This window comes from Sulfurimonas sp. (assembly GCF_023228785.1).
Taxonomy (GTDB): Bacteria; Campylobacterota; Campylobacteria; order Campylobacterales; family Sulfurimonadaceae; genus Sulfurimonas.
Map to the genome: position 1 here is coordinate 1 of NZ_JALOAN010000008.1, position 57,671 is coordinate 57,671.

Below are 57,671 nucleotides of genomic sequence, written 5' to 3' on the forward strand. Positions count from 1 at the left end.
TATATCACCAATAATATGCAATATACGATCTTTATTTTCAAAAAAAATATCATATACAGATTTAGAAATAATTGTCTTATTTATTTAGAAAAATGAGACTGCAAAGAAGAAGTTCTTTCACAGTCTCAGAGCATGGGAGCGAGTAAAATTGTTAAAGAATGCAACAAACAGCACTACACGATAACTACACACGCAAAAATGTATACTCATAAAAATAAGAAAAATGGAGACAAAATGAAAAAGAGTTTATTGGGTACTTTGTTACTCTCAAGTTTGGCGTTTGGTGCTGGTTTTATGAGTATGGTTGATACAAAAGATCTGCATATCATGCTCTCAAGCGAGAAGGTTTTAAGTGAGGGCGACAATACGATTGTAGTTGAGCTAAACCGAGATGGGCATGGTGGAGATGTTGTTGTTGCAAAAGATGTACGCATCAAGTTTTTCATGCCAGAGATGCCAGGCATGCCGTACATGGAGTCAAAAGACATTTGTAAAAAAGTTGGCTCTAACTTTGAGTGTAAGATCAACTTCTCGATGAACGGAACATGGCAGTATCAGATCTTTATCAAAGATGATAAGGGTGTTGATTATAAAGAGAGAGGGAGTGTAAACTTAGGTCACGCGTCTAATCACGATCACTCTCATCACAACCACTAGGACTAAACGATGAAAACGCTAAAACTTTTACTACTTCCACTTCTTTGTTTTGGGCTTGAGTTTGATGAGATCTTTGATCAAACTCTCAACAATTCGCCCCAGATCTTAGCAAAGTATGAAAAGGTTTTAGCATCACGACACGCTATAGATGCCGAGGTTGTTTATAAAAACCCAGTTATAAACATAGGCATAAACAACCTGCCACTCAACGATAACTTTTTAAGTAGAGACATAGACTCTATGCAAAACCAATACATTGGCATTTCACAAGAGTTTGAGACCTTTGGAAAGCTAGATCTAAAAGAAGCAATGCTTAGAGTTGATACTCTCATTTTAGAGTATGAGCTAGAAGATTTGAAGATAGATCTATATAGAAAAATAGCCCTCTTAGTTGAAGAGATCCAGACAAAGGAGTCCATTTTAGAGCTAGTAGATCAAAGAAAAGAAAGCTTAGAAGTTTTGCTTAACTACTATGAAAGAAGTGTCTCTCTTAGTGACTCTCTAAAGTCAAGCGTAGATCTAAGTCGCAAGATCTTTGAGCTTGAAGATGAAAGTTTTGTCATTAAAGATGAGTTGGCTTCACTAAAACATGAATTTAAATATCTAAGCTCACAAGAGTTTAGAGGCGTTAGTCGTGCCAAAATAAGTGATAGTTTTACAGATGAGGGTTTAAAAAATTCCCCAGCAGCTAAGATCTTAGAACTTCGCACAAAACGCTTTGATCTGCAAAGTAAGTTAGAACAAAGAGAAAAGTACTCAAATATAACTCTAAGCATGAGCTACAACAATCGCCAAAACTTCGATGACTATCTCTCCTTTTCTACCTCTTTTGCACTTCCTATATATGGAAGTGAAAATGCAAAAGTAAGAGTTGCAAAAGCACTATCTTCAGAGGCATTTCAAAAGCAAAGTGACTTTCACAAAAGCAGAGTTAGTCTTTTTCATAAGAGCCAAAAAAGAGTGGAGTATCTTAGAAAAAGACTCAACTCTCTTGAAGATCTTGAGCTTAGATACAGCGAGTTAGAAGCTTACGAAAACTCTAACATTGCAAACTCCATAACGCTAGAGAAAAAGGTAGAAAACCAAAACTTGATTCTAGAGTTAAAAGTGCAAAAACTAAGATACAAACTTGACATAAAAAAAGCCATGTTTGAGCTTTACTACATTACAAAAGAGAGTCTATCATGAAGATCATAATTTTAATAGTTTTTTTAGTACTTGCTTCAAACGCTAAAACATTTGAACAAGCTTTTAACATAAAAACAACAAAAGCAAAATTTCAAACAAAAAAAGTAACAAAGAGCTACTACGCGACCACTTCTTACGATGAGAGTCGCATTTATGAAGTAAGCCTAAGATTTGATGGTTTTATAGAGACGCTTTATGCAGATGAACTTTACAAGAGTTTTAAAGTGGGCGATAAGCTTTTTGAGATCTACTCTAAAGAGATCTTTACACTAAAGAGTGAGCTTGACTCATCTCGTGATTTTAAAAAGATCCAAAGTACTATTTTACAAAAACTAAAGCTCTATGATCTCGATAGTGAGGCTATAAACGCTAAGGGCGAGAGCGTATCTATAAAGAGTAAATTTAACGGTTTTGTTGTAGAGAAAAATGTGTTTAAAGGCTCTTATGTTAAGGCTGGATCTACTCTTTTTAAAATTGCAGATAGCTCTAAAATGTGGGTTATTGCAAAGGTTTACCAAAAAGATCTGGCGTTTGTAAAAGAGGGAATGAGTGTGAGCGTAAATATAGAGGGTTTTGTTCAACCAATAGAGGCAAAAGTAAGCAAGATCTACCCAAAGATCAACAAAGAAGATCTAAGCTTCGATGTAAGAGTAGATCTTGACAACAAAGATGCAAAAATCTTTCCAGATATGTTTGCAAAAGTGCACATCTCTAAAGATATAAAAGAAGCTCTTACACTTCCAAAAGAGGCAATTGTAAAGAGAGATGGCAAGCTTTTCGTTTTTACAAAAATCTCTAAAACAGAGTATGAGCCACAAGAAGTAAGTGCTAAGTATATGGGCGGATATTATGAAGTGTTTAGCGGAGTAAACGAGAACACAGAAGTCGTTGTAAACGCACTATTTCTACTAGATAGTGATGCACAAACAAACGGATACTATATGAGTGAGGAGTGGTAACAGATGGTTGAAAAAGTCATAGATTTTAGTTCTAAAAATATATTTTTAGTTCTTCTAATATCGGTTTTACTAACTACCATAAGTCTATTTAGCGTCAAAAATCTATCACTTGACGCTCTTCCAGATCTCTCTCCGCCACAAGTGATTTTGCAAGTCTCTTACAAGGGGCAATCTCCAAAGATTATAGAAGAACAAGTCTCTTATCCGCTCATTAGCTCACTTATGTCGCTTCCAAACATAAAAACCATAAGAGCAATGAGTAGTTTTGAGAACTCTCTAATTTACATTATATTTAAAGATAGCACCGATATTTACGATGCAAGAAGCAGGATCTTAGAACAACTCTCATCCATAATTCCAAATCTTCCAAGCGATGCAAAAGTCAGTATGGGTCCAGATGCTACGGGAGTTGGTTGGGCTTACCAGTATATTTTAAAGTCCGACAAACTAAACCTCTCAGAGCTTAGAGATTATCAAGATTACTACTTAAAGTATGGTCTTTTAGGGGTTGATGGAGTTAGTGAAGTAGCCGCTGTTGGTGGCTTTGTTAAGAGTTACCAGCTTTTAGTAGATCAAGATAAGATGGTAAAGCATAACATCGGCATAAGCGAGATCATAAATGCCTTAAAAGAAAACAACCAAGACATAGGCGGTGGCGTTCTTTTAGAAAATGGATATGAGAACATCATACAAGCTCGTGGATATGCAAAGAGCATGGCTGATTTGGAAAATATTACGCTAAAAGTTGATGGTGTTTTACCACTAAAACTAAAAGATATAGCTGAGCTTAGTGAAGTTCCAGAGCCAAGACGTGGAGTAGCTGACTTTAATGGCGAGGGCGAAGTTGTAGGCGGGATCGTTTTAGTTAGGTATAAAGAAAACACTTATGAAGTTTTGCAGAGGATAAAAGAGAAAATAGCAACCCTGCAAAGCGAAGATGTAGAGATAGTGACCGCTTATGACAGAAGTAAACTCATAGACAGAGCCATCGACACACTTAAGCGAACGCTTATAGAAGAGTCCATTATTGTCATAATTATCATCGCTCTCTTTTTATTTCATGCCAGATCTGCACTTATTGTCATCATCGTACTTCCGCTAACTGTGCTTTTTAGCTTTGGACTTATGAGTTTTTTCAACATCGGCTCAAATATTATGAGTTTAGGAGGAATCGCCATTGCCATTGGTGCGATGGTAGATGCTTCCATTGTGATGATAGAAAACGCTCACAAACATCTCAGTAAAAGCGATGGCACAAAGACAAGGCGAGAGATAATCGTAGAGTCTTCAAAGCAAGTTGGGCGACCTATATTTTTCGCACTTATGCTCATAGTAGTCTCATTTTTGCCAATCTTCGCACTTGAAGGTCAAGAGGCAAGACTCTTCTCGCCTTTAGCTTTTACTAAGACTTTTGCGATGCTTGTAGGTGCATTTCTCTCTATAACTCTTGTTCCAGTTTTAATGCTCTTTTTCATCAAAGGAGAGATAAAAGATGAAAATCACAATCCAATAAATAGATTTTTCATCTTTTTATATATGCCACTATTAAAGCTTGCACTAAAATTTAAATACATTATCTTAGCTCTTAGTATTGTTAGTGTGGCTTATATCTTTCCACTCTACAATGCTCAAAAGTGGGAATTTATGCCACTGCTAAATGAGCAAGACTTTATGTATATGCCCGTTACACCTTATGGCATAAGTGTAGATCTAGCTAAAGATCTCACACATGAGACGAGTAAAATCATCAAAAATTTTCCTGAAGTTGACACGGTTTTTGGAAAAGCTGGTCGAGCTGATAGTTCTACAGATCCAGCTCCACTTGCCATGATAGAGACAATCATCACATTTAAGGATAAGTCACTTTGGAGAGAGGGCATGACTTATGAGAGACTAATGAGCGACATGGACAAAGCACTTCAAATAAAAGGGCTTATAAACTCATGGACTTATCCTATACGAGGCAGAATCGATATGCTTTTAACTGGCATACGAACACCTCTTGGCATCAAGCTTTATGGGGATGACAATGGAGTCCTAGAAGATCTAGCATCTAAGATAGAGCAAAAACTAAAAGGCTTAGATCTCACTCAAAATATCTCTGCAGATAAGTCAAACAGCGGATACTTTTTAAACATAGACATAAAGCAAGATGCACTCTCAAGATATGGTCTTAGTAAAAAAGAGATACTAGATACTCTCTCTTTTGGAGTTGGAGGGATTGGAGTTAGCACTTTTATTGATGGACTAAAAAGACACTCTGTTTCTATGAGGATAGATGCCCAGCAGAGAGATAGTATTGAGAGTATAAGAGAGTTAAAAGTAAAGACAAAACTTGGATTTTTGCCTCTCAATATCTTTGCAGATATAGAATTTAGTGAGGGTGCTAGTGTTATAAAGAGTGAAAAAGGTATGAAAGTCTCATTTATTTACATTACACCAAAGAGTGGTGTGAGTTCAGAGGAGTATAAAAATGCTGCAAAAGAGATTATCAAAGATATCAAATTTCCTTCTTCTTTTTACTATGAGTTTGCAGGAGAGAGTGAGTATTTAGAATCCGCAAAAGAGAGGTTAACGCTTATAGTTCCCATAGTTATTTTTGCGATTTTTGTGCTTATATATTTTGCTCTAAGAGATCTAACAAACTCTTTAATAGTCTTTTTTACTCTTCCTTTTGCAATTCTTGGAGGACTGCTCTACATCGACTACCTCGGATTTAATCTCTCTGTAGCTCTGATAGTCGGATTTTTAGCACTTTTGGGCATTGCCGCGGAGACTGCTATTGTTATGATCATTTACTTGCAAGAAGCGGTAGAAGAGAAGAGTTCAAGCCTCAAAGATGCCATCATCAGAGGTTCAGCTCTTAGACTTCGTCCAAAACTTATGACGGTTTTCTCCATACTTGGCGGACTGATCCCCATTATGTACATAGATGGAGTTGGAAGTGAAGTTATGCAACGCATCGCTGCACCGATGTTAGGCGGTATCGTTACATCAGCAATTCTCACACTTTTTCTTATCCCTATTCTTTATTCCCTAAGAAAAGATAGTACAATCTCAAAATGAAAATACTACTTTTAGAAGATGATATCATCCTTAGTGAGATCTTACATGAGCATCTAAGTGAGCAAGGTTTTATAGTAGATCTTGCTTTTGATGGCGAAGATGCTTATGATAAGATCTTAGCCAACTCCTACGATCTTTTGCTTCTTGATGTAAATGTTCCAACACTTGATGGTTTTGAGCTTTTAAGAGTACTAAAAGAGCAAAGCATTACAACTCCTACTATCTTTATAACTTCACTAGAGAGTGCTAAAGATCTAAAGAGAGGTTTTGATCTAGGTTGTGATGACTACCTAAAAAAACCCTTTGAACTTTTAGAACTTGACACTAGGATCAACTATGTTTTAAAGTCTCTTCAAAGCACAAAAATTACAATAGATGCTGAGAGATATCTTGATAAACTCAGCTTTGAACTTGTTGATTGTGACAAAAGAGTAAAACTCTCAAACAAAGAGTTTCAAATAGTAGAGTATCTTTTAAAACACAAAGAGAGCGTCACAAGCCATCAAGAACTTATAGCCAACATCTGGCAAGATGGGCAGATCCCTAGTGAAGCTACCATTAGAACTTACATAAAAAACATAAGATCTCTATTTGGCAAAGAGTTTATAACTACTATAAAAGGAGTCGGTTATAGAATTAACTGCTAGTGAGAAAAAGTCACATTATGGCTTTTTAGGACTCTACTTAGGCTCATCGATTTTACTTATATTTTTTATGGCTATAAGCTTCTATGGTTATGAGTCTAAAAGCATTGAAGCATTAAACAAAGAAAAAATGCACTCACTTTCATCGAGCATTTCATCTAAAATCATTACCTCATATATGAATGATGAGCCTCTTATAGTCAGAGAGATTGCGGGTTTTGAGATATCTCTCTATGATGAAGAAAAAACCCTCATAAAAGGTAAAAAGCAAAAAGATGTCGAGTTTAAAGAGGGTTTTTATAGAACTAAAGAGTTTGAATACTTAGTAGATCTAAGCCCACAGATGCACCACGGTGTAAAGTACCTCATAACTAAAAGCATAAAAAAAGACGATGAGCACATAGCTCTTATAAAAAACATACTCCTTATCTCTTTTTCTTCTATATTTGTCATCGTTATAGTTGGGTACTTTTTATCGAAGATGTTTTTAAAACCTATACAAAACGAGAGACTAAAACTAGACAAGTTTATAAAAGACTCAACTCACGAGCTAAACACTCCTATAACTGCCATTCTTATGAGTGTTGAGAGACTTAAAAAACAAAACATAGATGAGAAAATACTCCAAAGAGTAGAGATAAGCTCCAAAAGAGTACAAAAGATCTATGCAGATCTGACCTACTTGCTTTTAGAAGATAACCATAAAGAAGTGAAGAGTATAAACCTAAAAGAAGCACTTCTTGGCGAACTTGCTCTTTATGAAGATCTAGCACTTAAAAAGTCCATCACAATAGAGAAAGATCTAGAAGATGTATATATATCTATGGATGAATCAAGCGTGCAAAGGCTCTTTAGTAACCTACTCTCAAACGCCATCAAGTATAACAAAAATAGTGGCTATATCAAGATAGTTTTAAACAAAGAAATCTTTAGCATTACAAATAGTGGAAAAACTATAAACAAAGCCTCTCAAGAAAAAGTATTCGAGAGATACTACAGACAAAACAAGCATGAGGGAGGTTTTGGAATAGGGCTTGACATTGTAAAAAGAGTCTCACAGATGTACAACCTTGAGATAGAACTAAGTTCAAACGAGCAAGAGACCGAGATAAAACTTCACCTAAAGAGCACAACTACAAAAATGATATAATGTCAAAAATTTAAAACCCAGCAGGATAATTAAACTTATGCAATTTAACATAGATGCTACTTCAAAAAAAGCTCGTGCTTGTACTATAAAAACAGCCCATTCAACTATAAAAACACCAGTCTTTATGCCTGTGGGAACACTTGGAAGCATAAAAGCTCTTGATATGGAGGATGTGCTTGATACTCTAGGGGCTGAGATAATTTTGGCAAACACTTATCATATCTATCTTCGTCCTGGTGATGAGACAGTTGCAAAGATGGGAAAACTTCATGGTTTTACTACATTTCCTAAGAGTTTTTTAACTGATAGTGGTGGCTTTCAAGCTTTCTCACTAAGTGATATCTCAAAACCAAAAGCTGATGGTATAGAGTTTAGATCTCATATAGATGGCTCAAAACACTTCTTTACTCCAAAAAAAGTTATAGATATTCAAAACAATCTCGGCTCTGACATTATGATGGTTTTAGATGATTTAGTCGCACTTCCAGCTTCACAAGAACGCATCAAACTTAGCATCGAGAGAACTACAGAGTGGGCAAGAGAGAGCATTGAGTACTTTAGACAAAAGCAGAAAAATGGTGTTGGAGTAGATCAAAATATCTTTGCCATCATTCAAGGTGGAACTGACAAGGCTTTTAGAGAAAAGAGTGCTAAAGAGCTATGTGAACTTGACTTTGATGGTTTTGCCATTGGAGGGCTCTCTGTGGGTGAACTTAACAACGAGATGTATGACACAGTTGAGCACACAACGCAGTTTATGCCAAAAGATAAACCTCGCTATCTTATGGGGGTTGGAACGCCAGAGGATTTGATAGAAAACATAGAGAGAGGAATCGATATGTTTGACTGCGTAATGCCTACAAGAAATGCAAGAAATGGAACTCTCTTTACCTCATTTGGCAAGATAAATATCAAAGGTGCTTCATTTAAAGAAGATAACTCGCCAGTAGATCCAGAGTGTAAATGTCTAACTTGTCAAAGATACTCAAGAGCCTACCTAAACCATCTCTTTAGAACGCGTGAAATAACATACTTCCGCCTTGCAACCCTGCACAATCTACATTACTATCTAAATCTTATGAGAGAAACTAGAGAGGCGATACTACAAGACAGATATAGTGAGTTTAAAGCGGAGTTTTATAAAAAAAGAGAGGCATAAAAAGTTGAGTGCTTTGAACAATTATTAAGGTAGATCCTGAATCAAGTTCAGGATGACGGTTTTTCATTCAAGATGACACCACTCCGTCATTTAGTGCTTGATGGGGAATCTAGTTTATAGATTAATCAGAGGGTTCAATTATATAAAAAATCAAACTATTTAGTCAAAGTTAAAATCTTTTTGTGAGCCATCAAGCATAAGGAGTCTGCAACTTCTCTCTAAGACAGCTAACTTCTTCGCCATCTCATGTAAATCTCTGTTAAATGAGTAGACTCCATAACCTCTGATAACCATTATATTTGTTTTTTTTGTTTGAAAATAGTAGGCTATCTCACTTTGAGCTCGCTCATACCAATCTTCAAACTGTTTTGGATCTACTATCTCAATAGAGCCAAGCTCTTTAAAACCGAAATAATCTTTTGGTTTTATTATGCTATGTTCAAGCGAGTAGGCAGTTGTAAATGGAGGCATCGTAAAAGAGACAAACTTTGCATCAGAGATCTGTGAATAGATGCTAAAGTGTATCTTTGAGTCGATGCTCGCTTGATTCCATCTATAATCTTTTTTAAAATAAAGCTCTATCATAGAGTCTTCATTTAAAGCATCAAAAACTGCATCTTTTGTATTTATAAGAAATCTATTTGTTTCCGTTTTTGCAGAGATAGAACCATGATAGATCCCAAAGAAATCTTTTCTAAACATGGAGAGTGCTAGAGTTTTTAGCTTGTTTTTTAAGTGTTCTCTGCCCATAAAATTATTTAAACCAGCTTTTCATCTTCTCTATAGCAGAGTCAAGCACTCCCTCGTGTGGCTTAGACTCGATGCCAAAAGAGTCTTGTAATTTTTTAAGCAACTCTTTTTGCTCATCATTTAGTTTTTTAGGATAAGAGATATTTACCTGAGCTATCAAGTTTCCTTTTCCATGTCCATGAACATCTTCAACACCCTCACCTCTAAAAGTAAAGTGTTGTTTGTCTTTTGTACCAATATCTAGCTTTAATTCCAACTCACCTCTTAGAGATGGAATAACAAGAGTCTCTCCCGCTACTGCTTGAGTAAAAAATACAGGAATCGCAATATAGACATCATTGCCATCTCTTTGGAAATGCTTATCTGGTTTTACTCCAAAAGTTACATAGAGATCTCCACGCATACCCTTTTTACTAACATTTCCTTTGCCAGATACTCTTAAGCGATTGCCCTCATCTATACCTTTTGGTATCTTGATGCTAACACTCTCTTGAACTTCCTCAAAACCCCTTCCCTTACAGCTATTACAAGCATCAGCTACAGAGCTTCCTGTTCCTTGACACACTGGACAAGTTTGTGAAAAAGTCATAAAACCTTGTTTCATATAGACTTGACCTTGACCCTTACACTGAGCACAAGTTGAGAGCTTTGCATCTTTTGCACCAGTTCCCTTACAAGGTTTACACGCTTTTTTGTAGGTAAACTCTATCTCTTTTTCACATCCAAAAATAGCTTCATCAAATGCGATATACATTTCTACATTTAGATCTAGTGGATATTTATCCATATCCGCTGGATTTTGGCGGCGGCTTCGCCCACCTCCAAAGCCACTAAACATCTCTTCAAACATAGATCCAAGATCATCAAAACCACCAGAAGATTGACTTCTGCCACCCATACCTTGAAGTCCCTCTTTACCATAACGGTCATAGATACTTCTTTGTTTATCATCACTTAAACACTGATATGCTTCGTTGCATATTTTAAACTTATGTTCAGCCTCTTTGTCACCTGCATTTTTATCTGGATGAAACTCTTTAGCTAATCTTCTATAGGCTTTTTTTATAGTAGTTTTATCGGCATCCTTACTTACTTCAAGTATTTCATAATAGCTCATATCTTGCATAGTTTATAATATCCTAACACATAAATTTTTTGCAATTATATCGTTTTTAATTTAATATATGTATAATTGCCCTCATGAGACAAATCACTATTATATTACTAAGCATTTCTCTTTTTTTCTGGGGATGTTCTAAAAAACCACATATCAAAATCAAAGAGTTACCAAACACCTACTTAAGCGAGTCTAGCTTTGATGACCTTGCTCAATGGGAGGATGAAAACCATCAAGAGGCGCTCAAAAGTTTTGTCAACAACTGCAATAGCAAAAAAGCGCAAGAGATCTATGGCTTACTTTGTAAAAAGGCATTGGTAGCTACAGATCCAAAGAACTTTTTTGAATCTGAGTTTAATCTTTACACGATTGTGCCACAAAATAGTGAGGATAAAGGATTATTAACGGGTTATTATGAACCTACCTTAAGAGGATCTCTTACAAAAGAAGAGCCATATATATATCCAGTATATGAAGAACCAACAGATCTTATAAGTGTTGAGTTATCTAGTATATATGAAGATTTAAAAAACTACAGATTAAGAGGTCGCTTAGAGGGAAATAAGTTAGTTCCTTACTATAAAAGAGAAGATAGCGACAAGATAGATGCAGAGGTTATTTGTTATAGTGATTCAAAGCTTGATATCTTTTTTTTAGAGATTCAAGGCTCAGGACGAGTGGAGTTAGATAATGGTGAGAATATCTATGTCGGCTATGCAAATCAAAATGGTCACAAATATAACTCTATAGGAAAATATCTTATAGATCAAGGCGAGATAAATCGTGAAGATATGTCAATGCAAAATCTAAGAGAGTGGCTAAAGAAAAATCCAAACAGAATCGATGAAGTTCTAAACTACAACAACTCACTAGTCTTTTTTCAAAAAAAATCACATAGTGCATCTGGAGCTCTAGGGCTTGTTTTAGAACCAATGCGCTCAGTTGCAGTGGATCCGAACAAAATCCCTCTAGGAAGCGTCCTCTTTTTAAAATCAAAAATAGATGATAAAGATATAAACAGAGTTGTAGTGGCTCAAGATGTAGGCGGTGCAATAAAAGGCACGCTTAGAGCTGATATGTTTTTTGGTTCAGGCGAAGATGCAAGGCATAGTGCTGGACACCTCATCTCACCTCTTTCTTTGTGGATACTTCTGCCAAAGGAAGCTAAATGAAGCACTCTCTAGATAAGTTTAACCGTCTTGTTGATGCTCTTCAAGAGTTGCCAACTATTGGTAAGAAATCTGCAACAAGACTGGCTTATCATATGCTTATCAAAGATAGTTTTGTGGGGATGAAAATTTCTCACAGCATAGAAGAAGCACTAGGATGCCTCAAAAAATGTACTAAATGCGGTGGCATGACTGAAGATGAATTGTGTTTTATCTGTTCAGATGAGAGAAGAGATGCGAGCACTCTTTGCATCATAGAAAATGCAAAAGATATACTGCTTTTTGAAGACAATGGTCTCTTTGATGGTAGATATTTTGTACTAGATTCATTAGAAGAGCTTAGCATTTCAAACCTCTTTAAGATAGTTGAGAGTGGAGTAAATGAGATAATCTTCGCCCTTACTCCTTCTATTGCAAACGATGCTATTATGATGTATATAGAAGATAAGCTAGGTTCATTTAAAATAAATTTTTCTAAAATTGCGCAAGGTGTACCAACTGGTGTAAGTTTAGAAAATATAGATATATTATCGCTCACAAGAGCCATAGAAGATAGAGTAAAGGTTTAAATATGAAGTATATTTTGGTTTTGGTTTTTTTAGTTTTAAGCCTTATGGCTGCTGAGAGAAAGTATAAAGAAATTGAGAGTTATGATATTACTAATATAGAAGATGAAATCTCAAAAAAAAGTATGCGAAAGTGGTTAGATGAAGATTTTGGACTAAAGCCACATAGAGCAAATTATCTCTTACCATATGGATATAGAAATGGTGATTATAAATCTTATGTTCCTACGGATGAGTATAGAAATACAGAAGCTGAGCTTCAAGTGAGTATTAAACTATATCTTGGAACAAATCTTTTAGGATTTGATGAGAGTTACTACTTAGCTTATTCACACCTAGCATTTTGGCAAATCTTTGCTGAATCTTCTCCATTTAGAGAGACTAACTATACCCCTGAGGCTTTTGTTGATTTTCCTGTTATAAAAAGAGAAACTTACTTCAACATGAGATCTCTAAGACTAGGAATAGCTCACACTTCAAATGGTCAAGGAAGTAACAAAGGTGTTACCTATGCTGATCCTAGCCAAAACCCAGGAAACCGCTCAAGAAATGTCAACCTTATATACACAGAACTATCATTTCAACACGATACACTTCTTACAGAACTAAAATTTTATGCTCCTCTTCCAGGTACTGCAAATGATGAAGATAACCCAGATATCATGGACTATCTAGGATATACATCTATAAAATTTAACTACTTCTTAGGACATCATATGTTCACTCTTATGGCTAGAGGAAATTTTGCAACAGGATATGGGGCGGTAGAGTCAACATATTCATATCCACTTATAGATGATGCTTACTTTTACACAAAGATATTTAGTGGTTATGGAGAGAGTCTTATAGACTACAATAATGATATAACTAAGTTTTCTATAGGTTTTAGTTTCTCAAGATAAATAGTAACTAGCCTCACTCATACTTGAGTAAAACTCTACCTTATCTAAAACATGGGTTTTGTTTAGTTTTAGGAGTTGGGCTTTGTCATGCTCTTTTGCTAGGATAATGATTTTAATATCATTTTTTTCTAGTTTTGTTATGAGATTTTTTAGTGTAAACATAGCAGTTAAATCCATAAAAGGAACATCTAAAATATCTATGATGACTATTTTAGTGTTTAAAATAGAGTTTGCTTTGTTCTCAAAAGCTGTACTAGATCCAAAGAAAAAAGCGCCATTAATCTTTATAACTCTTATTTTTTTCTCTGTTAAATCCAAGTCTATCGCTTCATCTTTACTTGTAGCTTCTACTAAACTTATCTCAGACTCTTTTGTAATTCTATAGACTATAAGAAGTGCTGCTAAGACTATACCAACCCCAACTGCCGCTATTAGATCTACAAAAACCGTAGTAAAAAAAACAACTAACATAACACTTAGATCATGTTTAGGAGCTTCTTTGTAGATAGAAATAAATCTATAGTCAAGTATTTCAATCCCTACTTTTACAAGGATTCCTGCAAGAATAGCAAGTGGGATCTGCGATGCTAATGGTGCTAAAAAGAGGACTATTAAAAGAAGTGTTATAGAGTGTACCATTCCAGATATTTTATTAGTGCCACCACTTTTTATGTTTAAAACAGTTCTCATAGTAGCTCCAGCTCCAGGAAGAGAGCCAGTTATTGCACAGAGAGAATTTCCTATACCTTGACCAATAAGTTCTCTGTTTGGTTTGTGTTTTACCCCAGTTACAGAGTCTGCAACTATGGAAGTCAAAAGAGTATCAATGGATCCAAGAATTGCTAGTGTAAAAGCTAAAGATAAAATTGTGCTGTAGTGTGAGAAGTCCATTGATGGCATAACAAATGATGGTAAAGATGATGAGATCTCGCCTATAGTCTCTACTTCTAAACCGAGGTAAACACTTAGTGGAGTTAAAACTCCTAAAGCTATAAGTGGAGCTGGTACTATTTTTTGTAATTTTGAGGGTATGAAAAACATAAGAAAAAGAGTAGCACTAGAGAGCATAAAAGTGCTAAAGTTTATGTTTAAAAGGTTCGATGGAAGTTGGATGAGAATGTCTATAATTGAAGAGTTACTCTCTAGTCCTAAGTATGGATTTATCTGCAAAATTATTATAATTATACCTATCCCACTCATAAAACCAGAGATAACAGGGTAAGGGATGTACTGAACGAATTTACCAATCTTTGAGATCCCAAAAGCAATTTGGAATATTCCAGCTAAGAGTATAGTAGTTACAATAAGACCTAAATCAGAATTTAGACTAACAATAGCAGCTGCAATTACCACGGTCATAGGTCCAGTAGGACCTGAGATCTGAGTTGGAGTTCCACCAAAAACAGATGCGAAAAACCCTAAAATAATAGCACCATAAATTCCTGCACTAGCACCCAAACCACTAGAGACTCCAAATGCTAAAGCTAAGGGTAAAGCGATAACAGCAACACTAATCCCACCAAAAATATTTTCTTTAATTTTCAACTTTTTATCCATTTTAATATTTGAAGCCATTATATATCTATATTCTTTAATAACTCTAAAAGTAACCTTTAAACTTTGCTCATCTAAAGATATGATAGTATTTCATAAAATTAAAACCCTAAGATATAAAGGAAGTGTTGGTGCAACATCTCATAGAGCAAAACTGGCATAGTTTAGAAACTCAAAAGATTATAGATCTTTTTCAAAGTAATGAGAGAGATGGTCTTGGCTCACTTAGTATCAAGCATAAAGAAGAATTTTTTGGTAAAAATAAGTTAGAGCAAAAAGAGCAAGACTCTCAAGTTAAAAAGTTTTTCCTGCAGTTTCATAATGCTCTTATTTATATACTTTTAGGTGCATCTATCATCACTGCTTTTTTACATGAGTGGGTAGATAGTGGCGTTATATTTGGGGTTGTTATCATCAATGTCATTATCGGTTATATACAAGAAGCAAAGGCTCAAGAGGCAATAGACTCACTAAAAGAGATGATGCAAACAGGGGCTATAGTTATTAGAGATGGCAAAAAGAGAAGTATAGACTCAACAGACTTAGTTCCTGGAGATATAGTGATGCTAGAGTCTGGCTCAAAAGTGCCAGCAGATCTAAGACTCATAGAAGCTAGAGACTTAAAAGTAGATGAGTCAATGCTTACAGGAGAGTCACTTGCAACCCAAAAAAACATCCTAACTCACTCAGAAAATATCATCTTAAGTGATAGAAAAAATATGACTTTCTCTGGTACATTTGTAACTTATGGTCGTGCTAAAGGTATAGTAGTAGCTACTGCAAACCATACAGAGCTAGGGAAAATAGCTCATATGATCCAAAATACAACCGCCATAGATACCCCACTTACAAAAAAAATAGCATCCTTTTCTAAGTTACTCTTATATGTCATCCTAGCACTTGCTGCCTTTACTTTTTTAGTCGGAATACTTCAAGAAAACAGTGCAGTTGATACTTTTATGGCATCAGTCGCTCTTGCAGTTGGAGCTATCCCAGAGGGCTTACCAGCTGCGGTTACTATCACTCTAGCCATTGGAGTTTCACGCATGGCAAGTAAAAATGCCATTATAAGGAAACTACCAGCGGTTGAGACACTAGGAAGTGTTACTACAATATGTTCAGATAAAACAGGAACACTTACACAAAATAAAATGAGCGTTACCAATGTCTTTTGTGCAAGAGAGTCCTACGAAATAAGTGGAGATGGATATAACCCTGTTGGAGATATTTTAAAGGGTGGTGTAAAACAAGAGAGTTTCAACGTTGATTTAGTTGAAATTTTACAAGCTGGATATCTTTGCAATGAGTCTTACTTAGTAAACAAAGATGGAGTTTATGATATTAGTGGAGATCCAACTGAGGGCGCTTTGATAGTTAGCTCTTTAAAGTGTGGCTGGGATGAACATAGACTAAATAAATCATTTCCTAGAGTAGATCTCTTACCTTTTGAATCAGATAGACAATTTATGGCTAGTATCAACTTAGATGTGCAAAATGAGCAAAATATTATCTACGTTAAAGGCTCTATAGAAGTTGTGTTAAAGATGTGTGAATTTGAACTAGTTAACTCTCAAGCATTACCAATAGAAAAAGAGCAAATTTTAAAGCGCTTAAGTGAGTATGCAAGCAGAGGTTTAAGAGTTTTAGCTATGGCTAAAAAACCAACAAATTCTGAGCTGATTCAAGATTGTGAGCTAAAAGATGGCTTTGTATTTTTAGGGCTTCAAGCTATGATGGATCCACCAAGACAAGAAGCTATAGAAGCAGTCAAAGAGTCTAAAGAAGCTGGGATAAATGTCATTATGATAACAGGAGACCACTCACTTACTGCTTTTTCTATAGCTAAAATGATGTCAATAGTAAGTGAAGATGCAAAGTATGAAGATTCAACACTTTTAGGCTCTCAAATGCTAGATCTTAGCGATGAAGAATTAATAGAGAAACTAAAGAGTGTTAAAGTCTTTGCAAGAGTAGAACCAGAGCAAAAACTCCGCATTGTAGATGCTCTTCAAGCAAGAGGCGAGATAGTTGCCATGACTGGTGATGGAGTAAACGATGCACCAGCTCTAAAGCAAGCAGATATCGGCATAGCGATGGGTAGAAGCGGAACTGAGGTTGCAAAAGAAGCATCTGATATGATCTTAAGTGATGATAACTTTAGATCCATAGCTCTAGCCATAAAAGAAGGTAGGATAGTTTTTGACAATCTTATAAAGTTCATAACATGGACACTTCCAACAAACCTTGGAGAAGGACTTGTCATACTCTTAGCTGTAATGCTAGGTCTAACTCTTCCAATATTACCAGTTCAAATATTATGGATAAATATGTCAACTGCAATCTTTTTAGGAATGATGTTAATCTTTGAAGCAGGTGAAAAAGACATTATGAAAAGGCCGCCAAGAGATCCAAAAAAACCAATACTAAGCATGGAGATGATTCGTCAGATGTTAGTAGTTGGAGTCTATATGCTCATCGCATCTTATGGTATGTTTAACTATGCACTCTCAAGCGGTTATAGCGAGGAATATGCAAGAACTGTAGCTGTAAATATCTTCGTTTTTATTGAACTTTTTTACCTTTTCAACTGCAAAGAGTTACAACGTTCAGTCTTTAAAACAAATATCTTTAACAACTTATATCTACTTATAGGAGTTACTTTAATGGCTCTTATTCAAATCCTTTTTACTCACCTAGAGTTTATGAACACTATCTTTAAAAGTGAACCATTAGACATATCTACATGGGTAAAGATTATTATCATCGCTTTTGGTGTCATGTTTGTAGTTGAGATAAAGAGATACTTAGAGAGAAAAATTTTAAAAGGCTTTGGCGGTTGATGTAGAAATTATTGATTGGTTTTTAGGGGCATGATACTTAACAAAGTCCTTATTAATGAACATCTTGCTATTATTCGCTTAAATTTAAACTAAAAGAAAAACATAAAATATGGCACTAATAGACCTACAAAACATCTCCAAACACTACTCTGCTCAAAAGATTTTAATAGATGTGAATTTTCATGTAGATGAGGGTGAACGCATCGTAATCATAGGTAAAAATGGTAGTGGGAAATCTACTCTTATGAAGATAATTAATGGTTCACTCATGCAAGATGCAGGAGAGAGAATCACCAAGAGTGACTTAGAGATCAAAATGCTAGATCAAAGACCAAACTTTAAAGAGGGTCATAGTGTTAGAGAAGCTGTTGAAGATGGGCTTAGTGAGTTAAATGATGCCAAAAAAAGATATGACGAGCTCTCACTTCTTATAGCAGATGAGTATGAAAACAAAAAACTACTCGATGAGTATGAAAAACTCTCTAGTTATCTAGAGCACCATAACGCTTGGAATTTGGATGACAAAGTAGAGAGGATCATCCAACATTTTGATCTTGTGCAGTACGAGAGTAGACCAGTTGCACTTCTTAGTGGAGGCGAGCAAAGACGAGTCGCCCTAGCCTCTCTTTTACTTCAAAAACCAGATATTTTACTTCTTGATGAGCCTACAAACCACCTTGATGTCTACATGGTTGAGTTTTTAGAAGATCTCATTCTTAGAGAAAAATTTACACTTATTTTTATCTCTCACGACAGATATTTCATAGATAAAATCGCAACAAAAAGCATAGAGGTTGAAGACTGTTCACTTAGAGAGTATAGCGGTGGGTATAACGATTATTTGACTCAAAAAGAAGAGTACATAAGAACTCTTGCAAAGCAACATGAAAATCTTCTTGATGTACTAAAGAGAGAAAATGAGTGGTATGCAAGAGGTGTCCGCGCGAGGCTTAAGAGAAATGAGGGGCGAAAAGAGAGACTTATGACTCTTAGAGAAGATGCAAAAGTCAACCCTGCAAAGATCAAAAAGATGTCACTAGAGCTTCAAAGAGAGGCTAAGCACTTTAACCGAGACAAAAGCATTAACAAACAAAAGATGCTTTTTGAGGTAAAAAACCTCTACTTAACACTAGGAAGTAAAGAACTACTAAAAGACTTCTCAACTACCATACTTCAAAAAGATGTTATAGCCATAGTTGGACCAAACGGAAGCGGAAAATCTACTCTCTTAAAAGCACTTTTGGGAAGAATAGAGCCGACAAGTGGCGCTATTAAAATAGGTGAATTTAAAGTAGGTTACTTTGATCAACATCGTGAAATGCTAGACGATGACAAAAACCTCATAGAGACATTTTGTCCAAATGGTGGCGATAGAGTAAGTGTAAGAGGTAGAGATATGCATGTTTATGGATATCTTAAAAACTTCCTCTTTCCTAGAGAGTTTTTAGATAAAAAAGTAGGAACTCTAAGCGGTGGGGAGAAAAACCGCATAGCTCTAGCACTTCTTTTTACCAAAAATGTAGATATTCTCATTTTAGATGAGCCAACTAATGATCTTGATATTCCAACTATTAACATCTTAGAAGAGCAACTTACAAACTTTAGCGGTGCTGTAATTATTGTGAGCCACGATAGATACTTTGTAGATAAAATAGCAAAGAAACTTTTTATATTTAAAGATGACAAGCATATAGAAGAATCTTACCAACAATATAGCGAGTATTTAGAGCTTGAAAAAGAACTTAGTGAACTAGATCTGATGCAAAATGAGTCAACAAAAGTTAAAGAGACAAAAATTCAAAAAGAAGAAAAAACTAAAACATTAAAGCTTACTTTTAAAGAAAAAATTGCCTTAGAAAAACTACCTCTTGAGATTGAAGATCTAGAAAAGTTAATGGAGAAAAAGAACGAATGTTTAGCAGATCCAAAATGTTATGAAGAGATTGGCATAACAGCACTAGCAGCTGAACTTGAAAAACTAGAAGAACTTTATGAGCAAAAAATTGAAGAATTACTAACTATACAAGAAAAAGAAGAAGAGATAGAGTCGCTTTAGGTATGAGAGATTCATACCTAATTTTTACTATTGCTTAGACTCTTTTAGAGTGTCAGCAATTAAAAATGCTAACTCTAAAGATTGGTTTGCATTTAGTCTTGGGTCACAGTGAGTGTGGTAGCGAGAGCTTAGATCTTCTTCTGTTACCATAAAAGATCCACCAATACACTCAGTTACATTTTTACCAGTCATCTCTAAGTGAACTCCGCCAGCTATTGTTCCCTCAGCACGGTGAACTTGGAAGAATTGCTTCATCTCAGTTAGAACTGCATCTACTGGGCGAGTTTTAAAATTAGTTGATGATTTTATAGTATTTCCATGCATTGGATCACAGCTCCACAACACATTTATACCCTCTTTTTCAACTGCACGGATTAGTTTTGGCATACCCTCAGCCACTTTATTTGCACCCATTCTAACTATGATATTTAGTCTTCCTGCTTCATTTTCTGGGTTTAACTTTTCACATAGTCTTATGAGATCTTCTGGATCCATACTAGGACCTGCTTTTACGCCTATTGGGTTTTTTACACCACTTAAGTACTCAACATGAGCACCGTCAAGTTGACGAGTTCTGTCGCCAATCCAAAGCATGTGTGCAGATGTGTCGTACCAATCGCCACTTAGGGAGTCTTTTCTAGTAAAAGCCTCTTCATAAGGGAGTAGAAGTGCCTCATGTGAGATATAAAAATCTGTCTCGCCTAAGCTTCTAAATGTCTTAGAGTTTATTCCACAAGCTTGCATAAACTTTAGTGAGTTTTCTATCTCTTGAGCTAGTTGTTCAAACTTTTGCGAAATCTCAGTTTTGTTGGTAAATGCTAAATTCCACTTGTGAACTTGATGCAAATCTGCCATTCCACCAGTTGCAAATGCACGAAGTAGATTTTGTGTAGCTGCTGCTTGGTTATAAGCTCTGATCATTCTTTGTGGATCTGGAGTACGAGCCTCAGCAGTGAATTCCATACCATTTATAATGTCACCACGGTAAGAATCAAGTGTAACACCATCAAGTGTTTCTGTGTCGCTTGAGCGAGGTTTTGCAAACTGACCACCAACGCGACCAACTTTTACAACAGGGACACCGCCCGCATAAGTCATAACTACTGCCATCTGCATTAGTGCTTTAAATGTATCTCTAATACCATCAGCATGAAACTCACTAAAACTCTCAGCACAATCTCCACCTTGAAGTAAAAATGCTTTTCCCTCAGCTGCATCTGCTAACTGACCTTTTAATCTTTTTGCTTCACCTGCAAAAACTAAAGGAGGATAGTTTTCTAACTCTTTTAAAACTCTCTTTAGCTCATCTTGATCTGGATAAGTTGGTTGCTGTAATATTGGTTTTTCTCTCCAACTTTTTGGATTCCAAGTACTCATTATAAAACCTTAAATATATATTTTTTTGTTATTTTACACAAAAAATCTTAAAAAAGCTCTGACTTAAAGACCAATGTGGTGCTTTACACTTATAGTGAAAGTTTTTTTTATGCTTAGATAAGTATAATACCACAATATTTTAACTAGGATATCTCTAATGCAAAAAGATGAACTTATATCTCTGGCAAATGAAATGTGTAAAGAACTCTCAACCATTATCGACCAGCAAGAGAGTGCATCAAAAGAGCAAATAGCAAACTACCTAAGAGAATCTGCTCAGATCATCATGGATATAGACAATAAAGATATCACTAGTAAGGGTTTTGTAGAGTCTCTTTTTCACAATGCTTATAAAGAAATAGCAGACAAAAGCCTATCTTCATATGCAAACACAAACCAAAATATAGAAAAGCTTACAAAACTTCATGAAAAAACTCTTGTAGAGTGCAATACTCAGCATATAGATCTGCCATCGCTTACAACTAAGTTCAATGAAATTCAATTGCACATGAGCGATGAAGTAAAAAAAGCAAATGAAATAATAACTCAACTTACAACTCAAGTTAAAGTTCTAGAAGAGAAGTCAAACCTTGACTCTCTTACAAAAGTCTACAACAGACGAGCCTTATCTTCACATCTAAAAATGCTCTGTTCTAACGGTGATCTTCCTTATGAGTTTCACCTACTCATCTTAGATATAGATGACTTTAAAAGTATCAACGATAAACATGGTCACTTAGCTGGGGATAAGGTTTTAATCTTTATAGCAAATATTTTTAAAAAGACTCTAAGAGACGGTGATAAAGTATTTAGATATGGCGGTGAAGAGTTTGTGATCATTCTAAACCGTATTGATGATGAGCACTGCCTAAAAATCACAAAAAGACTTCTTGACATTGTTAGATCAAACAAACTTATTTACAAGGGTGAAGGGCTAAGAGTTACTATGAGCGTAGGTGTAACAAAATATAGTTCAGGAGACACTCCAGACTCCATCATAGCAAGAGCTGACAAGGCTCTTTATAAAGCTAAGAGTAGTGGCAAAAATCAAATGGTTTCGGAAAAGAAGTAAATGGAATTTAATTATTTTGACTTAGTAGCATCAGTTATCATACTTTTGCTTGGTTTAAAGGGGATAATAAACGGATTTTTCAAAGAGATTTTTGGTCTTATTGGAATCATCGGAGGTATTTTTGTTGCATCTCGCGTTGGAGATAGCGTCGGTAAAGCTTTGAGTGATGCAATCTTCAAACTTGACAATAGTGCAGCTATAAGCTTTTTAGGTTTTTTAGTAACGCTTGGTGTTTTTTGGGTTTTTATGATCATGATAGGCTATATCTTTAAAAAATTAAGTTTGCTAAGTGGGTTAGGAATTTTTGATAGAATCTTTGGGTTTGTCTTTGGGGCAAGTAAATTTTTCCTAATAGCTGCGGTAATTGCTCATGCTGCTTATAGTATAAAAGCTGTAAAAACTACCATAGAAGAACCTATGCAAAACAGCTTCTTATTTCCTGCTCTAGTTGCTACTGGTGCTTTTATCATGAAGCTAGATCCAGTTGAGATAAGTGATGATATAAACCAAAATATTGATAAAGTGACTAAACAAGTAACAGATAAGGTAAATTTGGAAGTAGAGCAAAACATAAAAAAATCTACTAATGAAATAGTTGAAAGAACTAAACAAGAGCTAGAAAATAAGCTTGAGATAAAGGATGAAAATGTCAAGAGTAACAACTGATTTTGATGATAGAACCATCGAATACGAGCAACTTTTAAAAGATTTTAAAGCACTTCTTAAAAAGAACTCTTTAAAGTTTACTATTCAAAGAGAAGTTATTTTAGAGACTCTTTATAACTCAGATGAACATCTAACTCCAGAGTCTTTGCATCATCTCATACAAGAGAAATTTCCAGATCTAAATACAGGAATAGCTACAGTTTATAGAACCCTATCTCTACTTGAAGACTCAAAGATGGTAACTTCACTATCTTTTGGTGCTCAAGGCAAAAAGTACGAGCTAGGAGCCAAAGAGCACCATGATCACTTTATATGTACTGAGTGTGGTGACATTGTGGAGTTTGTGGATGAAGAGATAGAAAAAAGACAACACATCATTGCAGATGAGTTAAACTTTAAGATGCAAGATCACTCTATGCAGATCTATGGCATCTGCCAAACATGTCAAGCTAAAGAATAGTAAGAAAAAACAAAGGAAAAAAATTGGCTTTTGAGAACAAACTTATACAACAAAGAATAGAAAAAGCAAAAATATTAAAAGATGCTGGATACAATCCATATGCTAATGATAATGCTAGAAGTACAACTATAAAAAAATATTTATATGTAAACTCAGATATAGAAGAAAAAGAGAACAAGAGAGATGAAAAACGACACTACTGTGTTAGTGGAAGAATAAAGTTTTTTAGAATGATGGGAAAAGCAAGTTTCATCAAGATCGAAGATGAAAGCGGAATGCTTCAAATTTATGTAGCAAGAGACAATCTTGCTGAAGGTTTTTACAATGATTTTTTCAAAAAACATTTTGAAGTTGGAGATATAGTTGAAGTTGGTGGTTTTCCTTTTATCACAGGTCAAGGTGAACTATCTCTCCATGCTACAGAAGTAAAAATGTTAACTAAAGCTATATCACCACTGCCTGAAAAATTTCACGGAGTAACTGATAAAGAGATTAGATATAGAAAAAGATATCTTGATCTTATCATGAATAATGATGCTAGAAAAACATTCACAATTCGCTCTCGTGTCATATCTTTAACTCGTCACTTTTTTGAAAACAAAGGCTTTTTAGAAGTAGAGACTCCTATGATGCATCCAATCCCCGGTGGGGCAAATGCGAAACCTTTTGTTACGCATCATAACGCTCTAGGCATTGACAGATACCTAAGAATAGCTCCTGAACTTTACTTAAAAAGACTTATAGTTGGTGGTTTTGAAGCAGTTTTTGAGATAAATAGAAACTTTAGAAATGAAGGTATGGACGCTACTCACAATCCTGAGTTTACTTCTATAGAGTTTTACTGGGCTTATAAAAACTATAAAGACCTTATAGAGATTACAAAAGAGTATTTTCGATATCTTTTTGAACATCTTAGTCTTCCAACTATTCTTCCATATGGAGATTTAGAAATAAACTTTGATAAATTTAGCGAGATCCCACTACTAGAGTCTCTTGTAACGATTGGTGAAGTTCCTCCAGAGATTATAAAAGACAAAAAAAGTATTGTAGAGTATTTAAGTGCAAGAAATTTTCCTGTAAAAGCTGAGATGACTCTAGGTCAACTTCAAGGTGAACTCTTTGATGCTTTTGTTGAGAAAAAACTTATCAACCCTACTTTTATAACAGAATATCCAGTTGAAATATCTCCACTTGCAAGAAGAAGTGATAAAAACTTAGATGTTACAGAGAGATTTGAACTTTTTATTGCTGGTCGTGAGATCTCAAATGCTTTTAGTGAGTTAAATGATCCTGTAGATCAATATGAGAGATTTAAAGCTCAAGTTGAAAATAAAGATGCTGGAGATGATGAAGCTCATGAAATGGATGAGGATTTTATCGAAGCACTAAGCTATGGAATGGCACCGTGCGCTGGACAAGGTATAGGAATGGACAGACTTGTGATGCTACTCACAAATGAGCACTCTATTAGGGATGTACTTCTTTTTCCTGCTATGAAACCTATAATAAACGAAGAAAAAGTCTCTGATGAAGATGCTTTAATTTAATAATAATACGAAGGAATAAATATGAGTTTTTTAAAAGAGTTTGACAAAGAGATATTTGATCTTTGCGAAAAAGAGTTAGAGCGTCAAAGTGACCACTTAGAGATGATTGCATCAGAGAACTTCACACTTCCAGCAGTTATGGAAGCTATGGGTTCAGTATTTACTAACAAGTATGCAGAAGGCTATCCAAACAAGAGATACTATGGCGGTTGTGAGTATGCTGATGGCGTTGAGCAGTTAGCAATAGATAGAGTTTGTGAGCTATTTGGATGTAAATTTGCAAATGTTCAACCTCACTCAGGAAGCCAAGCAAATGCTGCTGTTTATGCAGGCTTACTAAAGGCTGGAGATAAGCTTTTAGGTATGGATCTAAGTCATGGTGGTCACTTAACTCATGGTAGCAAACCTAGCTTTTCTGGACAAAATTATTCTAGTTTTACTTATGGTGTTGAGCTTGATGGTCGTATGGATTATGATAAAATCATGGAAATTGCAAAAGCTGTTAAACCAAAGATCATAGTTTGTGGGGCTTCAGCTTATGCTAGAGAGATAGACTTTAAAAAGTTTCGTGAGATTGCTGACGCGGTAGGTGCTATTATGTTTGCAGATATCGCTCATGTGGCTGGTTTAGTAGCAGCTGGTGAGCATCCAAGTCCATTTCCTCACGCTCATGTAGTAACAACCACTACACACAAAACACTAGCAGGTCCTCGTGGTGGTGTCATTATGACAAATGATGAAGAGATAGCTAAGAAGATGAACTCGGCAATATTTCCAGGGCTTCAAGGTGGACCACTTGTTCATGTTATCGCTGCAAAAGCTGTTGGTTTTAAGTATAACTTATCTCCTGAGTGGAAAGAGTATGCAAAGCAAGTTAAAACTAATGCTAAAATCTTAGGTGAAGTTATGATGAAGAGAGGCTACGATGTAGTATCGGGCGGAACTGACAACCACCTTATCTTAGTATCTTTTGTTGGCCGTGAGATTAGCGGTAAAGATGCAGATGCTGCACTAGAAAATGCTGGTATTACTATAAACAAAAACACAGTTCCAGGCGAAATGAGAAGTCCATTTGTAACTTCTGGTATTCGTATAGGATCAGCTGCTCTTACGAGTCGTGGTATGAAAGACAAAGAGTTTACATTTATCGCAAACAAAATAGCTGATGTTTTAGATGACATTAATAACACTAAACTTCAAGAGTCTATAAAAGAAGAGTTAAAAGCATTGGCTCAAGGTTTTATAATCTATAACCAATCAACATATTAAAAACTTATAAAATAAAATTAAAGGAATTTATTTGACTGCTATGGATTTAAAACTTATTAAGATGGTAAGTGATCACTACTGGGTAAAGAGTGATAGCGTTGTAAGTAAACTATCTTACAAAGGTAGAACTTTTTACAATAAGTTTGAAAAAGTAGATGCTCCCTTGACGCAGTCTGTAATCAACCAACATATCAAAGGTGAAATAACTGTAGCTCACTCTTTGGTAAACTCTCATAACAAAGTAGAAAACATAGTAATTGACTACAATGGAAGAGATCCTGAGAGATTTTATCATAGAACTCAACTTCTTCTTCGTGAAGAGGGTTATATAAACTTTACAGCCTATCAGACAAAAACAGAGGGGCATCTTCATGTTTATATACATAAGGGTCATACAACTCTTCAAGAAGCTATTCAACTTGGAAAGATGATATCTATGAAGTTAGCAGCTAAACAACCAAAACAGTGGAGAATGTATCCTAATGCAGATATGCCAGAGGAGTACAACATATTAACGCTTCCTTATGAGGTTTATGCCAAAGAACGAGGGGCTTCTTGGTCGAAACATATGTAATGTTTTGATAAATGAGATATAATTAAATACAAAATTTTGGTATTATAAGTGCTAGTAAACTTTTAAAGGTTATATTATGAATGAAAAAAATGAACTAAATGATATTATATTAAACAGAGGTAGTTCTGCTAGCTCAAATAAAAAGATTATTTTAGCCGTAGCTACCTTAGGTGTTATTCTTATTATTGTTGTGATGCTTATGAGTACTCTCACGCCTGATGCAAAAGAGAATCTACCACAGCCTATACCACTTCCACAAGAAGAGATCTCTACAGTTGAAAAACCTCAAGAAGAACCACTTTTTGAAGAGGTAGAAGTTATTCAAGAAAATAGTGATGATAACCTCGATCAGATTGCTCAAAGATTAAAGCAACAATCTCAAGAGAGCAAAGAAGCTATAAAACCTGTTGAGCCTAAAAAAGAAGAAGCCAAAGTAGCTCCTAAAGTTGAGCCTAAAGTGCAAAAAGAGACTAAAGCACAAACTCCAGTGTCAAGTACTGAAAACGCCTACTATGTTCAGGTCGGTTCTTTTTCAAAATATGCACCAAATAAGAAGTTTTTAGACTCCATCTTAGCTCAAGGATATAGATATAAATTTCATAAAGTAGCAAAAGGTTCTACTGTTTTAAACAAAGTACTAGTAGGTCCTTTTTATACTGAAAAAGAAGCAAGAGCTGCACTTAGAACTATTAGAAGCAATATAGAAGCTGGTGCTTTTTTAACTAAACTGTAATGATATATTCTAAACAATTTATACTAGATCAGCTAGCACCTATTGCAGTTTACTCTAAATTAAAGAGCATTTTCAGAGGTGAGATCTCTTACCTTTTTGAAAGTGCTGGGCAAAGTGATGGCAACTATAGTTTTATCTGTATCGGAGCTAGAGAGAGACTTCAATACATAAACGATCAAACACTCTATACTGATACAACTGGCAAAGTAAATAAACTAACACAAAATCCTTTTGAATTTTTAAAAGAGTACTATAAAAAAATAGATACTAAAAAATATAAAGAGGCTACAAGTGAGTTACAGGTAGGCTTTGTTGATGGTTTTATCGGCTATGTTGGTTACGACATGGTTAAAGTTTTTGAACCAAAACTAAAAAGCCATATGAATGATCTTATAGATGAGTTAAATACACCAGATCTAGATCTCATACTTCCAAAACTTATCTTAGTATATTCACATAAAAATCATCAGATCACTATACTTAGCACACTAGAAGAGTTAAGCAGAGAGTTTAACTCCATAGAGACTAAACTAAAAAGTTCTTACGAATATGTCAACATGATAAAAAATGAAGGCACAGATAAAGGAACTTTTGCTCACACCAAGAGCCGGTTTTTTAAGATGATAGAAGACTCTAAAGAGATGATAAGAAGCGGTGATGTTTTTCAAATCTTAATGACAAACCGCTTTACAAGAAATATAAAAGTTGACCCTTTTAGTTTTTATAGAATCCTTAGAACTAAAAATCCATCTCCATATATGTTTTTACTAGAGTATGATGATTTTAATATTGTAGGAAGTTCACCTGAGGTGATGGTAAGACTTAGTGATGGAAAACTTCTTTTAAGACCAATTGCAGGAACTAGAAAAAGAGGTGATACAAAAGAGAGAGATAAAGAGCTAGAACTTGAACTTTTAGCAGATCCAAAAGAGCTAGCAGAGCATCTTATGCTTATAGATCTAGGTCGAAACGATGTGAGTCGTGTAGCTAAGACTGGAAGTGTAAAAGTTGAAGATATGATGCATATAGAGAGGTTTTCTCATGTTATGCATATAGTCTCAGATGTAACTGCAACTCTTGATGATGGCAAAGATATGTTTGACCTTTTTATGGCTACATTTACCGCAGGAACAATGACAGGCGCACCAAAAATAAGAGCTATGGAACTTATAGCAGAGTACGAGGGGATAAAAAGAGGCTTTTATAGTGGAAGTGTTGGCTATTTTGGTTTTGATGGCAATATGGATAGTGCCATAACTATACGAACTGCCCTTGTTAAAGAGAATAAAGTTGTACTTCAAGCTGGTGCTGGAGTTGTAGCAGATAGTCAAAACGAACTAGAATACCTAGAGGTTAAAAATAAACTTGGCGCCCTAGTCTCTTCGCTAGAAGATCTAGACTAAATGAGGCTCTTTGCAATTTTTGGCGATCCTGTATCGCACTCTCGCTCTCCACTTATGCACAACTCCGTTTTTAAGGCTCTTAATTACAAAGCTTGTTACACAAGAGTTAATCTAGTAGATGGCTCAAAACTAAAAGAGACTTTTTTTGCTCTTAAACTTAGTGGTGCAAATGTTACAGTCCCTCATAAAGAAGAAGCTTTTAGAGCTTGTGATGAAGTTAGAGGTTTTGCAAAAACTGTAGGTGTAGTAAACACTCTTATAAATGAAAATGGCAAACTCATAGGCTATAACACAGATGCTGATGGTTTTATGTTTGCTATAGAAGAGTTTGGCTCGATTCAAAAGGTATTGATCCTAGGAGCTGGCGGAACTGCAAAAGCTCTTGCATCTAGGTTTTTACAAGATGGTATTAAAGTTAGTGTTTTAAACAGAAGTGAGAAAAGACTCTCTTACTTTAGTGAGATTGGTTGTGAGATCTCAAGTTGGGATAGTTATAAAAGTAAAGACTACGACTTAGTTGTAAATACAACAAGTGCGGGGCTAAAAGATGAAGAACTCCCTGCTCCAAAAGAGATGCTAGAAGAAATTTTAACTAAAACCTCATTTGTTGCAGATGCCATCTATGGAAAACTAACTCCATTTTTAACTCTTGCAAAAGAGCACAATATCACTTACAAAGATGGAGCCGATATGCTACTTGGTCAAGGTATTTTAGCAAACAAACTTTTTGTAAATAAAGAACTAAACAAAAAAGATATAAAAACTCATATGCAAAGAAGTTTTGAACTTTAATTACAAAATTATATTAAATATAAACCCTACAAAAAGTATCGCACTTCCAACTGTAGTAAAAAATATAACAATTAATTTGGTACTTAAAACTCTCTTTAGTATCATGGCTTCTGGAAGACTCAAAGCTACAACTGCCATCATAAAGCTAAGAGCAGTTCCAAGGAGCATCCCTTTTTGAGTCAAAACTTCAACAAGTGGCAACATTCCAGCCGCACTTGAGTACATCGGAATCCCCATAACAACAGCAACTATAGGTGCATACCACACATCTCCACCTGCGTATTTGGTTATAAAATCTGTGGGAACATAACCATGAATAAAAGCTCCTATAGCAATACCTACAATTACATAGATATAAATCTTCTTAAATATATCCATAGTATCATTCCAAGCTTCACTCATTTTTAGTTTAAAAAGAGTTTGATTAGATGCTTCTTTAGCACTACTGCAACAGGCTGCTTTTACCTCAAGTAAAACTTCTTTTTCTAGATTCATGCTTCCAATAATAAGACCAACTACAATAGCAATACTCAGTGAAAATCCAATATAAAGTAGCGTAATTTTTAATCCAAACAAAGAAAAAAGAAGAGCAATAACTACAGCATCACTAAGAGGTGCAGAAATAAGATAACTAAAAGTGACTCCTAAAGGGATTCTTGCCTGCAAGAAACCCAAAAACAGAGGGATAGCGCTACATGAACAAAAGGGAGTTAACATCCCAAAAAGAGCGGCAAAGATATGTCCGACAATCTTATTTTTACCACTAATATAATCTCTTACCCTCTCAATAGGAAAATAACTTCTTAAAAGTGTTACAGCGTAGACTATAGCGATGAGCAGTATAAAGATTTTTATAGTGTCAAAGAGAAAAAAATGTAAAGCTTCTCCCAAGTGACTAACCCTATCAAAACCTAAAAGTTCAAAAATTATATAAGCACTAAAACTCTCCCAAAGACTAAACATATATTACTCCTAAACTTATCCATGTTATTTTCTTTTAAAAATTGAAGTGTAGCATATATTTATCATTATATCAACATATGTAGATATAGTAATTTAGTTTAAGATAAGGAATATACTTTCTTTTAGTTATAATTTTCCCATGAATAGATTTATGAAAATAGCTTATGATGAAGCAGTTAATGGAATGATGAAAAATGAGGGCGGACCTTTTGGTGCAGTTATTGTAAAAGATGATAAAGTAATCTCAGTAGCTCATAATAGTGTCTTAACAAGTAATGATCCAACCGCTCATGCAGAGATAAATGCCATAAGAGATGCAAGTAAAATTTTAGGCACTTTTGAGCTTAATGATTGCATACTTTATACAAGTTGTAAACCATGCCCTATGTGCTTAGGAGCTATTTTTTGGGCAAGAATCCCGATTGTTTATTATGGAGCAAATGAAGAAGATGCAGCTAATGGTGGATTTGATGATAAACGCTTCTATGAGATGATAAAAGGCAAAAACACAGATGTCAAGCTCTTAGAGTTAGATGCTAAAGAAAACGCTAAACTCTTTGATATGTGGCTTAAGAAAAGCGATAGAGAGATCTATTAATAAAGATAAATTGAACCTTCTGAACAATTGAATTAGATCCTGAATTAAGTTCAGGATGACGTCCTCACCGTCATTCTGCGCTTGACACGGAATCTAGTTTATATATTAATCAGAGAGTTCAATTATAATAAGAGCCTTTGTAAGTTGTAAAATACAAAAGCTACTTTATAATTTTTTCAACTCTTCTTCTACTACTTTAAGATTTGGTTCTCTCGCATGTTTTAGTAGTACATAAACTATTACAGCAAAAAGAACTATCATAAGACCTGTAAAGATTACTGGTACATCTTTTAAAACAACATAAGTCACTATCAATATTGAGAGAAGTGTAGGAAATTCATTGTAAGCACGAAAAAACTTTCCATTTTTTGTGCAAGTTTTAGTAAGTAATTGCTTACGATAATGATTCATAGATAGGTCATACCAAACAAGAAGTAACACTACTGCTATCTTTGCATAAGCCCAAACTCCCGTATCAAAAAGATTGGGATTTAGAGTAAACATCACAATTCCACTGATAACAGTTGCTATCATAGCTGGCATATCAATATACTTGTAAAGTTTATACTCTTGAATCTCAACAACTTTCACATAATCAGGCTTATCACTATTTTCTACATGATAAACAAAAAGCCTCGGCAGATAAAAAAGCCCTGCCATCCATGACATAAATGCCATAATATGAAAAATCAAAATATATTGATAAAATTCCATTACACTCCCTTATTATTAATATTATATTTTACCATATCAAAACAAAAGTTGCGTCTTAAAATAGTGAAAGTTTTATCTCATTTAAGGTAAATTATTCTTTACTATAAAATTTGTTGTTTTACTGTGTTATAATCATTTTTTTAACAAAAAGGCTAAATTATGATGAATTATTTTTTGCGTCAAGTTCAACTTTGGGGAGAAGATACTCAAAACTCCTTACAAACAAAAAAGATAGCTATAGTAGGCTCTGGTGGCTTGGGAAGTTCTTTAGCATTTGCACTAGGTTCAAGTGGTATAGGTGAGATACATATGATAGACTTTGATGATGTTACAACCCACAACTTGCATCGCCAAATTGCTTTTAAGGTTGGAGATGAAGGTAAAAATAAAGCTAGAATAAATGCAGATCTTATACAACAGAGATGTCCTTTTGTAAAAGCCGTGTCTCATGAGTGCAGACTTGAAGAGTTTTGCAAAAAAGAAGTAGAGCTAGATCTCATTATTGATGCGACTGACAATCTTCCAACTAGAGGCGAGATAAGTGACTTTGCTATGAGTAAAAATATACCTTGGATTTATGGAAGTGTTGAAGCATATCATGGACAAGTCTGTTTTTTTGAAAAAGCTTCTTATAGAGATTCGTTTAAGATAAATGATAAAAAACCTGAAGGGATCACGGCACCAATAGTTATGCACATTGCATCTCTACAAGCAAATATTGCGTTAAGATATTTAGCAGGACTAAGTGTTAAGAAAGATTTGCTTTATTATTTGTTTTTTAATGATGAAGGCGAGCTAATCACTCAAAAATTTTCACTTCCTAAGTAACAAGCTCTTTAATATATAACCTTATTTTTGTGTCATGCTGTAGATAGATGACTGAGAGTTAAGTTTAACTCTAAGATTTTCAGCTTCTTTTTGAGTTATCTGATGAAGATTTAGTGCTTCTTGGATAACTTCTTGTGAAAGATAAGTGTGTTGCATAATCTGTACCTCCTTATAATAAGTATAAAATTATAGAATGTTTTTTATAAATTTAAAGTAAAATAAAACAACTATTTTTATTAAATGACGCAATTAAAAGACATCCCTTAAAAACTTAGTTATTTTCTTAAGAAAACTTTAAAGACTCTCTTATACATTTCAGATATAATTGCGAAAATCTACAAAATATGAGAAATATATGAATTTTGAACCATATCCATTTGAAAAACTAAATGATTTACTAAAAAATATAATACCAAATCCAAAATTTACTCCATCAACTCTTACCATTGGCGAACCTCAAAGAAATACTCCCTCATTTATACAAGATAAACTTTGCAAAGATTCAACCCTTTTGAGAAAATATCCTAAGACATCAGGTGAAGCTGAGCTAAGAGATGCTCAAAGACTTTTTGTTAAAAAGCGTTTTGGAGTTGAACTTAAAGACGCAGAGATTATCCCAACATTTGGAACTCGTGAAGTACTTTTTAACTTCCCTCAGTTTTTTCTTTTTGACAAAAAAGAGCCAACTATAGCTTTTACAAACCCATTCTACCAGATCTACGAAGGTGCAGCAATAGCTTCAAGAGCTAAGATAGTTCATATAAATATGGATGAAACAAATGACTTCAAACCTCAAATAGATGAGAACGCACTTAGTAAATGTAATCTTGTCATCATAAATTCGCCAAACAACCCTACTGGTTCTACTCTTTCGCTAGAAGAACTGGTAAAGTGGGTAAAATTAAGCAAAAAACACAACTTTGTTCTTATAAATGATGAGTGTTATAGTGAAATATATACTAACGAGAAGATTCCCTCATTATTAGAAGCGGCTGTTATCGCTAATAATAGCGAGTTTAAAAATATCTTAGTAGTAAACTCTATTTCAAAACGTTCATCAGCTCCAGGACTTCGTTCAGGGTTTATGGCTGGAGATGCAGAGATTTTAAAAGATTATATGAAGTATAGAACTTATGTTGGTTGTGCTTCACCTCTTCCTCTTCAAAGTGCAGCAGCTATTGCTTGGAGTGATGAAGAACATGTAAACTGTGCTAGGGAGATGTACAAAGAAAACTTTGAAATTGCAAATGAGATATTGGGTACTAAAATCCCAAAAGCGACCTTTTATCTTTGGCTTAAAATAAAAAATCCACTCGAATTTACTAAAAAACTCTACAAAGAATATAACGTAAAAGTTCTACCTGGTGAGTATTTGGCAAGAGAAGGTACTGATGGTGTAAACCCTGCAAAAAAGTATATAAGAATAGCATTAGTAGAATCCCCAGAGATGACAAGAGATGCACTAAGTAGAGTAAAGGAATGTTTAGTATGAAGCAAGATGAGTTAAAAAAAGAAGTATTAAAAGCACAACAAAATGGAGATATAGCATCACTTTATGTATTAGAAAAAAGAGCTGAAGAATTTTTTGATGAAGATGAGCTTCAAGCGTTTTATGCAAACATCTTAGATTTGGCACTTGAGAGACTAACTGATGCACTTGAATCTCATAGACATATGGATATAAATGAAGTTCAAGATTTTGCAACACTAAGAGCTCTATATGAATATGCAATGGAGCATTATAGCTCTGGATCTAACGCCGATGCTGGAGCTTTGTTTGAAGTTCTTAGTGGACTCACTTCTGATAAAGAGTTTTCATATTCACTAAAATTTCACTACATTGCAGCACAAGCAGAGATCAATTTTGATGATTTTTTATATAAAATAGCAGATATGGATGCTACTCAAAAAGCTGAAAAATTCTATATAAATACTTTTACAAAAGAGGCACAAAATTTGCTAAGTAACTCTCAAAGTGATGGGAGTAAGAAATGAAAATACATTTTATTGGAATAGGCGGAATTGGTATATCAGGACTTGCTCAATACATGCACTACAAAGGTCACAAAGTCAGTGGATCTGATATTTCAGACACCGTTATCACAAAAAAACTTCGTGATTTGGGTATAAAAGTCACAGTTGCACATAATAGTGATGCTATAAATGACCAAGATCTAGTTATTCACTCAGCTATTATTCGCCCAGACAATCCAGAAATAGTGGCTGCAAAAGAAAAAGGTATAGAGGTTTTAGCTCGCCGTGAAGCCCTACTTCAAATACTAAACACTTCAAAAGTCTACTCTGTCGCTGGTGCTCATGGAAAGAGTACTACTACTGCAATTTTAACAGCTATCATGGAAGGTTCTGCAATTATCGGTGCAGAGTCAAAAGCCTTTGGTTCAAATGTACGCTACGATGCAACAAATGATGTCATGCTCTTTGAAGCAGATGAGAGCGATGGAAGTTTTGTAAATTCAAACCCTCACTGCGCTATTGTCATAAATGCTGAGCCTGAACATATGGAATATTATGACTACAATTTTGAACTCTTTTATGACTCATATAAAACCTTTATAAATTCAGCACCTTGTCGTGTTTTAAATGCAGAAGATCCATTTCTTGCTACTCTAATAGATGAGATAGATGCAAATTGGCTATATCCAAGTCGTGATATAAAAAATATAGAATTTGTTCTTATAAATGATGAGCCTCACACAAGATTTACTCTTAAAGATCTAGGTTCATTTGACGTTTGGGGCTTTGGAAAGCATATAGCACTTGATGCATCTCTTGCAATTTTAGCAGCTCATGAGTCTATGGAGATAGAAAAAATCAGAGAAAATCTTTTAAACTTTAAAGGTATAAAAAAACGCTTTGATATAGTTGCAACAGAGCTCAATAGCGTTATTATAGATGATTATGGACATCATCCAACAGAGATTAAAGCTACTTTTGAGTCAGTAAAAGAGTATGCTCAGCTCAAAGGTTTTGATAGGATCACGGCTATTTGGCAACCGCACAAATACTCTAGAACAATTGACAATCTTGAAGAATTTATAAAATGTTTTGAAGGAGTTGCCGAACTTATCATTCTTCCTGTTTGGTCGGCTGGAGAAGCTCCAAGAGATATAGACTTTAAAGAGAAGTTTAAAGGCTACAACCTAACAATGGCGGACACTATCACAAGAGCGAATAATAATATTAGCGTTATAAAAGACAAAGAAACACTAAAAACTCTAGACAAAGGTCTCATCATCGGTTTTGGTGCTGGAGATATAACTTATCAGATAAGAGGTACTGCTTAATGGCATATATTGCTGGACTTGTAATTGTAGGACTTTTCTTTTTAGTTCTACACTATTTTACAGAACTCAACAAACATCAAAAAATCATTATCACTATTGTAGTATTTAGTATTGTTCTAGGAGCCGTTACATTTAACGCTTACTCCAATGCAAAAAGAGACAAAATGTTAAATGTGGTCATGAAATTTAACCAAGGTAAAACTGTAAATTGCAATGGCGTGGATGTAAACAGTACAAATTACACTATTAGTATTGGAACTTATACTTTTATAGGTAAAGAAAACACCCCTAATTATGGGCAGATGATAAGTGCATCTACTTGCGAGTAGTTAAAATTTCAAATTTAACTACGCTTTTCATTTTTTTCAGGTATACTACTGCCAATGAAAGATGATTCGAGTTACATCTTTAGACTGCTTTGCATTGACGACTTTGTGTTACCAGTATAATTCACCTAAAAATAAGACTTCATATTAGATTTTCAACCACCTCAGGGTGTAATTAAACATAAAGGATTTACAATGGCAGCATTAGTAAATGGAACAGTTAAATGGTTCAATAGCGAAAAAGGTTTCGGTTTTATCGAGCAAGAAGATGGTGGTAAAGATGTATTTGTACACTTCCGTCAAGTTAATAGCAATGGTTACGATCGTGTTTCACTAAACGAAGGTCAAAAAGTTACTTTCGAAATAGGTCAAGGCGAAAAAGGTCCACAAGCAGAAAACGTTACAGGTCTGTAATTTTTCTACATATTGAGTAGATTTTCTACTCAATATCTTCTACAAAACTTCTCTAAAATCAACTTTTATTTTTTATAACATTCTTTTTCCATCACTCTCAGATCCAATAATAAAAATTCAGCTAAAATTCTACTAATAAAGTAACAGATTAGGTAAAATATAAATAATGTCCATAAACAAAACTTCAAAAATAGATAGACTAATAGAACAACTAGATCTCTTTGAGCATATAGAGCAGTTTAAGAGCTTTTTTGCAAGAGAGAGTTCTCTCTACATCGAAGGTGACCAAGAGTTACATTTTAAATATATTAAAGCACTAGATGCACTAGAGTTTAAAGCTCCTCCTAAAGTAGCAGACTTTCTCAACATTAAAGCTCATCTTAAAAAAAGAGGCGTACTTAATTTTGAGCAAATTTTTGAGATAATAAAAATTGTTAGATATTTCAACTACTTTAAAAATCGTGAGTTTGGGGGAATAATCGGCGAGTGGATGGACAAAATAGAAGTTCATGAAAAATTTTCAGAAGTTGAGAAGTACTTTAGAGTTGATGGTCTTTTTGATGAGAACTTAGATGAGATGCTCTTTGGTTTATCTAAAAGAATAAAAGAGCATAAAAACAATATGAGTGAATCCATGAGAAGGCTCATGTCAAGTTCTAAACTTTCAGGATATTTGGTAGATACTCAGATTCACTTAGTAAACAACGAAGAAGCTCTTTTAGTTCGTGGTGGATTTAACCATGTATTAAAAGGTGCGGTAGTTGGAAGAAGTAGTGGTGGATTTTTTTACGTCTCACCTGATAACATCTTAAAATCAAAAGAGCAGATTCGTTTTATTGAGCAAGAGAGAGAGACTATATTTTACACTTATGCAAAAGAGTTCTCTAGCATTCTTAGCGAGCTTTTGCCATTTATAAACTTTATAGATAAAGAGTTTACTAAGTTTGATAACTATCAAGCTAGAGTTCTTTTTGCAAAGAGTAAAAATCTTCAGCTTATAAAAAGTTCAAAAAACGACTCTAAAATCATTCTAAAAGACTTCATCCACCCTGCCCTACATAAAGCTAAACCATTAAGCGTAGATTTTAGTAAAAACATACTTATGATAACTGGTGTAAATGCTGGTGGAAAGACAATGCTTCTTAAATCCATTCTAGCATCTGCATTTATGGCAAAGTACCTCATTCCAATGGCATTAAATGAGCATAAGTCTAAAATTGGAAGTTTTAAGAGCGTCCAAGCCATTATAGATGATCCACAAAATGTTAAAAATGACATCTCTACTTTTGCTGGTCGTATGCAAGAGTTCTCAAAAATCTTTGAACACAAGTCTGCATTAGTAGGCATAGATGAGATAGAGCTTGGTACAGATAGTGACGAGGCTGCAGCTCTTTTTAAGGTTATACTAGAAGATCTAATCAAACGAGGACAAAAGGTAGTTGTTACAACTCACCATAAACGCTTAGCAGCTCTAATGGCAGATCGAGACGATGTTGAGCTTATGGCTGCACTGTATGATGAAGAGCAGAGAGTTCCAACATATGAATTTATGCAAGGCATTATCGGTAAGAGCTACGCTTTTGAGACAGCTCTTAGATATGGGATCTCAAACACTATAGTAAATGAAGCAAAAAATGTTTATGGAGATAATAGTGAGAGACTAAATCTCCTGATAGAGAGAGGTTCAGAGCTTGAGCGAGAATTAAAACAAAAACATAAAAAAGTAGATGAAAAACTTGATGAGCTAAGGCTAAAAGAACTTGACTTAAAAGCTCAAAGAGAGAAGTTAAGCGCAGAACTACAAAAAGATAAACAAGAGTTGAGACTCACCTATGAAATAGCGATAGATGAAGCAAAAAAAGCCGCAAAAGCAGGTGATACAAAAGCCATTCATAGAGCTATGAGTAAGGCAAATGAGAACTTACCAAAAAAGAAGACTGAACCTAGCTTAAACAACCATGTTTATAAAATCGGTGACTTTATCAAATATAGGAATAATAAAGGTAGCATAATCTCTATAAAAGATAAAAAAGAAGCTCTCATTGAAGTTGGTGGTATGAGGCTTCGTGTAAAAACTAAAGATCTCAAACCAACTAAAAATATATATGTAAAACCAGAAGCAACTGTAAGGGTAAGCGTTGAGAAAAAGGCTGGTTTGAAGTGTGATCTTCATGGTATGAGAGCCACCGAGGCTGAGGAGACACTAGATAAGTTTCTATCAGATGCACTACTTAATGGCTGGGATGAAGTCATAGTCTATCACGGTATAGGAACAGGAAAACTCTCATATGCTGTAAAAAACTTTCTCAAAGCGCACCCTAAAGTTAAAAAGTTTGAAGATGCACCACAACATATGGGTGGATTTGGTGCAAAAATAGTTACTCTTTAAACGGTTATTATGTTAAAATTTTTTAATAATTAAAAAGGCTTACAATGAAGGTACTTATATCACTTATACTAATGTTTACACTAGGTTTATCTGCACAGATAGATGAATTTGCAAACGAAGTTAATTATTCAAGAGACTACGCAAAAGCACTAGAAATTGCAAAAAAACAAAACAAGCTCATAATGTTTGTTGCTGTAGGAGATTACTGTCCTTGGTGTAAAAAATTTGAGAGAAAAACTCTTAACTCAAAAGAGATAAAAGAAAGAGTATCAGGTGAGTTTATTCCTCTCATCATAGATAGAGTAAGCGATAAAGGAACTTATCCCAAAGAATTTTACGCTCAAGTAGTTCCAACTGTTTTTTTCATAGATCCAAACACACAAAAGAGTCTTTTTGAATCTGTTGGATACATGAAACCAAGTGATTTTTCTGATGAACTAAACTCTGCAAAAACACTCTTTAAAAAGAGTAAATAATGAAAAGAATTATTCTTTTTTTACTTATAACTAGCTCACTTTTTGCTGATACATTTTACACACTAGATAATATAAAAAACCTTCGTATGTACACAACTACTAGTACTAACTTTTTAGGTAAGCAAAAGATAACTGAAATAGAAAATATTGCAAAAGAGAAACTCTTAAATGCTGGATTTATTTTTGATGGTAATGATTCTGCTACTTTTATGATAAAGATAGAAGCTATAGAGATACAAGAGTTACAAGCAATCTATGTAGAAATTGGTGTGGGTGAAGAGGTGAAAACTCTAAGAGATGGAGATATCTATAGTTTTGCTTTTACCTACTTAGCTAACGATCTTATAGAATCAGATGATCCATATATAGATATACTTGAATCTTTAGACTTTTTGATCTCTCAGTTTTTAGAGGCATATAAATTAGATAATGAGTAAACGAGTAGCCATTGTAGGCGGCGGCGCTTCTGGACTTTTATGTTCTATAGAGTGTGCAAAAGGTTCTTGTAAAGTTGATGTTTTTGAGCAAAATGATAAATGTGCTAAAAAAATTTTAGTCTCTGGAAATGGGCGATGTAACATCACAAACAAAAATCTTACAACTCATGACTTCTTTGGAGAAAATCCTCACTTTGTTAAGGATGCAATTGAAGGCTTTGGATATAAAGAGTTTACTAACTTTGCATCTAGCTTTGGTTTAATACTTAACACTCTAGATGATGGAAGAGCCTATCCACTAAGCAATGAGTCAAAGAGTGTAGCTTCACTTCTTACAACTTATGCTACAAATCTTGGTGTTAAGATCCACACAAACACTAAGATAAAAGATATAAAAGCACTTTTAAAAAATTACGATGCTGTGATAGTCGCCACTGGATCTAATGCAGCTGAGCATCTAGGTGGATGCGAAGATGGTTATGAGTTTGCAAAAGAATTTGGACATAAGATTGTCCAAACTTACCCCTCTCTTGTTCAACTTCATCTAACTTCTACTATAGCTCATAAGATGAGCGGAGTTAAAACTCTTGGCGAAGTTACACTCTTAGTAAATAATAAAAAAGACATAACAATTTGTGGGGACATATTATTTACAAACTATGGAGTCTCAGGTTTTGCTATTCTTGACATATCACAAAGGGCTAGTAAGGCTCTTTTGGAGTTTGCAAAGGTAGATATATCTATAAATTTGCTTCCATCATACAACGCTCAAAAGCTATCAACTCACATAGTAAACTTAAGCAAATCCTTGCCAGATCTAAGCGTTATTGAGATCTTAATAGGTCTTATTCCACTAAAGATTGCCCAAGCCATTATTCAAACACTTGAGATCTCTCAAATCACAAAAATAGACACAAAACTTAGTAAAAGAGTAGCAAACCAGATACTAAATTGGCGTTTTGAAGTCTCTAATACTCATGGTTTTCGCCATGCCGAAGTTAGTGGTGGTGGAGTTGATACTAGTGAAATAGATCCAAAAACATTCCAATCATTAAAGCAAAAAAATCTCTATTTTTGTGGAGAAGTTTTAGATATTGTAGGAAAACGTGGTGGTTATAATTTCGCTTTTGCATGGGCTAGTGGATATCTTTGTGCAAAAGATATAACAAAGTTAAGTTCTAGTAAAATTAGTTAAAAAAGGATTTTAAATGTCTATGAGTTTAATTATATTTATAGTAGTTGTCATAATCTTAGTTCTTATGTACAACTCTTTAGTTTCAAAGAAAAATCAAGTTGAAAATATCTTTGCATCTGTGGACGCTACTCTTAAGAAAAGATATGACCTTATACCAAACATAGTTGCATCTGTAAATGAGTATATGCAACATGAAAAAGGGCTTTTAAGTGAAGTTACAAAGCTTAGATCTGATGCAAATAAACCTAATATTAGTAATGAGCAAAAGATAGATCTAGATGCAAAAGTTAGCTCAGCACTTGGTTCTATTATGGTTGCAGTTGAGGACTATCCAGATCTTAAGGCAAATGAGAATGTTATGCATCTTCAAGCTACTTTAAATGAAGTAGAAGAGCAACTCTCAGCAGCTAGACGAGCTTACAATCAAGCTGTTACAGACTACAACAACGCTATTGAGATGTTGCCAACAAATTTTATGGCATCAGCTATGTCTTACAAACGAAAAGAACTCTTTAGTATTGTAGAGCAAGAGAGAAAAAATATAAATGTTAAAGAGCTTTTTAACTAAGTTACATGAAGACTAGATCAGAGCTTACAGATTTTTACTACAAAACACTCTACCCAACTTTAAAAGATTTAGACGAGAAGCGAAAGCATCTTCTATACAGAATTGCTGTAGTTGGTGTTTTGTTCTCTCTTGTTTTTCTTTTTATAATTCTCTCTTTAGTTCATAGTGTTGATTTCATAATCCTCGCTCTTTTTGCATATGTAGGAATTGGATCTTTTATATATAAGTTTCTTATTAAAGACTACACACTAGAGTTTAAACAAAATGTCATAAAACCACTCATAGAAGCCATAAGTAAAGACCTCTCTTACAACTGTCATCATCACATTCAAGAGCACCTCTTTAACCGTTCAGATCTCTTTAAAAAACCAGATAGAATAAGTGGTAATGACTATGTAGGAGGACTTATTAAAGGTACTAAAATAGAGTTTTCAGATATTCATGCAGAGGTTAAACATAAAAACTCTAAAAACAAAGAGAGCTGGAGTACGCTCTTTAGAGGACTTTTTATAGTCGCAGAATTTAACAAAAACTTCACTACAAAGACTCTAATACTTCCTGACACTGCTCAAAGTACATTTGGAGATCTCATAGGTGGTTGGTTGCAATCAAATAACTTTGCTAGAGATGAACTTGTAAGAATGGATGACAATGAGTTTGAGAGAGAATTTGTAGTCTACTCAAAAGATCAAATAGAAGCTAGATATATTCTCTCTCACTCTTTGATGAAAAAATTATTAACACTTAAAAAAAGATCTAAACATCCTATTTATGTCTCTTTTATTGGCAATCATATTCACATAGCCATAGAGTATAACAAGGATCTATTTGAGCCATCTATTTTCTATTCACTCTTAGAGTATAAGATAGCGATGGAGTATGTAGGCACTCTACACTTAGCTCTTGACATTGTAAATGAGTTAAAACTAAATGAAAAAATTTGGAGCAAATCATGAAAAATGAAAAAGACATAATACTACTAAGCATAAAAGATTTTCTATCGCCAAAGATGCTAAAGTACTCTTTAGCTCCTTTTCTTATTACTTTAATTTTAATGTATGTTTTGTTTTTTGTTGTAGCTGGAATGGGGGTGGATAGCTTGGCTACTATGCAAGTAGAGTCAACTCAAACTACTTTGCAAAATGGAATTCCACACACACAAAACACTACAACAACGCTCGAAGGTAGTTCCATTGTGGAGTATTTAATGAGTTTTGCTATTACTTCTTGGTTAATCACTTTTCTTATTTATGCAATTGGTGGGTTTTTAACTCTTTACATCTCAATTTTTATAGCTATTATTGTCATAGGATTTTTAACGCCATTTGTACTTCGTGAACTACAAAAGCGCCACTACCAAGATGTAGAGCTTATTGGCTTTTCTAACATTCTTGCAGATCTATTTTTAGCTATAAAATGGGCACTCATTATGTTGTTACTTTTTATAGTTTTAATCCCTTTTTATTTCATTCCCATAGTGAATTTAATAGCTATTAACATCCCCTTATATTACTTTTTTCATAAGATGTTAAAGTTTGATATTGCATCAAATATCTGTACAAAAGAAGAAAACAAAAAGATAAACTTATTTTTTTCTAGTAAATTAAGATTCAAAACACTAAGTTTATACCTTATTTCACTTATTCCATTTGCTATATTTTTTGGTGCTGTTTTATTTGTAATATATCTAGGACATACTTACTTTATAGAAGTAAAAAAACTTCGCGAGACTAATTAAGTCTCGTCATCTAGTTTATCTAACTCTTTTTGAACCATAGCTCTATATGCGTCATCTTTAGCGACTAAACCAGCTTCATATAAAAATTGAGATGCTATAAAGTTTTGTTTTTTTATCTTGTCATATCTTGCAAAACTCAGATACAAAATATCTTTTGCGCGAGTAACAGCCACATAAAAAAGTCGTCTCTCCTCTTCTAATGATCCGCCCCTTTGCATAAGTTTTCTATTTGGAAATCTTCCATCCATCAAGTCAATTATATAGACTTCTTTATACTCTAAACCTTTAGATGCATGAACACTTAAGAGATTGACACCCTCACCTTGTGTAAGATCTGATGAACCTAAAATCATAGCGTTTAAAAATCTATCATGTTCTCTATATGGTTTAGACAACTCTTCTAGAAGTGTCATTTTTCGTTCTATTTTTATAAGTGATTCACTCTTTTGTTTCTCGTCTATTGTGCCATCTTTTAGTTGTGCTCTTTTGTTTGAGAGCAGATCTGCTATATATTTAAAAATAGCCGATCCTGCTATCTTTTTTACAATAGTTCTAGGCTGTTTTATACCCTTTAGATCACGAAACAAAAGATAAAAATCATGCAAAAACATAGCACTATCTTTTGTAAGTTTTGGATGTTTGAGTATTGGATTTCTCATAAATTTTGCTTCAAATCCAAGTTTTGCAAATTTTCCCACAGCTCCTAGTTCTAAAAAATCGTCAAAAAGACCTAATTGGTGGTTTAATTTTCTCTTCTCAAAAGGGTTTTTAATAGACTCATCAGGAGCATAAAGACCATAAAATATACTTCCGTGCCCTAGAGTTTTTAGAGCTATATATATCTCCTTTGCCATAGCACTACCAATTCCACGAACAAACTCAAATAGATGGATAAAAGACATCATGTCAGATTCATTTACTAAAAGGGTATAAAAGTCTAAAACAGCTTTTACCTCTTTTGCATCAAAAAAACTCGTCCCACCTTTTCTTTTACAAGGAATGTCTAACTCTCGTAGTCCAACTTCAATACCATCAGCCGATGAATTATTTCTAAAGATAACAGCTATCTCTTCTCTTGGAGTTTGAGACTCTCTAATTTTTGCAGCTATAGCATGGTACTGGTCAAAAAGTTCATCATAAGCCAAAAGTGTCGGTGAGTGTGCACTTTGTAATCTTGTTACTTCAAGTTGCTTTGGATAGATTCTTTCATTGTATTGTATAACTTTAGTAGCAAGTGAAAGTATGGGCATTGTTGAACGATAATTTTTTGTTAGTGTATGAACTTTTGCACCATCAAATTTAGTCGTAAAAGAGCCAATGATTGATATATCTGCGCCATTAAAAGCGTAAATACTCTGATCATAATCTCCAACACAAAAGAGTGATGGTGGATTTATTGCATCTATAAGTGTACCTTGAAGTGCATTTGTGTCTTGGTACTCATCTACCAAAACCTCTTTATAGCCTAGCTCTTTAGTATTGCAAAGTTCTCTAAAATCTATTAACAGATCATTAAAGTTTACAAAGCCATACTCCTTTTTCAAAGCTTCAAACTCATCAACAATATCTGCATAGATCAGGGCAAAAAGCTCATGTTCAGGATACTTTTCTTTTACCCAGTCCTCAAAATGCATCTCAAGCTCTGTATTTTGATAAAAAGAGTAGAGATCATATAGATAATTTCCACCATAAGGAGTAACTTCTGCACCAATATGCTCAAATCTTCGTTTTTCAAAAACGCTTCTAAAAAGAGTCTTTAGCTCTCTTTGTTGTTTTAAAATAACTCTTGTTTGAGTCTTTTTGAGCCATCTATAACTAACTGCATGAAATGTCCCTGCTTCAATCTTTGTTGCAATCTCTTTTCCAAAATATTCTGCAACTCTACCAACCATCTCCTGAGCAGACTTGTTTGTAAAAGTAAGTAGTAAAATTTCTTGAGGTTTAATGTTATTTTTTAAAAGAAATGCTATTCTCCCAACTATTGTAGAAGTTTTTCCCGTTCCCGCTGATGCGATTATAAGATTTTGTGCATCTTGCGATGTTGCAGCACTGTATTGCTCTTGATTTAGACGGGATAATGGCAAGTTTTACCTTTTAGGTTGAAGTTAGAATGTGATTATACTCAGTAAAGCTTTGCATATTTTTATCTATGAACTTTTACTTTATACTTGTGTTTAAAATGTCGATGTGTTGTGTGAGCATTATTTAAATGTGTTATACTTATGGTCACAATTAACTATTTTAAGGCGACAATTTATGCATTCTAACAATGATACATTAAAAATTATTTCAAGTCAGACAAAAAGTTCTATAAATGAGATCTCAGTTGTAACGCCTAGTATGTATGCTGCCATTTTTTCAAAATTTGCAAGTGCACACAACACAGTTCTTGGTGACGATAATGAACTCGCTAAAAATCTACTTATAAGTGAATGTGCTCATTTAACAAATCTTCAAAATCAAGCTTCTAAAAGCGCTATGCAGTTAAGTGAATCTACTTCAAAAGCCATTAGTGCTATAAAAGAAAAAGATGAAAAACTTCTTCAAAATGTACTTCAAGAAACACAAAAACTCCGCCTAGAAATAGAAAAACTAAAAGAATCTGTATATAAAGATACTCTAACAAATGTACAAAATAGAAAGTGGTTAAACGACAACTATTTAAAAGATGATGCACAAAACTTCAAAGATAGTGGAACTTTAGCTATAGTTGACCTTAATTATTTTAAAGTTATAAATGATACTTTTGGTCACATTGTAGGTGATAAAGTTCTAATCTACATTGCGAGTGAGCTTAAAAAAACTAGATATAGCGTTGTTAGATATGGCGGCGATGAGTTTATAATAATGTTTAGTAAAAACATCTCGGCACAAAAAGCTAAAGAGATCTTAAATGAACTTAGAGAAAAGATACTCTCAAAAAAATTAAAAGCTCAAGAAGAATTATTTCAAGCAAGCTTCTCTTTTGGTGTGAGCGAATATGAAGCATCTCAAAATTTTTCAGATATTATAGAAAAGGCTGATAAAAATATGTATGAAGATAAGATGTTAATCAAACAAAGAGTTACTGGCATCTAAGAATAGCCTCACTTCTTTTTAGATATAATCGCAAAAAATCAAGATGATATTTAATCAACTTTAAGGCTAAAAAGATGCAAGATGGCTACAAACCACAAGAGATAGAAAACAAATATTATAAAATATGTGAAGATAGAGAATACTTTGAAGTAGATGGTAACTCTGCCATTCAGCAAGATGATAAAACATTCTCTATAATGATGCCTCCCCCAAATGTTACAGGTCGCTTGCACATCGGTCACGCACTTACATTTACACTTCAAGATATTATCACTAGATATAAAAGAATGGATGGCTATAAAACTCTTTGGCAACCAGGAACAGATCACGCGGGAATTGCAACTCAAAATGTAGTTGAAAAACAACTCCTAGAAGAGGGAACTACCAAAGAAGAGCTGGGTCGTGAAGCATTTTTAGAGCGTGCTTGGAAGTGGAAAGAAGAGTCAGCTGGCATTATGACAGATCAACTCCGTAAAATGGGAGTAACTCCTGCATGGAAGCGTGAGAGATTTACAATGGACGCTGGACTTCAAAAGTCAGTTAAAGAAGCCTTTGTTCATCTTTACAACGATGGTTTAATCATCCGCGGAAACTATATGGTCAACTGGTGTACACACGATGGAGCACTAAGCGATATAGAAGTTGAACATGAAGATCATGACGGTAAGTTTTACCATATAAAGTACCCTTTTGCTGATGGGAGTGGTTCTGTTGAAGTTGCAACTACAAGACCTGAGACATACTTTGGAGACACGGCTGTAATGGTTCATCCTGATGATGAGCGCTATAAAGATCTAGTAGGTAAAAAAATTCGTCTTCCACTACTTCAAAGAGAGGTAGCTATCATCGCTGATGAGCATGTTGATATGGAGTTTGGAACTGGTGTTGTAAAAGTAACACCAGCGCATGACCAAAATGACTACGAAGTTGGAAAGCGTCATGACTTAGAGTTCATTACTGTTTTTGATGAAAAAGGAATACTTAACGATTACGCTGAAGAGTTTAAAGGCTTAGAGCGTATGGAGGCTCGTGATATTATCGTTAAAAGGCTTGATGAAGAGGGTTATATAGTAAAGATAGAAGATCACAAACATCAAGTTGGACATTGCTATAGATGTAAAAATATTGTTGAACCTTATATCTCAAAACAGTGGTTTGTAAGAAAAGAAGTAGCCGCAAAGTCAATCGAGAAAACAAACAGTGGCGAAGCTAAGTTTTTCCCACCACACTGGATCAACTCTTACAACGCTTGGATGGGAGAGTTAAGAGATTGGTGTATCTCTCGCCAACTTTGGTGGGGGCATCAGATCCCTGTCTTTTATTGTGATGATTGTGAGCATGAGTTTGCATCTTTAAAGGATAATCCTGAGACTTGCTCTAAGTGTGCATCAAAGTCTATAACTCAAGATCCAGATGTACTAGATACTTGGTTTAGTTCTGCTCTTTGGCCTTTTTCTACACTAGGCTGGGGAAATGGCGACACAGAGATGGACAAACTTTTTCAATCAGATGATATGAAAGAGTTCTATCCAAATTCACTTCTCATTACTGGCTTTGATATCCTCTTTTTCTGGGTAGCTAGAATGATGATGATGGGCGAGAGCTTTAATAAAGAACTTCCCTTTAACCATATCTACCTTCACGCCCTAGTTCGTGATGAACATGGCAATAAAATGAGTAAATCAAGAGGAAATGTCATAGATCCTCTTCATACTATTGAAAAATATTCTGCTGATATTTTAAGATTTACTCTAGCTATCTCTGCTGCTCAAGGTCGTGATATTAGAATGAGTGAAGAAAAACTTGAACTAAACCGTAACTTCACAAACAAACTCTACAACGCTTCAAAATATCTTCAAATGAATGTAGAAACATTTCCTGATATGAAAGGCTTCTGTATTGAGAGTAATCTTGGACGCTATATGGTGTCAAGACTAAACCTTGCTACAAAAGAGGTTAGAGCTGCTCTTGATGAATATAAGTTTAACGATGCAGCTAGTGTTATGTATAGATTTTTATGGAATGAATTTTGTGACTGGGGAATAGAACTTAGTAAAGCTGATAAAGGATCTATTGTAGAGCTTGGAGCTATCTTTAAAGAAGCTATGAAACTCCTACACCCTTTTATGCCCTTTATCACAGAGCATCTATATCACGAGCTCTCAGGAACTACGCTAGAAAACTCTGACTCTATTATGATCTCTGCCTATCCTACTAAGACTAAACAGAGAAAAGAAGAAAAGAAGTTTGAGATAATAATGGATGCAATAGTCTCTATAAGAAGAGCAAAAGTTCTTGTAGATCTAGCAAATCAAAAAATACCAAAGGCTTATGTAAAAATCGACGACATCTCAGATAGAGACAAAGAGATGATGTTACCGTTTATACTAAGACTTGCAAAAGTTGATGTAGTAGAGTTCTGTGATCAAAGAATAGAAGATGCTGTGAGTGATATATCTGACAGTTGTGAAACTTTTATTCCAACTGGGAGTATAGATCTAACTCCAATCATCTCTAAGCTTACAAAGCAAGATGAAAAGCTGCAAAAAGAGATAGATAAACTAAGTTCAATGTTAAATAATGAAAGATTTGTCTCAAATGCTCCACAAGATGTTTTAGATAAAAACCGCGAAGCACTAAGTGATGCTACTCTTAAACAAAAGAAAGTAAAAGAACAATTAGACTCTCTTAAATCTTAAGAGAGTTAGAGAGTTATTTTTTAGGGATATATACTAAAACATCGCATTTTAAGCTTTGCATTAAACTTGATGCTGTTGAGCCATAAAGAAATGCACCTGTGTTATTTACACCATTTGATCCTAAAACAACTAGATCATTGGAATTTTTAGCTATATATTTTGTGAGAGCATTTGTTACTCCTACTCTATCTTCTATAAGCCCTGCTTTTTCTATTTTATTTTCTTTTACAAATTTATCAAACTTTTCTTGTTCATGCTTTTGTATCTCTTGTTCTATCTCATCTCTATTTTCATAATCATCGTGGTATCTAAAAGCTATCTCACTCATTTTTTTGTAAGCATAAACACACTTTATACTCTCTTGATGGAAGAACTCTTGAGCAAAGAATAAGCTCTTTTTAGATACTTCTGAGAGATCTGTAAAAGCTACTATATTTTTATATGCTTCACTAGAGTTGCATTTTACTATAAGAAGTGGAAGGTTACTTTTTTGTGCGATATTATGTGCTGTTGAGCCAAGTATTGTAGTTGTAAAGTCTTTTTTCTCATTTGCCCCTATGATAATCATACAAGCATCTTTTTTCTTTGCTACATCCATAACAAAGACAGATGGCTTAGCTTTTTCTACGTTTATAGTGTAAGTTAAACCTTGTGTATTAACACCCTCTAGTTCTTTTTCTATACCCTTTATAGCACTGAGTTTTAATTTTTCTATCTTTGTATCTTTAATAAAATTACCAAAAAAACCAGTATCTATAGCATGAGCTATAGTAACTTTTGAGTCATTTCTCTTAGCTACTAAAAAAGCTCTATTTAAAACTTCTTTTGCATTGTTTGAAATGTCTAGTCCAACTACTATATCACTAAAATTTTCCATTCTTTTACACTCCATTATTTTTATTTCTATTGTAGCACATTTAGTACAAATAGAGCTTATTAATTAGTACCTACTTAACCTTGATACGGCAATATTATTGCTTTTTAATCCCGTTTAACAACTACAAAGCTCTCAGGACTAATAGACTTATACTTTGGCATACTTTGACCGATGTTTGAGTTTATATATGTGGGATCTGCTACTATAAACTTTTTCTGGTTTGCCTCTATACTATCGCCACTCATTGGAACATAAAGGGCTGTAGCCATATGATCCTTATACTTTACACCTAAGACACTTATTCCAAAAAGCTCTTTTACAAGATATGAAAAAAGTGTGGCTCTATCTTCACAATCAGACTTTTCATAGTAAAGAGTTTCAGCTGCAAACATAACTTTTTCTCTTTGAAATTGTTCTTGATCTGTCTCATATATAAAAGATTTTTGTACAAAATGAAGCACAAAATTCATAGCATCACTAGCACTCATACCATCCACATGCTTTTTTATATCTTTTGCGATAGAAGTATAAGTTCTCTCATCTAGTGGAGCGTTAAAAAAAGTCTCATAATCAGCTTGTGGGTAGGTAGCCATAAAATCCATAAGATTTTGGTTGTACTCGTAAGAAAGTGTATAGTTTTTAGAGTAATTTTCAAAATTAAGCGTTTTAGATTTAAAATTTGGATTAAATTTTGGTAGAGTTTTTAGTTCCAAATCAAGAGGCTTTGTAGCATCTGGATAGTCTTGTTTGTAGGAGTAAAGTCTTCCAACTCCTCCTTTGGCATAGTTTGATATGACATAGTACTTTTTGTTATCAAAGTTATAGTTTGGAGTAGCATAGATGATTTTTTTAGAGTAGTGCATCAAAATAATATGATTGTTAGCTAGTCCAACTTTAACTGCATATCCAAGCTTGTTAAATATAAACCAACTCAACAGGTTTGAGTCATCTTTATTTGAAAAAACTTGCTTTGAGATCTCTTTAACAAGCAAGTAAATACCCCAATCATTCAGATTCATCTCATTTGACACTTGTTTTATATCTTTAACTAAATTATCATAATCACTCGAAGCACAACTATTAAAAAAGCTTAGTATTCCATCTTTATTTTGTGGATAAAATTTAGCACTTTTCATGTCTTTTGCCATATCAAAAGAGAGATAAGTTCCAAAAAAATCAAAGTTTATATCTTTTTTAACTATCTCTTGTTTTTTTGGTTCTTCTGCTTTTTCTTTTACAACTACCTTAGGTTCTTGTTTATCTTCTTTTTTTTCATCTTCTTTATAGATTATAAAATCTTGTGTAGGCTTTATCTCTATGTTGATTTTTGGACCAACACTCTTTGGTTTTTCAAGCTTTGCATCTGGGATTGATTTTGGCTTTGGTTTTTCATAAAGAGGCTCTCCTATATAAACATTATAGGCTTCCCATTGCTTTTTTAGATGTTTGTTAAAAGCGTTATCTCTTTCATCTTTATATTTTGAAAATGCTTCTGTTTGAGTTCTTTTAAAGTCCTCAAAGCTCCCTGCTCCAAGGAGAGGTAGAGTTAGTATAAAAAACGATACTAGTAGGCTAAAATGGCCAAGCGGCTTGTATAATTTTGGTTCCCCATCCTTGTTTCGTTGCACGGTCTATATCTCCTTGAGTTTGGTAAAGAATCTTAGCTTCGCTCATTTGAGCTGAATCTATTTTGTTGTGTTGGTCTATATCGTATGGACGGATAACGCCACTTATCTGTATGATCTGTTTTTGATCATCAACTAATATCTCTCTTTTTCCTGAGATATAGTAGTTTCCATTTTGCATAACTTTAACTATTCTAGCTGTAACAGTAGTTGTAAAAGAAGCATTTTTTGTTGCACTTCCACTTCCCGCAAAATCATTACTTGAAGTTCCAGCAAAACCTATGTTTGTAAGCCCATTTAATTTATTTGCATAAGAACTAACAGCTGAATTATCACCTCCAGCTACAAATGTGCCACCACCTAAGTTTGAGTTATCTACTTTACTAAGATCTTTGGCCCCACTCGATGAACTATTTGCATTTTCAGATATTACAACTCTTACTATGTCGTTAACATGCATAGCTTTATGGTCTGAAAATAGAGGGTTATCTCCTTGACCAAATATACTCCCTACTGAGACATAGTCTTGTTTATCTTCTTTTGCCGGCATCTGCTCTACATACGCAGGTGGTGCGAAGTCTATCTCTGGCTCTGTAAGGTTTGCTGTACAACCAGTTAAAAAAAGTATAGCATAAGTAGGCATTAAGAATATTAAAATTTGTTTTATCATAAGTGGTCTCTTTTAGGTAGTGTATTTTGCTATAATACTAGCAAAAACAGTTCCAAAGGATAGTTATGACTCTAAGAGAAAATATAAATCAAGATTTAAAAGATGCTATGAAAGCAAAAGATACAAAAAAAAGAGATGCACTGCGTCTTTTAATGAGTGCTTTTAAGCAGATAGAAGTTGATGAGAGAAAAGAGTTAAGTGACGAAGATATTATAAAAATCATTCAATCACAAGTAAAAAGAAGAAACGACTCAGCCTCGCAGTATAAAGATGCAAATAGAGAAGATCTGATGCAGATAGAACTAGATGAGATAGAGTATTATACAACTTACTTACCAGTACAATTAAGCGATGAAGAGCTAGCAAACAAGCTTAAAGATATCATCACTAAAATAGGTGCATCAACTATAAAAGATATGGGAAAAGTTATGGGAGTAGCCTCAAAAGAATTAAGTGGCACAGCTGATGGAAAAAGAATAAATGAGTGCGTAAAGAGTCTCTTAGGCTAGTCTTCTAAGCCTCGGCAAACCTTCTTACACCTCTCATGAGGTGTAACTAATTATTATACTTTTTAACCAAACTTAAGCTTCCTTAGAGCAGCTTCTTCATCATCTTCACGCATTAAAGACTCGCCTACAAGAAAAGCATCTACTCCTGCTTTACTTAGATCTTCTAATTGACCGTGTTCATATATTCCGCTCTCTGCTACGATGATTTTACCATTTGGAATCATCGGTATAAGTTCGTAAGATAGATTCATATTCATCTCAAAAGTTTGTAGATTTCTATGATTGATCCCGATAATATCACTTCCTGCATAGATAGCTTTCACCAAGTCAGTTTTATCATGAACCTCTACTAAAGCTTCCATACCTAGGTGTCTTGTATATGCTAAAAGCTCTTTTAGTTCGCCCTTACTAAGAGCTGCAGCGATAAGCAAGATAAAGTCAGCTCCATGAACCATAGCTTCTAAAATTTGGTACTTAGAAACTATAAAATCTTTTCTTAAAAGTGGGATACCAACATATCTTCTAATACCGCCTAAATAATCAAGTGAGCCTTGAAAAAAGTGAGGTTCAGTAAGCACAGAAATAGCACTAGCCCCGCCTCTCTCATACGCTTGAGCAATGGCTAGTGGATCAAAATTTTCTCGTATAACACCCTTAGATGGAGAGGCTTTTTTAACTTCTGAAATTATTCTATATGGATCTTCTTGCGTTGCCTTTAAAAATGGAAACACATCTCGTGGAGCTCTTGCATTAAAGGCGAGGGAGCGACCTAACCAATCAAGAGAGAATTCTTTTTCTCTTTTTATTAAATCCTCTTTTGTTTTTTTAATAATATCATCTAAAATCATCTCTTCTTTTTTCCCTTTTCTTGTTTGTCTTTACATTTTTTTATAGCTTCAAAGTGTTTGACAACTTCTATATCATCTCCACCCTCAAGTTTTACAACTTTTGAGATAATTTTATAAGCTCTTGTACAATTTCCAAGCTTGTAGTATCCCCAAGCTAAAGAGTCGAGGTAATAAGCCGAGTTTGGCTCTATTTTCAGGGCTTCTTTTACATAAGCCATTCCCTCTTTTATATCAATAGAGTGGTCTATTAAGAGATATCCTAGATAGTTTAAATATAAGGCTTTTTTATCCACAGCTAGTGCTTCTTTTAATTTATCTACAACCGAAGAGAGCATCTTTTTGTTATTTTTATCTTTATGACCCTCATATTCAAAGATTGCACTTTGCGCTAAGTAGTTTAAATCGCCTCTCTCTTCATAAAGTTTTTTTGCTAGATCTGCTGCTTGAGAATAGTTTTTAGAGTTTATATAGACTTGCAATAACAGATCATCATCAACTCCACTATCTTGTAAAAAGCTCATAAGTTTTACATAATCTTTCTTATATACATAGATCTGAACTATTTTTTTTGCTATGTCATCATTTTTTTCTAGTTTATAAAATCTAAGATATATTGATAAAAGCCCATCAATATTGTTTTCATTTGAGTAAAACCCTATAAGTCTTGTACAAATTATTTTAGAGCAACCATGCATTCTTGCATGAGTCTCTAGTTGTGCTATTGCATCTCTGTTTCTTTGTAAATTTACATATAAAATTATAGACATCTTATCAAGAATTTTTTCATTATAGTCTTTAGTGTAAGCACTCTCAAGATATTTTAATGCTGTGTCATATTTTTTTTGTTTTACATATATTTCACTAACTAAAATATAGTCATCAACCTCTTTTGACTTCTCAACTAGTGCGAGAGAGAGCACCCTAGCCTCTTCTAGTTTTTCATCACCTATAAGAGCTATAATTTTCATTCTTATAAGTTTAAAATCATTTATCTCCTGCCCTATTTGAGCATCTACCCTCTCTATAACTCTCTCATATTTTTGTGCATAAAGATCATTTTGAAGTGATGCATAAAGATACTCTTTTTTGTTTGATTTTTCATATAAAGTGCTAAATATACTTGAAGCTTCATCGTGTTGTTTTAGCTCTTCTGCTCTTAGAGCAAAGAGTATAAAAGCATCTTCTTCTTCAAAAACTTTCTCACTAGGGTTAACTTCTACATCTTCAAATTTCGCAAAACAACCGCTAAATAGCAGTATCAAAGATAGAGATAAAATTATTCTAATCATCATCACTTCCTAATATTATTCCCGGGCATTCGAGTTGAAGTTCATCCAACCTTGTCTTAAAATAGTCCCAAAATGGAAAGGTTCTACATTGAATTGGACGAGCTTCATAGACTCCGCATCCATTTGTTGTTCTGTCATAAAATATACATTCATACGAGTCATCTATTTTTCTCTCTTTTATAGAGTATTTAAAACCTTCTCTATAAAGATATTCTGCTACAAAATCTCTAGTATTTATATTTAAAAAATTGCTAATTTCTTCTATTTCACTCTTATTTACATAGATATATCCACTCTCACCAGTACAACATCTGCCACCACAAGTAAAACAAGCAGATGAATCAAAAGTATAAGAAAATCCCTCTTTTTTCATTAAAGATGACATTTTACACTCTTTGTTGATGCTTTTTTATATATTTCTTTTACCTCTTGTGTAAACTCTTCACCATCAAAGCTTACCATTGGTTTTTGAATATTCATAAGCGATGAAGAGCCATTTCTTACGTGTATCATTACTAAAGAAGCTCCCTTATCTATTTTTGGATGAACAAAACGAACATTAACTGCTCTTAATTTAAAACGTTCCAACTCAGCACAGATAAGTCCAAATTGAGATGCATCATAACAAAAAATGAAATGAGCTCTAGGTTTTAAAAGTTGTGAGACCTTTTTAAAAAAATCTCTCAACGGTAAGTTGATATTATACCTTGCATTAAATAACATATCATTTTTACTTACAGAGATATTATCACTATAAAATGGAGGATTTGAAATAATGTAGTCATATTTTTTCTCATCCTCAAAATCTAAAAAATCTTTTTTATGGATCTTGTAATCGATTTTGTTTACTCTTGCGTTGTTAGTTGCATACTCCACAAATGCTTCTTGCTTCTCTATGGCTTCAAGCATAACTTTTGGATTATCTCTTGCAACTAAAAGCCCTACAATACCGCAGCCCGCACCCACATCTAATACTCTACCTTTTGGATTAAAGGAGCTGATAAAGTCATATAAAAATATAGAATCACTATTGTAGCAGTAGCCAACTTCAGGTTGGTAAAGTAACATCTACACCCTTTTTTTAGTATAATTGTGAAATTATACCCAATAAGCGAAATAGTTCTTCGCACAAGGAAAAAAACAATGATTATAATACCTGCACGATTGGCATCTACTAGATTTCCACAAAAAGTTCTAGCTGATATTGGCGGTTTGCCTATGGTTGTTAGGACTGCAAAGAGAGTTGAGCATCTAGATCGAGTTGTTGTCGCTGCAGATGATGAGTTAATAGTAAAAGTTTGCAAAGAGCATAACATTGAAGCAAAGCTTACTTCTACAACGCACAAAAGCGGAACAGACCGTATCAATGAGTGTGCAAATATTTTAAACCTTAATGATGATGAGATTATCATAAATGTTCAAGCTGATGAGCCTTTTATTGAGCCAGAAGTTGTAGCGTCATTGATATCAAAACTCAAAGAGTTACAGAAAAATGATGAAAATTTTATCATGGGGAGTTGCTTTAATGCGATTAACGCGGAATCTGCAAAAGATCCAAACTTAGTAAAAGTAGTCCTTGACGATGCAAACAACGCTATTTACTTCTCAAGATCTCTTATCCCCTATAACCGAAGTGGTAGAGCTACATATTTTGGACACATAGGGATCTACGGATTTAGCAAAAAAAGTTTAAAAGAGTTTTGTAACTTAAGCGATGCCCCTATAGAAGATATAGAAGGATTAGAACAACTTCGTGCAATCTACCATCAAAAGAAGATAACAATGTTAAAAGTTTCAAGTACAGGATTTGGGATAGATACTCCAGAAGACTTAGCAAGAGCTATAGAGATATTTCTCTAGGCTTTTTTGATAGTTGAGTGCTCTGAAGAATTAGCAAACTAGATCCTGAATCAAGTTCAGGATGACGGTTTTTCATTCAGGATGACAGTTTTTCATTCAAGATGGCAGTTTTCATTCAGGATGACACCACTCCGTCATTCCGTGCTTGACACGGAATCTAGTTTATAGATTAATCAGAAGGTTCGGTCATCTTGTTGTTTGATTGCTTTGTGTGAGTGAGTTTAAAAGTTTAAACCTCTTAAAAAAGAGGTCTAAAAGGAGTTTGATTAGATATTGTCTCTAATACCTAGATCTTCTACTAGTTTCATATAAGCATCTTTATTTTTCTTTTTAAAATACTTCATTAAACGACGACGTTGACCAACTAATTTTAGTAGTCCTAATCTTGATGCATGATCTTTTTTAAACGATTTTAAGTGCTCTGTTAGTTCACTAATTCTTGCTGTTAAAAGTGCGATTTGAACTTCACTTGAACCTGTGTCACTCTCTGAGCGACCGAATTTTGTTACAATTTCTTGTTTTTTAGCCGAATCTAAAGCCATAATAGCCTCCTGATGGGTATAATAATCTAACATCTACACTAAAATAGTGCAAA

General features: G+C 34.3%; 55 protein-coding genes. 39 read left to right on the forward strand and 16 right to left on the reverse strand.

Annotation, left to right across the window (positions count from 1 at the left end):
• Positions 1 to 234 precede the first annotated feature (234 nt).
• From M0Q24_RS03065 to tgt, 7 genes are all read left to right on the forward strand, one after another.
• Positions 235 to 657, forward strand: a complete 423-nt coding sequence (locus tag M0Q24_RS03065) for a FixH family protein (protein ID WP_295047087.1) — start codon at positions 235 to 237, stop codon at positions 655 to 657.
• Positions 658 to 666: 9 nt separating this feature from the next.
• Entirely contained in the window at positions 667 to 1,845 is a 1,179-nt protein-coding gene (locus M0Q24_RS03070) for a TolC family protein (protein WP_295047090.1), read from the forward strand.
• On the forward strand, positions 1,842 to 2,804 hold the full coding sequence (locus M0Q24_RS03075; RefSeq protein WP_295047092.1) for an HlyD family efflux transporter periplasmic adaptor subunit: 963 nt from the start codon (positions 1,842 to 1,844) through the stop codon (positions 2,802 to 2,804). Before M0Q24_RS03070 ends, M0Q24_RS03075 begins: the two co-directional genes overlap by 4 nt.
• Before the next feature lie 3 nt (positions 2,805 to 2,807).
• Positions 2,808 to 5,870, forward strand: coding sequence for a CusA/CzcA family heavy metal efflux RND transporter (locus M0Q24_RS03080; protein ID WP_295047097.1), 3,063 nt, complete (start codon positions 2,808 to 2,810; stop codon positions 5,868 to 5,870).
• A complete protein-coding gene (locus tag M0Q24_RS03085; RefSeq protein WP_295047100.1) occupies positions 5,867 to 6,517 on the forward strand; it encodes a response regulator transcription factor in 651 nt (216 codons plus the stop codon). The genes M0Q24_RS03080 and M0Q24_RS03085 overlap by 4 nt, the downstream gene beginning before the upstream one ends.
• 67 nt (positions 6,518 to 6,584) lie before the next feature.
• On the forward strand, positions 6,585 to 7,664 hold the full coding sequence (locus M0Q24_RS03090) for a HAMP domain-containing sensor histidine kinase (RefSeq protein ID WP_295047103.1): 1,080 nt from the start codon (positions 6,585 to 6,587) through the stop codon (positions 7,662 to 7,664).
• 37 nt (positions 7,665 to 7,701) lie between these two features.
• Complete coding sequence (gene tgt / locus M0Q24_RS03095; RefSeq protein WP_295047106.1) at positions 7,702 to 8,823, forward strand: tRNA guanosine(34) transglycosylase Tgt; 1,122 nt, start codon at positions 7,702 to 7,704, stop codon at positions 8,821 to 8,823.
• 159 nt (positions 8,824 to 8,982) lie between these two features.
• Here the strand turns inward: tgt and M0Q24_RS03100 are convergent, their stop codons facing one another.
• Complete coding sequence (locus M0Q24_RS03100) at positions 8,983 to 9,573, reverse strand: class II aldolase and adducin N-terminal domain-containing protein (protein WP_295047109.1); 591 nt, start codon at positions 9,571 to 9,573, stop codon at positions 8,983 to 8,985.
• Positions 9,574 to 9,577: 4 nt separating this feature from the next.
• Positions 9,578 to 10,699, reverse strand: coding sequence for a molecular chaperone DnaJ (gene dnaJ, locus M0Q24_RS03105; RefSeq protein ID WP_295047112.1), 1,122 nt, complete (start codon positions 10,697 to 10,699; stop codon positions 9,578 to 9,580).
• Between the two features lie 74 nt (positions 10,700 to 10,773).
• Between dnaJ and M0Q24_RS03110 the strand changes: the two genes are divergently transcribed.
• Genes M0Q24_RS03110 through M0Q24_RS03120 form a run of 3 tightly spaced genes read left to right on the forward strand, consistent with a single transcriptional unit; the run spans position 10,774 to position 13,327 of the window.
• Positions 10,774 to 11,862, forward strand: coding sequence for a murein transglycosylase A (locus M0Q24_RS03110; RefSeq protein ID WP_295047115.1), 1,089 nt, complete (start codon positions 10,774 to 10,776; stop codon positions 11,860 to 11,862).
• Positions 11,859 to 12,428: a recombination mediator RecR gene (recR, locus tag M0Q24_RS03115; RefSeq protein ID WP_295047120.1), complete on the forward strand. Its 570-nt coding sequence runs from the start codon at positions 11,859 to 11,861 to the stop codon at positions 12,426 to 12,428. The genes M0Q24_RS03110 and recR overlap by 4 nt, the downstream gene beginning before the upstream one ends.
• A 2-nt stretch (positions 12,429 to 12,430) precedes the next feature.
• A complete protein-coding gene (locus M0Q24_RS03120; RefSeq protein ID WP_295047123.1) occupies positions 12,431 to 13,327 on the forward strand; it encodes a phospholipase A in 897 nt (298 codons plus the stop codon).
• On the opposite strand, the gene M0Q24_RS03125 is transcribed toward M0Q24_RS03120, so the two are convergent.
• On the reverse strand, positions 13,319 to 14,872 hold the full coding sequence (locus tag M0Q24_RS03125) for a SulP family inorganic anion transporter (protein ID WP_295047126.1): 1,554 nt from the start codon (positions 14,870 to 14,872) through the stop codon (positions 13,319 to 13,321). The genes M0Q24_RS03120 and M0Q24_RS03125 overlap by 9 nt on opposite strands.
• A 140-nt stretch (positions 14,873 to 15,012) precedes the next feature.
• Here M0Q24_RS03125 and M0Q24_RS03130 point away from each other — a divergent pair, with 140 nt between their 5' ends.
• Together M0Q24_RS03130 and abc-f are read left to right on the forward strand one after the other, a co-directional pair.
• Positions 15,013 to 17,721, forward strand: coding sequence for a cation-transporting P-type ATPase (locus M0Q24_RS03130; protein WP_295047129.1), 2,709 nt, complete (start codon positions 15,013 to 15,015; stop codon positions 17,719 to 17,721).
• Between the two features lie 109 nt (positions 17,722 to 17,830).
• Positions 17,831 to 19,777 carry a ribosomal protection-like ABC-F family protein gene (gene abc-f, locus M0Q24_RS03135; RefSeq protein ID WP_295047131.1) on the forward strand — a complete coding sequence of 649 codons (1,947 nt, stop codon included), beginning with the start codon at positions 17,831 to 17,833 and terminating at the stop codon, positions 19,775 to 19,777.
• Positions 19,778 to 19,804: 27 nt separating this feature from the next.
• Here abc-f and M0Q24_RS03140 read toward each other — a convergent pair whose 3' ends face one another.
• On the reverse strand, positions 19,805 to 21,157 hold the full coding sequence (locus M0Q24_RS03140) for a class II 3-deoxy-7-phosphoheptulonate synthase (protein WP_366934170.1): 1,353 nt from the start codon (positions 21,155 to 21,157) through the stop codon (positions 19,805 to 19,807).
• A 154-nt stretch (positions 21,158 to 21,311) separates the two neighbouring features.
• On the opposite strand from M0Q24_RS03140, the gene M0Q24_RS03145 reads away from it, so the two are divergent.
• The 9 genes from M0Q24_RS03145 (at position 21,312) to M0Q24_RS03185 (ending at position 29,670) form a co-directional block, all read left to right on the forward strand.
• Complete coding sequence (locus M0Q24_RS03145) at positions 21,312 to 22,226, forward strand: GGDEF domain-containing protein (protein WP_295047137.1); 915 nt, start codon at positions 21,312 to 21,314, stop codon at positions 22,224 to 22,226.
• Positions 22,227 to 22,892 carry a CvpA family protein gene (locus M0Q24_RS03150; protein WP_295047140.1) on the forward strand — a complete coding sequence of 222 codons (666 nt, stop codon included), beginning with the start codon at positions 22,227 to 22,229 and terminating at the stop codon, positions 22,890 to 22,892.
• Entirely contained in the window at positions 22,873 to 23,352 is a 480-nt protein-coding gene (locus tag M0Q24_RS03155) for a Fur family transcriptional regulator (protein WP_295047143.1), read from the forward strand. Before M0Q24_RS03150 ends, M0Q24_RS03155 begins: the two co-directional genes overlap by 20 nt.
• 23 nt (positions 23,353 to 23,375) lie before the next feature.
• A complete protein-coding gene (gene lysS, locus M0Q24_RS03160) occupies positions 23,376 to 24,899 on the forward strand; it encodes a lysine--tRNA ligase (RefSeq protein WP_295047146.1) in 1,524 nt (507 codons plus the stop codon).
• A 21-nt stretch (positions 24,900 to 24,920) separates the two neighbouring features.
• Complete coding sequence (locus M0Q24_RS03165) at positions 24,921 to 26,168, forward strand: serine hydroxymethyltransferase (RefSeq protein WP_295047149.1); 1,248 nt, start codon at positions 24,921 to 24,923, stop codon at positions 26,166 to 26,168.
• 31 nt (positions 26,169 to 26,199) lie between these two features.
• Positions 26,200 to 26,742, forward strand: a complete 543-nt coding sequence (locus M0Q24_RS03170; protein WP_295047152.1) for a DUF1882 domain-containing protein — start codon at positions 26,200 to 26,202, stop codon at positions 26,740 to 26,742.
• Between the two features lie 76 nt (positions 26,743 to 26,818).
• Positions 26,819 to 27,475 (forward strand): SPOR domain-containing protein, encoded by a 657-nt coding sequence (locus M0Q24_RS03175; RefSeq protein WP_295047153.1) that lies wholly within the window; start codon positions 26,819 to 26,821, stop codon positions 27,473 to 27,475.
• The gene (locus tag M0Q24_RS03180) at positions 27,475 to 28,878 is read left to right on the forward strand and encodes an anthranilate synthase component I family protein (protein ID WP_295047155.1); all 1,404 of its coding nucleotides are present in this window, start codon (positions 27,475 to 27,477) and stop codon (positions 28,876 to 28,878) included. The genes M0Q24_RS03175 and M0Q24_RS03180 overlap by 1 nt, the downstream gene beginning before the upstream one ends.
• Complete coding sequence (locus M0Q24_RS03185; protein WP_295047157.1) at positions 28,879 to 29,670, forward strand: shikimate dehydrogenase; 792 nt, start codon at positions 28,879 to 28,881, stop codon at positions 29,668 to 29,670. It begins immediately after the preceding gene.
• Here the strand turns inward: M0Q24_RS03185 and M0Q24_RS03190 are convergent, their stop codons facing one another.
• Positions 29,671 to 30,633 carry a permease gene (locus M0Q24_RS03190; RefSeq protein ID WP_295047159.1) on the reverse strand — a complete coding sequence of 321 codons (963 nt, stop codon included), beginning with the start codon at positions 30,631 to 30,633 and terminating at the stop codon, positions 29,671 to 29,673.
• 151 nt (positions 30,634 to 30,784) lie between these two features.
• Here M0Q24_RS03190 and M0Q24_RS03195 point away from each other — a divergent pair, with 151 nt between their 5' ends.
• Positions 30,785 to 31,231 carry a nucleoside deaminase gene (locus M0Q24_RS03195; RefSeq protein ID WP_295047161.1) on the forward strand — a complete coding sequence of 149 codons (447 nt, stop codon included), beginning with the start codon at positions 30,785 to 30,787 and terminating at the stop codon, positions 31,229 to 31,231.
• A gap of 165 nt (positions 31,232 to 31,396) precedes the next feature.
• On the opposite strand, the gene M0Q24_RS03200 is transcribed toward M0Q24_RS03195, so the two are convergent.
• Positions 31,397 to 31,945, reverse strand: coding sequence for a CopD family protein (locus M0Q24_RS03200; RefSeq protein WP_295047162.1), 549 nt, complete (start codon positions 31,943 to 31,945; stop codon positions 31,397 to 31,399).
• A gap of 159 nt (positions 31,946 to 32,104) precedes the next feature.
• On the opposite strand from M0Q24_RS03200, the gene M0Q24_RS03205 reads away from it, so the two are divergent.
• Positions 32,105 to 32,773 (forward strand): ThiF family adenylyltransferase, encoded by a 669-nt coding sequence (locus tag M0Q24_RS03205; RefSeq protein WP_295047164.1) that lies wholly within the window; start codon positions 32,105 to 32,107, stop codon positions 32,771 to 32,773.
• Between the two features lie 21 nt (positions 32,774 to 32,794).
• On the opposite strand, the gene M0Q24_RS03210 is transcribed toward M0Q24_RS03205, so the two are convergent.
• Positions 32,795 to 32,929: a hypothetical protein gene (locus tag M0Q24_RS03210; protein ID WP_295047167.1), complete on the reverse strand. Its 135-nt coding sequence runs from the start codon at positions 32,927 to 32,929 to the stop codon at positions 32,795 to 32,797.
• A gap of 199 nt (positions 32,930 to 33,128) precedes the next feature.
• On the opposite strand from M0Q24_RS03210, the gene M0Q24_RS03215 reads away from it, so the two are divergent.
• From M0Q24_RS03215 to M0Q24_RS03270, 12 genes are all read left to right on the forward strand, one after another.
• Complete coding sequence (locus M0Q24_RS03215; protein ID WP_295047170.1) at positions 33,129 to 34,265, forward strand: succinyldiaminopimelate transaminase; 1,137 nt, start codon at positions 33,129 to 33,131, stop codon at positions 34,263 to 34,265.
• On the forward strand, positions 34,262 to 34,768 hold the full coding sequence (locus M0Q24_RS03220; RefSeq protein WP_295047173.1) for a hypothetical protein: 507 nt from the start codon (positions 34,262 to 34,264) through the stop codon (positions 34,766 to 34,768). Before M0Q24_RS03215 ends, M0Q24_RS03220 begins: the two co-directional genes overlap by 4 nt.
• Positions 34,765 to 36,078, forward strand: a complete 1,314-nt coding sequence (murC, locus tag M0Q24_RS03225) for a UDP-N-acetylmuramate--L-alanine ligase (protein WP_295047176.1) — start codon at positions 34,765 to 34,767, stop codon at positions 36,076 to 36,078. The genes M0Q24_RS03220 and murC overlap by 4 nt, the downstream gene beginning before the upstream one ends.
• On the forward strand, positions 36,078 to 36,407 hold the full coding sequence (locus M0Q24_RS03230) for a hypothetical protein (RefSeq protein ID WP_295047179.1): 330 nt from the start codon (positions 36,078 to 36,080) through the stop codon (positions 36,405 to 36,407). The genes murC and M0Q24_RS03230 overlap by 1 nt, the downstream gene beginning before the upstream one ends.
• A gap of 192 nt (positions 36,408 to 36,599) precedes the next feature.
• A complete protein-coding gene (locus M0Q24_RS03235; RefSeq protein ID WP_021288045.1) occupies positions 36,600 to 36,818 on the forward strand; it encodes a cold-shock protein in 219 nt (72 codons plus the stop codon).
• Positions 36,819 to 36,984: 166 nt separating this feature from the next.
• A complete protein-coding gene (locus M0Q24_RS03240) occupies positions 36,985 to 39,207 on the forward strand; it encodes an endonuclease MutS2 (RefSeq protein WP_295047185.1) in 2,223 nt (740 codons plus the stop codon).
• Between the two features lie 44 nt (positions 39,208 to 39,251).
• A complete protein-coding gene (locus M0Q24_RS03245) occupies positions 39,252 to 39,683 on the forward strand; it encodes a thioredoxin family protein (RefSeq protein WP_295047188.1) in 432 nt (143 codons plus the stop codon).
• Entirely contained in the window at positions 39,683 to 40,120 is a 438-nt protein-coding gene (locus M0Q24_RS03250) for a hypothetical protein (protein ID WP_295047191.1), read from the forward strand. The genes M0Q24_RS03245 and M0Q24_RS03250 overlap by 1 nt, the downstream gene beginning before the upstream one ends.
• Positions 40,113 to 41,315 carry an NAD(P)/FAD-dependent oxidoreductase gene (locus M0Q24_RS03255; protein ID WP_295047194.1) on the forward strand — a complete coding sequence of 401 codons (1,203 nt, stop codon included), beginning with the start codon at positions 40,113 to 40,115 and terminating at the stop codon, positions 41,313 to 41,315. Before M0Q24_RS03250 ends, M0Q24_RS03255 begins: the two co-directional genes overlap by 8 nt.
• Positions 41,316 to 41,328: 13 nt before the next feature.
• Positions 41,329 to 41,883: a LemA family protein gene (locus tag M0Q24_RS03260; RefSeq protein WP_295047197.1), complete on the forward strand. Its 555-nt coding sequence runs from the start codon at positions 41,329 to 41,331 to the stop codon at positions 41,881 to 41,883.
• A 5-nt stretch (positions 41,884 to 41,888) separates the two neighbouring features.
• A complete protein-coding gene (locus tag M0Q24_RS03265) occupies positions 41,889 to 42,839 on the forward strand; it encodes a DUF3137 domain-containing protein (protein ID WP_295047200.1) in 951 nt (316 codons plus the stop codon).
• Positions 42,836 to 43,621, forward strand: a complete 786-nt coding sequence (locus M0Q24_RS03270) for an EI24 domain-containing protein (protein ID WP_295047203.1) — start codon at positions 42,836 to 42,838, stop codon at positions 43,619 to 43,621. Before M0Q24_RS03265 ends, M0Q24_RS03270 begins: the two co-directional genes overlap by 4 nt.
• On the opposite strand, the gene M0Q24_RS03275 is transcribed toward M0Q24_RS03270, so the two are convergent.
• Entirely contained in the window at positions 43,618 to 45,705 is a 2,088-nt protein-coding gene (locus M0Q24_RS03275; protein ID WP_295047206.1) for an ATP-dependent helicase, read from the reverse strand. The genes M0Q24_RS03270 and M0Q24_RS03275 overlap by 4 nt on opposite strands.
• Before the next feature lie 172 nt (positions 45,706 to 45,877).
• Here M0Q24_RS03275 and M0Q24_RS03280 point away from each other — a divergent pair, with 172 nt between their 5' ends.
• Entirely contained in the window at positions 45,878 to 46,699 is an 822-nt protein-coding gene (locus M0Q24_RS03280) for a GGDEF domain-containing protein (protein WP_295047208.1), read from the forward strand.
• Positions 46,700 to 46,773: 74 nt separating this feature from the next.
• On the forward strand, positions 46,774 to 49,398 hold the full coding sequence (locus tag M0Q24_RS03285; protein ID WP_295047211.1) for a valine--tRNA ligase: 2,625 nt from the start codon (positions 46,774 to 46,776) through the stop codon (positions 49,396 to 49,398).
• A gap of 13 nt (positions 49,399 to 49,411) precedes the next feature.
• Here the strand turns inward: M0Q24_RS03285 and M0Q24_RS03290 are convergent, their stop codons facing one another.
• From M0Q24_RS03290 to flgH, 3 genes are all read right to left on the reverse strand, one after another.
• The gene (locus M0Q24_RS03290; protein ID WP_295047213.1) at positions 49,412 to 50,275 is read right to left on the reverse strand and encodes a universal stress protein; all 864 of its coding nucleotides are present in this window, start codon (positions 50,273 to 50,275) and stop codon (positions 49,412 to 49,414) included.
• 104 nt (positions 50,276 to 50,379) lie between these two features.
• Positions 50,380 to 51,903, reverse strand: a complete 1,524-nt coding sequence (locus tag M0Q24_RS03295; RefSeq protein WP_295047216.1) for a hypothetical protein — start codon at positions 51,901 to 51,903, stop codon at positions 50,380 to 50,382.
• Positions 51,848 to 52,570 carry a flagellar basal body L-ring protein FlgH gene (gene flgH, locus M0Q24_RS03300; RefSeq protein WP_295047219.1) on the reverse strand — a complete coding sequence of 241 codons (723 nt, stop codon included), beginning with the start codon at positions 52,568 to 52,570 and terminating at the stop codon, positions 51,848 to 51,850. The genes M0Q24_RS03295 and flgH overlap by 56 nt, the downstream gene beginning before the upstream one ends.
• A 65-nt stretch (positions 52,571 to 52,635) precedes the next feature.
• Between flgH and M0Q24_RS03305 the strand changes: the two genes are divergently transcribed.
• Positions 52,636 to 53,079 carry a GatB/YqeY domain-containing protein gene (locus tag M0Q24_RS03305; RefSeq protein WP_295047222.1) on the forward strand — a complete coding sequence of 148 codons (444 nt, stop codon included), beginning with the start codon at positions 52,636 to 52,638 and terminating at the stop codon, positions 53,077 to 53,079.
• Between the two features lie 62 nt (positions 53,080 to 53,141).
• Here the strand turns inward: M0Q24_RS03305 and trpC are convergent, their stop codons facing one another.
• From trpC to M0Q24_RS03325, 4 genes are read right to left on the reverse strand one after another with little or no spacing between them, the layout of a single operon-like run.
• The gene (trpC, locus tag M0Q24_RS03310) at positions 53,142 to 53,927 is read right to left on the reverse strand and encodes an indole-3-glycerol phosphate synthase TrpC (protein ID WP_295047225.1); all 786 of its coding nucleotides are present in this window, start codon (positions 53,925 to 53,927) and stop codon (positions 53,142 to 53,144) included.
• Complete coding sequence (locus tag M0Q24_RS03315; RefSeq protein WP_295047228.1) at positions 53,924 to 55,216, reverse strand: hypothetical protein; 1,293 nt, start codon at positions 55,214 to 55,216, stop codon at positions 53,924 to 53,926. The genes trpC and M0Q24_RS03315 overlap by 4 nt, the downstream gene beginning before the upstream one ends.
• The gene (locus M0Q24_RS03320) at positions 55,209 to 55,601 is read right to left on the reverse strand and encodes a YkgJ family cysteine cluster protein (protein ID WP_295047231.1); all 393 of its coding nucleotides are present in this window, start codon (positions 55,599 to 55,601) and stop codon (positions 55,209 to 55,211) included. The genes M0Q24_RS03315 and M0Q24_RS03320 overlap by 8 nt, the downstream gene beginning before the upstream one ends.
• Complete coding sequence (locus M0Q24_RS03325; protein ID WP_295047234.1) at positions 55,589 to 56,284, reverse strand: methyltransferase; 696 nt, start codon at positions 56,282 to 56,284, stop codon at positions 55,589 to 55,591. The genes M0Q24_RS03320 and M0Q24_RS03325 overlap by 13 nt, the downstream gene beginning before the upstream one ends.
• A 75-nt stretch (positions 56,285 to 56,359) precedes the next feature.
• Between M0Q24_RS03325 and kdsB the strand changes: the two genes are divergently transcribed.
• The gene (kdsB, locus tag M0Q24_RS03330; protein WP_295047237.1) at positions 56,360 to 57,076 is read left to right on the forward strand and encodes a 3-deoxy-manno-octulosonate cytidylyltransferase; all 717 of its coding nucleotides are present in this window, start codon (positions 56,360 to 56,362) and stop codon (positions 57,074 to 57,076) included.
• A gap of 266 nt (positions 57,077 to 57,342) precedes the next feature.
• On the opposite strand, the gene rpsO is transcribed toward kdsB, so the two are convergent.
• Positions 57,343 to 57,618, reverse strand: coding sequence for a 30S ribosomal protein S15 (rpsO, locus tag M0Q24_RS03335; protein ID WP_295047240.1), 276 nt, complete (start codon positions 57,616 to 57,618; stop codon positions 57,343 to 57,345).
• Positions 57,619 to 57,671 lie beyond the last annotated feature (53 nt).

Excerpts from the sequence above, each read along its gene's own strand:
- M0Q24_RS03110 (WP_295047115.1), top strand. The coding sequence starts at position 10,774 with ATGAGACAAATCACTATTATATTACTAAGCATTTCTCTTTTTTTCTGG.
- M0Q24_RS03305 (WP_295047222.1), top strand. The coding sequence starts at position 52,636 with ATGACTCTAAGAGAAAATATAAATCAAGATTTAAAAGATGCTATGAAA.
- M0Q24_RS03215 (WP_295047170.1), top strand. The coding sequence starts at position 33,129 with ATGAATTTTGAACCATATCCATTTGAAAAACTAAATGATTTACTAAAA.
- M0Q24_RS03070 (WP_295047090.1), top strand. The coding sequence starts at position 667 with ATGAAAACGCTAAAACTTTTACTACTTCCACTTCTTTGTTTTGGGCTT.
- M0Q24_RS03155 (WP_295047143.1), top strand. The coding sequence starts at position 22,873 with ATGTCAAGAGTAACAACTGATTTTGATGATAGAACCATCGAATACGAG.
- M0Q24_RS03285 (WP_295047211.1), top strand. The coding sequence starts at position 46,774 with ATGCAAGATGGCTACAAACCACAAGAGATAGAAAACAAATATTATAAA.
- murC (WP_295047176.1), top strand. The coding sequence starts at position 34,765 with ATGAAAATACATTTTATTGGAATAGGCGGAATTGGTATATCAGGACTT.
- M0Q24_RS03265 (WP_295047200.1), top strand. The coding sequence starts at position 41,889 with ATGAAGACTAGATCAGAGCTTACAGATTTTTACTACAAAACACTCTAC.
- M0Q24_RS03200 (WP_295047162.1), bottom strand. The coding sequence starts at position 31,945 with ATGGAATTTTATCAATATATTTTGATTTTTCATATTATGGCATTTATG.
- kdsB (WP_295047237.1), top strand. The coding sequence starts at position 56,360 with ATGATTATAATACCTGCACGATTGGCATCTACTAGATTTCCACAAAAA.
- M0Q24_RS03235 (WP_021288045.1), top strand. The coding sequence starts at position 36,600 with ATGGCAGCATTAGTAAATGGAACAGTTAAATGGTTCAATAGCGAAAAA.
- M0Q24_RS03270 (WP_295047203.1), top strand. The coding sequence starts at position 42,836 with ATGAAAAATGAAAAAGACATAATACTACTAAGCATAAAAGATTTTCTA.
- dnaJ (WP_295047112.1), bottom strand. The coding sequence starts at position 10,699 with ATGCAAGATATGAGCTATTATGAAATACTTGAAGTAAGTAAGGATGCC.
- M0Q24_RS03120 (WP_295047123.1), top strand. The coding sequence starts at position 12,431 with ATGAAGTATATTTTGGTTTTGGTTTTTTTAGTTTTAAGCCTTATGGCT.
- M0Q24_RS03320 (WP_295047231.1), bottom strand. The coding sequence starts at position 55,601 with ATGTCATCTTTAATGAAAAAAGAGGGATTTTCTTATACTTTTGATTCA.
- M0Q24_RS03180 (WP_295047155.1), top strand. The coding sequence starts at position 27,475 with ATGATATATTCTAAACAATTTATACTAGATCAGCTAGCACCTATTGCA.
- M0Q24_RS03080 (WP_295047097.1), top strand. The coding sequence starts at position 2,808 with ATGGTTGAAAAAGTCATAGATTTTAGTTCTAAAAATATATTTTTAGTT.
- M0Q24_RS03100 (WP_295047109.1), bottom strand. The coding sequence starts at position 9,573 with ATGGGCAGAGAACACTTAAAAAACAAGCTAAAAACTCTAGCACTCTCC.
- M0Q24_RS03240 (WP_295047185.1), top strand. The coding sequence starts at position 36,985 with ATGTCCATAAACAAAACTTCAAAAATAGATAGACTAATAGAACAACTA.
- M0Q24_RS03085 (WP_295047100.1), top strand. The coding sequence starts at position 5,867 with ATGAAAATACTACTTTTAGAAGATGATATCATCCTTAGTGAGATCTTA.
- M0Q24_RS03245 (WP_295047188.1), top strand. The coding sequence starts at position 39,252 with ATGAAGGTACTTATATCACTTATACTAATGTTTACACTAGGTTTATCT.
- rpsO (WP_295047240.1), bottom strand. The coding sequence starts at position 57,618 with ATGGCTTTAGATTCGGCTAAAAAACAAGAAATTGTAACAAAATTCGGT.
- M0Q24_RS03065 (WP_295047087.1), top strand. The coding sequence starts at position 235 with ATGAAAAAGAGTTTATTGGGTACTTTGTTACTCTCAAGTTTGGCGTTT.
- tgt (WP_295047106.1), top strand. The coding sequence starts at position 7,702 with ATGCAATTTAACATAGATGCTACTTCAAAAAAAGCTCGTGCTTGTACT.
- abc-f (WP_295047131.1), top strand. The coding sequence starts at position 17,831 with ATGGCACTAATAGACCTACAAAACATCTCCAAACACTACTCTGCTCAA.
- M0Q24_RS03220 (WP_295047173.1), top strand. The coding sequence starts at position 34,262 with ATGAAGCAAGATGAGTTAAAAAAAGAAGTATTAAAAGCACAACAAAAT.
- M0Q24_RS03075 (WP_295047092.1), top strand. The coding sequence starts at position 1,842 with ATGAAGATCATAATTTTAATAGTTTTTTTAGTACTTGCTTCAAACGCT.
- M0Q24_RS03280 (WP_295047208.1), top strand. The coding sequence starts at position 45,878 with ATGCATTCTAACAATGATACATTAAAAATTATTTCAAGTCAGACAAAA.
- M0Q24_RS03185 (WP_295047157.1), top strand. The coding sequence starts at position 28,879 with ATGAGGCTCTTTGCAATTTTTGGCGATCCTGTATCGCACTCTCGCTCT.
- M0Q24_RS03175 (WP_295047153.1), top strand. The coding sequence starts at position 26,819 with ATGAATGAAAAAAATGAACTAAATGATATTATATTAAACAGAGGTAGT.
- M0Q24_RS03325 (WP_295047234.1), bottom strand. The coding sequence starts at position 56,284 with ATGTTACTTTACCAACCTGAAGTTGGCTACTGCTACAATAGTGATTCT.
- M0Q24_RS03230 (WP_295047179.1), top strand. The coding sequence starts at position 36,078 with ATGGCATATATTGCTGGACTTGTAATTGTAGGACTTTTCTTTTTAGTT.
- M0Q24_RS03205 (WP_295047164.1), top strand. The coding sequence starts at position 32,105 with ATGATGAATTATTTTTTGCGTCAAGTTCAACTTTGGGGAGAAGATACT.
- M0Q24_RS03150 (WP_295047140.1), top strand. The coding sequence starts at position 22,227 with ATGGAATTTAATTATTTTGACTTAGTAGCATCAGTTATCATACTTTTG.
- M0Q24_RS03195 (WP_295047161.1), top strand. The coding sequence starts at position 30,785 with ATGAAAATAGCTTATGATGAAGCAGTTAATGGAATGATGAAAAATGAG.
- M0Q24_RS03250 (WP_295047191.1), top strand. The coding sequence starts at position 39,683 with ATGAAAAGAATTATTCTTTTTTTACTTATAACTAGCTCACTTTTTGCT.
- M0Q24_RS03315 (WP_295047228.1), bottom strand. The coding sequence starts at position 55,216 with ATGATTAGAATAATTTTATCTCTATCTTTGATACTGCTATTTAGCGGT.
- M0Q24_RS03145 (WP_295047137.1), top strand. The coding sequence starts at position 21,312 with ATGCAAAAAGATGAACTTATATCTCTGGCAAATGAAATGTGTAAAGAA.
- trpC (WP_295047225.1), bottom strand. The coding sequence starts at position 53,927 with ATGATTTTAGATGATATTATTAAAAAAACAAAAGAGGATTTAATAAAA.
- M0Q24_RS03190 (WP_295047159.1), bottom strand. The coding sequence starts at position 30,633 with ATGTTTAGTCTTTGGGAGAGTTTTAGTGCTTATATAATTTTTGAACTT.
- M0Q24_RS03290 (WP_295047213.1), bottom strand. The coding sequence starts at position 50,275 with ATGGAAAATTTTAGTGATATAGTAGTTGGACTAGACATTTCAAACAAT.
- M0Q24_RS03210 (WP_295047167.1), bottom strand. The coding sequence starts at position 32,929 with ATGCAACACACTTATCTTTCACAAGAAGTTATCCAAGAAGCACTAAAT.
- M0Q24_RS03255 (WP_295047194.1), top strand. The coding sequence starts at position 40,113 with ATGAGTAAACGAGTAGCCATTGTAGGCGGCGGCGCTTCTGGACTTTTA.
- M0Q24_RS03090 (WP_295047103.1), top strand. The coding sequence starts at position 6,585 with ATGGCTATAAGCTTCTATGGTTATGAGTCTAAAAGCATTGAAGCATTA.
- flgH (WP_295047219.1), bottom strand. The coding sequence starts at position 52,570 with ATGATAAAACAAATTTTAATATTCTTAATGCCTACTTATGCTATACTT.
- recR (WP_295047120.1), top strand. The coding sequence starts at position 11,859 with ATGAAGCACTCTCTAGATAAGTTTAACCGTCTTGTTGATGCTCTTCAA.
- M0Q24_RS03165 (WP_295047149.1), top strand. The coding sequence starts at position 24,921 with ATGAGTTTTTTAAAAGAGTTTGACAAAGAGATATTTGATCTTTGCGAA.
- M0Q24_RS03260 (WP_295047197.1), top strand. The coding sequence starts at position 41,329 with ATGTCTATGAGTTTAATTATATTTATAGTAGTTGTCATAATCTTAGTT.